Consider the following 54,124-nt stretch of genomic DNA (forward strand, 5'->3'; position numbering starts at 1 on the left):
CCCGCAGCCTTGCGGGCAGGCCGGCGTCCGCCGCGATCAGCGCCGCGTCGAGCAGCACCAGGTCGACGGCGCCGGCGGCCAGGGCGGCGGCGGCTTCGTCGCCCGAGCTCGCCGCGGCTGCGCTGCAGCCGATCTCGGCCGCCCGGGCGGCCAGGATCGTGCGTGCGCGCGCACTGGCGTGGGCCGCCAGCAGGCGCAGGCCTTCACGCGGCGCCCGCCGGGCCGCGGCGGCGGGCCGGTCGCTGCGGCCGAAAACCGCGTCGAAGGCGAACTCGCTGCCGCGTCCCGGGCTGCTGCGCACCGCGATGTCCCCGCCCATCGCCTGCACCAGCTGGCGGCTGATCGCCAGGCCCAGGCCGGTGCCGCCGTAGCGCCGCGTCGTCGAGGCGTCGACCTGGCTGAACGGCCGGAACAGGCGCTCCAGATCCTGCGGCGACAGGCCGATGCCTTCGTCGTGCACGACGAAACGCAGGCGCTGCAGGTGCGGGTCGGCGGCGTCCAGCGCCTCGACGCGCACGAGCACCTCGCCGCGTTCGCTGAACTTGACCGCGTTGCCGCACAGGTTGACCAGCACCTGCGACAGCCGCAGCGCGTCGCCGACCAGCCGCCGCGGCACCTGCTCGGACACGTCGAGCAGGAAGCCCAGGCCGCGGTCGTGCGCCTGCAGCGCGACGATGGCCGCGACGCCGTCGAGCACCGCGTCGAGCTCGAACTCGTCGTGCTCGAGCTCCAGCCGGCCGGCCTCGATCTTCGAGAAGTCGAGGATGACGTTGACGATGCCCAGCAGCGACTGCGCCGCGGCGCGGGTCTTCTCGAGGTAGTCGCGCTGGCGCGGGTCGAGTTCGGTGCGCAGCGCCAGCGCCGTCATGCCGAGGATCGCGTTCATCGGCGTGCGGATCTCGTGGCTCATGTTGGCCAGGAAGTCGCTCTTGGCGCGCGTCGCCGCCTCGGCGGCCTCGCGTGCGGCGACCAGCGTGCGTTCGGTCTCGCGCCGGGCGCTGACGTCGCGCAGCACCAGCTGCACGCGCGCCGGCGCGCCGGCGTCGGCGCGTGCGAAGACCGCGAAGCTGGCCTCGGTGGCCAGCGTGCCGCCGTCGGCGCGGCGCAGCGACAGGTCTTCGGCGGGCAGCGTGCCCGCCTGCGCCAGCCGCGCAGCGAGCGTGTCCCACGACGGTTCGGCGAGCCAGGCCGTGGCCGGCAGCCCGAGCGCCTGCGCTGGCCCTGCGGCGCCGAGCATCGCCGCCCAGGCCGGGTTGCAGACGACGATGCGGCCATCGGCGTCGACGACGCCGGCGCCGTCGGCCATGCGGCGCAGCACTTCGTCGAACTGCCGCGTCTGCAGCGCCAGCTGGTGCTGCAGGGCGCGCTGCAGGCCGGTGATGCCGTCGGCGAGTGCGTGCAGCTCGTTGGCCGGGCCCGGCGGCCGGGGCGCCGGTTCGCCCAGCCGGCTGAGGTCCAGCGCGCGCACGTGGGCGTGCAGCCGCTCCAGCGGCCGCGAGACGCTGCGCGCGACCAGCGCGTACACCAGCGCCGCGAGCAGCAGCATCTCGACCAGCGCCGCGGCCGCGAACTGGCGCGAGGCCTGCCAGACCTGGCCGTTCAGCCAGTCTTCGTCCAGGCGCAGCTCGAGCACCGCGACCGTGCCCTGGCCGTCCGGGGCCGGCAGCGGGTGGCGCAGCGTCTCGCCGGCGTGCACCGGGTTCGCGCCGGGCTTGGCGTAGCGTTCGTCGATGCCGCGCCCGCGCACCTCGGCCGACAGCAGCGCCGGAAAGCTGCGCAGCCCCTGCAGCTGCACCTGGACCGAGGCGTCGTCGAGTTCCCAGACCGCCTTGGCGAGCGCCGGCCCGTAGGCGCCGAGCACTGCCTGCACCTGCTCGCGCTGGCGGCCGCGTTCGTCGCGATGGCTGATCCAGGCGTTGGCCAGCGTCGCCAGCAGCACCAGCACGACGCTGGCCGCTGCTACGCGCAGCAGCAGTTCACGCGACAGGCGGCGCATCGCCGGCGGCATCGCGGCGGGCCGGCTCACAGCGCGTGGCGCACCACCGCGCCGATCCGGATCGACGGCTCCACCGGGTGGCCGGTGGCCAGCCGCTTCATCGCCCGGTAGGCGTAGCGGCCCATCTGCTCGTAGTCGACCGACACGTAGCCCTGCACCAGCCCGTCGGCCAGCAGGGCCTTCTGCCCGGCCGTGAGCGCGCCGGTGGCCGCGACGACGACACGCTGCCGGTCCTGCGCGGCCAGCGGCTGCACGGCGGCGCGGTAGGCGCCCGGGTCGGCGAAGGGCCAGGCGCCGAGCGCCACGACGGCGTCGGCGTCCTCGTCGCGGAACGCGGTGGCGAGCTGGCGCAGCGCACGCCGCGCGTCGTCGCCGTTGAACCACGGGCAGCGCGCGACCTCGCGCCAGCCGCGTTCGCCTGACAGGCGGGCGCCTTCGGCGAGTTTCGGGTCCTGCGCCAGCGTGCGCCGCAGCGCCGTCACGCGGGCGGCCGTGGCGGCGTCGTGCGAGTCGCCGGCGAGCAGGCAGAGCTGGCCGCCTGCCGGGCGGCGCGCGGCGACCAGGGCCGCGAGCTGGCGGCCGATGTCGGTGTTGTCGGCGCCGATGTGCACGCGGCGCAGCGCGCGCTGCGCCGGGTCGACGTCGGTCTCGAAGGTGACGACCGGCACGCCGCGTTCGGCCGCCAGCGCGAGGGCCGACTCGCCGAGATAACGCGAGTTGGTCACCGCGACGGCCAGGCCCGAGAGCCCGCGCTGCAGGCCGGCAACGATGGCCGCGTCCTGGGCGCGTGCGCGGGCCGGGCCGCGCACGCCGAGCGCGATGCAGCGGTCGCCCCAGGTCTGGGCCTCGGCGGCACAGCCGCGCCAGGCGGCGACGTAGTTGGGGTCGTCGGTGCTCTTGCCGGCCAGCCCGTAAACCTGCCCCTGGGCCTGGGCGCCCGCGGCCCACAGCAGCCCGATCAGGAACCGCCATGGCAAACGCATGCCTTGTCTTCGCCTTCCAGGCGGGGGCCGTCGGCTGCACCCGGGCGGGTGCACCGGACCGACAGGCGTCCCGTTCGGGACGATGATGCGCGGCTCGCGGCCGGCGTCAAGCGCCGTTACCGCGTCAGGACTTTGTCACGCGTCGGCCAGCGCCTCGGTGGCGACGAGCTGTTCGCGCAGCGCGTGGCGTGCGCGCCAGCCGGCGCCTTGCCACAGCGCCAGCGTGTCGTCCTCGAACGCCAGGATCGCGCTCGTGTCGTCGGGCCAGATCACGGCCGGCGAGCCGCCGGCGTCCAGCGTCGCGGCGCAGGCCTCCAGCGTGTCGACCGCCGCGGCGGTCATCACGCCGCGGCCGAGCAGCGCGTCGGCACGGTGCAGCGGCGTGTCCCAGCCGTGTTCGGCGCCGAGCGCGCACAGCGCCGGCAGGCGTTGGGCGACGCCGGGGGCCTCGGGTTGCTCGCCGCACATCGCGAGCAGTTCGCGCGGGCTGCGTCGGTCCCAGACCTCCCAGGCGGCCAGACCGCGGCGGTCTGCGACGCGCTCGACCAGGTCCTCGGCGTCGTAGGCGAACCAGGCGCGTGCCGTGCCGGCGGGCGGGCACTCGAGCACGTAGATCATTCGTCGACGCCCTGGCCGACGATGCTGCGCTGCCAGACGGCCTGGCGCAGGCGCTCGCGCACCGCGGCCTCGCTGCCGTCGAAGCCGTCCCGGGCGCGGCGCAGCGCGGCCTGCGCGACCGAGGCCTCGGCCAGCGTCAGCGCCAGCCGGCCGGCCATGTGGCTGGCGTCGGGGCACAGCGCGAGCACCGCGCTGCGGTTGGGGTGTTCTGAGAGGGGCACGAGCTCGTGCGCCTCGGGGCGGCCGTCCAGGCAGACGGCGCCGGCGATGACCTCGACGCGGCGGCCGTCGCGCGTGAGGCGCACGAGCACGGGGCTGTCGCGGTCGGGGTCGGTCATCGCGGGGTCTCCTCGTGAGGGCGGCGGGCCGGGGCGAACCGGCCCGCCGTGGCCGTCAGCGGATGATGTCGAACGAGATGTCGGTCTTGCCGGCGATGTTGGTGTTGGCGTCCAGCTTCTCGAAGTACTCGTCGAGCAGCATCGTCAGCAGCCGCATGCCGCCCTCGTAGCCCCAGGTGGGGTAACGGTGGTAGTGGTGGCGGTCGAAGATCGGGAACACCAGGCGCACCAGCGGTGTGCCGGCATCGCGCTCGAGGTACTTGCCGTAGGTGTTGCCGATCAGGAAGTCCACCGGCTCGGTGAACAGCAGGCTGCGCAGGTGCCAGAGGTCGCGCTTCGGGTAGACCTTGCAGTCCTGGCCGTAGGGCGAGGCGGCGAGCACCGCACGCACCTTCTCGGCCCAGTCCTCGTTGCCGTTGGTCGACAGCACGTGGGTCGGCTCGGCGCCCAGCTCGAGCAGGAACTTCGTGTAGCCGATGAGCTGGTCGGGATCACCGTAGAGCGCGTACTTCTTGCCGTGCAGATGGGCCTGGCTGTCGGCGATGGCGTCGACGAGCTGGCCGCGTTCGAGTTCCAGCTCGGCCGGCACCGGCTTGCCGGTCAGGCGGCTGATGGCCATCAGCAGCTCGTCGGTGCCGCCCACGCCCACCGGCGCGTTCAGCACGACGACCTCGTGGCCCTTCTCGCGCAGGTACTTGGCGGTCTTCTCGCAGCTGTATTCCTGGAAGACGATGGTCGCCTTGGCGTGCAGCGCACGCTCGACCTCGGCCTTGGTCGTGCCGCCGGAGAACATGCGGAACTCGCCGTCGGTCGGGGTGTTCCAGACTTCGGACGGGTCGCAGAGGATCGTCGCCTCGACGCCGAACAGCGCGAAGATGCGCTTGATCTCCTTCAGGTTGCCGACGACGAAACCGTCGAAGCCGCCGATGAAGTTGATGCTCTCGTCGGGCACGCGCTCCAGCGGCGCCGTGACGCCGGCCTTGCCTTCCCAGAAGTGCTGCAGCACGCCCAGCAGCGCGTTGTCGTAGCCGGTGACGTGGCTGCCGACGAAGGCCGGGGTGTGCGCGAACGGCACGTCGAAGTCGGCCGGGATGCTGCCCTTCTCCTTGGCCGTCTTGATGAACGCGTTCAGGTCGTCGCCGATGACTTCCGCCATGCAGGTCGTCGACACCGCGATCATGTCGGGCTTGTAGAGGTTGAAGCTGTTGGCCAGGCCGTCGACCATGTTGGTCAGGCCGCCGAAGACCGCGGCGTCCTCGGTCATCGACGAGCTGACGCAGGACGTCGGCTCCTTGAAGTGGCGGCTGAAGTGGCTGCGGTAGTAGGCGACGCAGCCCTGCGAGCCGTGCACGAACGGCAGCGTCCTGGCGAAGCCGTTGGCGACGAAGACGGCGCCCAGCGGCTGGCAGGCCTTGGCCGGGTTGACGGTCAGCGCTTCGCGGGCGAAGTTCTTCTCGCGGTATTCCGGCGTCTTGGTCCAGTTGCGGATCTCGTCGATCTTGACGTCGGCGTGCTTGTATTCGAAGTTCGCCTTCTTGTCGGCGAAGAGCTTCTGGTACTCCGGCTCGCGGAACAGCAGCTCGTGGTCGATGATCTTGTCGGCGTTTTGCGGCATGGTGTGCTCCTTGATGCGGTGGCGGGCTCAGGCCGCTTTCTTCCAGGGCGCGCCCTTGGCGAGACCCCAGACCGGCGAGCTGATCGCGATGTCCATGTCACGGGCGAAGATGGCGAAGCCGTCGTAGCCGTGGTAGGGGCCGGAGTAGTCCCAGCTGTGCATCTGCCGGAACGGCAGGCCCATCTTCTGGAAGACGTACTTCTCCTTGATGCCCGAGCCGATCAGGTCCGGCTGCACGCGCTCGACGAACTTCTCGAACTCGTAGCCCGTCACGTCGTCGTAGATCAGCGTGCCGTCCTTGATGTAGTGGGTGGTGCGCTGGTAGTCGTCGTTGTGGGCGAACTCGTAGCCGGTGCCGCAGATCTCCATGCCCAGGTCCTCGTAGGCCCCGATGACGTGGCGCGGACGCAGGCCGCCGACGTAGAGCATCACCTTCTTGCCGTCCAGGCGCGGCTTGTACTTGGCGATGACGGCGTCGACCATCGGCCGGTACTTGGCGATCACGCGCTCGGCGTTGGCCTTGATCGTGTCGTCGAAGTGGCTGGCGATCTCGCGCAGGCTCTTCTCGATCTGCGTCGGGCCGAAGAAGTTGTATTCGACCCAGGGCACGCCGTACTTCTCCTCCATGTGCCGGCTGATGTAGTTCATCGACCGGTAGCAGTGCAGGACGTTGAGCTTGGCCTTGGGCGTGTTCTCCAGCTCGGCGATCGTGCCGTCGCCGGACCACTGGGCGATGACGCGCAGGCCGATCTCCTCCAGCAGGATGCGGCTGGACCAGGCGTCGCCGCCGATGTTGTAGTCGCCGATGATCGCGACGTCGTAGGGCGTGGAGACGAACTCGGCGTACTTGCCCGGGTCGGTCTTGTCGAAGACCCAGTCGCGGATCGCGTCGTTGGCGATGTGGTGGCCCAGCGACTGGCTGACGCCGCGGAAGCCTTCGCAGCGCACCGGGATGATGGTCTTGCCGTCCATCTCCTTGCTCTTCTTCTTGCTGACGGCCTCGATGTCGTCGCCGATCAGGCCGATCGGGCACTCGCTCTGGATCGAGATGCCCTTGTTCAGCGGGAACAGCTCCTCGATCTCGTCGATGATCTTCTCGAGCTTCTTGTCGCCGCCGAAGACGATGTCCTTCTCCTGGAAGTCGGACGTGAACTGCATCGTGCCGAAGCTGTCGACCCCGGTGATGCCGACGTAGTAGTTGCGGCGCGAGGCCCAGGAGTACTGGCCGCAGCCCACCGGGCCGTGGCTGATGTGCACCATGTCCTTGATCGGGCCCCACACCACGCCCTTGGAGCCGGCGTAGGCGCAGCCGCGGATCGTCATCACGCCGGGCAGCGACTTGATGTTGGACTTCACCCCGCAGTCGGGACGGCCCTCTTCGTAGGCGTTCAGGTGCTTGGCGCGCTTCTTGGCCATCTTGTCCGGATAGGCCTTCAGCACTTCGTCGATCAAGGCCTTGTTGGCGGCCTTGCGCTCTTCAGCGGTCATGGTCATGGGTCGTTCTCCGTGGGCAGGGTGGGCGGCCCGGCACCGGGGCGTGCCCGGTGCCGCAGGGCCTGTATCAGGCCGCTGCTTGGGCCGCGGTCTTGCCGACGATGGACTCGTCTTCCTTGCTCATGATCCCGAACTCCATCAGCAGGTCTTCGAGCTCGTCCATCGTGATCGGGGTCGGGATGACGCCGTTGCCGGCGTTGGCGTGCACCTTGTTGGCCAGGGTGCGGTACTCCTGGGCCTGGGCGCAGTTCGGGTCGTACTCGACGACCGTCATGCGGCGCAGCTCGGCGTGCTGCACGACGTTGTTGCGCGGCACGAAGTGGATGAGCTTGGTGCCCAGGCGCTTGGCCAGCGCTTCGGCGAGCTCGTATTCCTTGTCGGTCTTGCGCTCGTTGCAGATCAGGCCGCCCAGGCGCACGCCGCCCGAGTTGGCGTACTTCAGGATGCCCTTGGAGATGTTGTTGGCCGCGTACATGGCCATCATCTCGCCGGACATGACGATGTAGATCTCCTGCGCCTTGTTCTCGCGGATCGGCATCGCGAAGCCGCCGCAGACCACGTCGCCCAGCACGTCGTAGCTGACGTAGTCGACGTCGTCATAGGCGCCGTTCTCCTCGAGGAAGTTGATCGAGGTGATGACGCCGCGGCCGGCGCAGCCGACGCCCGGTTCCGGGCCGCCGGACTCCACGCACTTGATGCCGCGGAAACCGATCTTGAGGACGTCCTCGAGTTCGAGGTCCTCCACCGAGCCGGCCTCGGCGGCCAGCGACAGCACCGTGTCCTGCGCCTTGGCGTGCAGGATCAGGCGGGTCGAGTCGGCCTTGGGGTCGCAGCCGACGATGAGGATCTTCTGGCCCATCTCGGCCAGCGCCGCGAGGGTGTTCTGCGAGGTGGTGGACTTGCCGATGCCACCCTTGCCGTAGAAGGCGATCTGCCGAAGCTTGCTCATGGGTTGAACTCCGTTAGGTAGTGAGCTTTGGGGTCGAGACGAATCAACGAGTGGCTGCGAAAGCCTGTTCGCGAATTCCTTGCCGCCTTCGACTGCTGGGTTTTCTTCTAGGAGGTGCCTTCGGGCCGGCGGGCATTGAAGCGCAGCCAGCGCATCGCAACCGCCGTGCCAACCTCGTGCAAATCGCCTAAGTGCTTGTCGTGAAAGGAAAAACATCTCGGTGGGCGGCTCTTCGTGGCTCCGGTGTCGAATGTCCGAAACACGACAAAGCCGGGACGCGCGTGGCATTCGTCGGGGGCGAAATGGCGCCCGCCGCGTGAGGTTCACGACGAAACCGGGCCTGCAATGGCGTGGTACGGGTGTTGCTGTCTTGTGGTCGATGTCCAGGCCGCCGTAGGCGGTGCCCACCGGTTCCCGTTCGACCTTTCCAATTGCGGAGATCCCGATGACCCTCTCGATCCAAGACACCGCTTTCGCCCGCCTCGAAGCCGAAGGCCGCCTCTTCAACAGCGTGCTGAAGGCGCCGACGCACAAGGCCGGCCGTTTCGGCTTTCGCGGTGACCTGGCGCTGAAGTTCCAGGCCAAGCTGGCCGACGAGGCGCGCCCGCCCGAGATCGCCTGCGAGCAGGTCATCGCCGCGGCCAACGCCGGCGAGACGCAGATCGGTTTCCTCTGCGGCTTCCTGCTGTCCTTCGAATACCTGAAGCTGCTGGCCGAGGTGCTGGGCGAGACGCTGTCGCCCCAGGGCAAGTACTTCCTGTTCTGCGACAACATTGACCTGTCCAAGCGCTACCAGGTCGAGTACGGCGGCGCCACCTTCTACGTGCTGCCGATCGACGAGGCCACGGTCTACAACGAGATGCTCGAGCTGCTGTACCTCGAGAAGACCGAGCTCAAGCGCCTGGACACCGCCGGCAAGACCGACGCCGTCACCGAACGTGCGCTGGCCTTCAAGGACAGCTTCCCGAAGATCAGCTACGAGGAAGGCCTGGCGCTGATGGGCCCGGTGCGCAACCCGTACGAGAACCGCCCGGTCTGAGCCTGCGTTCGGTGGCCGCCGCCGACGCCCACGACCCGCACCCCGAGCGCTGGTACACGACCAACCTGGTCGGCATCCCGGCGCCGGTGCTGGCCAGTCTCGCCTTCAACGCGCACCCGCAGCCGTTGCGCATCGCGGGTGCGCGCGAGACGCAGCCGGGGCTGTTCGCGCTGCTCGGCCGCTGCCCCGACGCCGAGCAGGCGCGCGAGGTCTTCCAGCACTACATGAGCCTGGGCTTCGGCCTCGGCACGCCGGCGGCCGACGCCGGCGAGGCCGAGCGCCGCCGCTGGCGCACCAGCTACCTGAAGCTGATGCAGGGCTGGGTGCTGGACAGCAACAGTCCGGCCGGCGCGGTGCTGAAGGGCTGGGTCGAGAGCCGCTTCGGGCTGGCGCCCACCTACCACCGCGAGGCGCTGGCGCGCTACCCGTCGCCGGCCTGGATGCGCTACCTCGAGGAGAAGGCCGGCAGCCGCTTCCACAACAACTGCATCTGGCAGCAACTGGACCTGGTGTTCGAGTACTGCCAGTGGATGCTGGCGCGCTTCGAGCTGATGGGCGCCGGCCCCCACGTCACGCTGTGGCGCGGCAGTTCCAACGTCGAGGAGCAGATCGTCGCCGGCTCGCTGCGCGAGCGCCGCTGCACCGTGCGGCTGAACAACATCGTCTCGTTCACACGTTCGCGCGAGCAGGCCGGCTGCTTCGGCGACTGGGTGTTCGAGGCGCGGGTGCCCTTGTGCAAGCTGCTGCTGGCACCCGGCGTGCTGAGCACACGCTCGCTGCAGGCCGAAGGCGAGGTGCTGGCCATCGGCGGCCTCTACGAGCTGAAGGTGAGTTATGAGTGAGGACCTGGCCGGGCGCATCGCCGCGGCCGGCGGCCTTGCCGCGGTGGCCGACCGTGCGCTCGGCGCCTACCTCGGGCTGGCGCTGGGCGACGCGCTGGGCGCGACGGTCGAGTTCATGACGCCGCGCGAGATCGTGCACCGCTGGGGCGTGCACCGGCGCATCGTCGGCGGCGGTTGGCTCAAGCTGAAACCCGGCGAAGTCACCGACGACACGACGATGAGCCTGGCGCTGGGCGCGGCGCTGCTGCGCGGGGCCGCCGAAGGCCGGCCCTGGGACACGCGGCTGGTCGCCGAGGCCTTCGTCGGCTGGCTGCGCTCCAGGCCGGTGGACTGCGGCAACACCTGCCGCCGCGGCATCCAGCGTTATCTGGCCGACGGTTCGCTCGAAGGCCCGTACAACGAAGGCGACGGCGGCAACGGCGCGGCGATGCGCAACCTTCCGGTGGCGCTGGCGACGCTGGGCGACGACGCCTTGTTCGAGCGTGTCTCGCTGGCCCAGGCGCGGGTCACCCACCACCACGCGCTGTCCGACGCCGCGACGCTGGCACTCGGCCGGCTGCTGCAGGGCCTGCTGCTCGGCGACCGCCCGGCGCAGAGCGCCGAACGCATCGCCGCGATCGTCGATGCGCACCCCAAGTTCCGCTTCACGCCCTACCGCGGCCGCGCCAGCGCCTACGTCGTCGACACGATGCAGACCGTGCTGCACTACTTCAGCACGCGTGAAGGCTTCGAGGACGCGCTGGTCGACTGCGTCAACCAGGGCGAGGACGCCGACACCAACGGCGCGCTGGTCGGCATGCTGGCCGGCGCACGCTGCGGCGCCAGCCGCTTGCCGCGCGAGTGGCTGACACGTCTGAAACCCGACATCCGCCACGCGGTCGTCGAACAGGCCAGCGCGCTCACGGCGCTGGCGCTGGACCCGCCGCGCTGACACGAGGACCGAACGATGGCCCACATCACCTTCTACGAGAAACCCGGCTGCGGCGGCAACGCCCGCCAGCGCGCCGCGCTGGAAGCCGCCGGCCACACGCTGGAGCGGCGCAACCTGCTGGCCGAGCCCTGGACACGCGAGACGCTGCTCGCCTTCCTGGCGCCGCTGCCGCCGGCGGCGTGGTTCAACCGCTCGGCGCCGCGCATCAAGAGCGGCGAACTCGACCCCGACGCGGTGAACGCCGAGGCCGCGCTGGCGCTGCTGCTGGCCGAGCCGCTGCTGATCCGCCGCCCGCTGCTGCGCCGCGAAGACGGCGCGACGCTGGTCGGCTTCGACACCGCCGAGGTGCACGCCTTCGTCGGCCTGCACGACGCACCGCCCGGCCGGCTGGACGTCTGTGTCTCGCCCAGTGGCCACTGCGCCAGCCCCGAATCCTGATCCTGGAGACCGCGATGCCGATCTACGAATACCGCTGCCCCGCCTGCAGCCACGAGTTTGAACTGCTGGTGCGCAGCAGCACCGTGCCGTCGTGCCCGCAATGCGGCGCCGGCGAACCCGAACGCCTGGTGTCGCGCATCGCGCCGCACGGCCAGACCGCCGGCAAGCTGGCGCTGGCGCGCCGGGCGGCGGCGAAGGAAGGGCACTTCAGCCACTACAGCGCGGGGGAGAGGGCGAAGGTGTTGAAGTGAAGAGGCGGTGGACGCGGGACCGCTGTGCTCGCGGACGGTGAGAAGACAGGCGGGAGGGCTGTCTCCCGATGGGAACGTGCTTCGGAATAACAGAAACATGTCACCTGGTGCGCCATCCGGACCAACGGTTTCTGATTTGCCGAAACTGTGGTGGATGAGCGGCCGCAGGATCGCTAAGATTTCGGAGTAGCAGAAATTCCGTCACGGAGGCCCGCTCGCCGGGCCTCCCAACTGGAACTCCGAAATGACCGACACCTCCAGCCGCAGCCCGACCCTGCTGAACTCGGCTCCCGAGCTGGGCCCGGTCGTGCGCGAGCGCCGCAAGTCGCAGTCGCTGCGCATCGACGATGCCGCCGGTCTGTTGGGCGTCTCGGTGGACCTGATGTCCCGGCTCGAGAACGGCCAAGGCTCGGTGCGCCTGGACAAGGCGCTGGCCGTGCTCGACGGTCTGGGCATGGCGCTGATGGTGCTGCCCAAGGAGCACCCCTGGGCCCGGGAGGCGGCCAGCCACAGCCCGTCCGCGCCCGCCCGCGACAGCAAACCGTGAGGCCGTCAGCATGACCCACGCACTGCACGTCTGGGCGGACGAGACCCGGGTGGCCACTGTCGAACACGAGGGACGCGACGACCGCTGGCGCCTGAGTTATGCCGAGCCTTGGGTCGCCGACGCCCGGTCCTACCCGCTGTCTCCGGCACTGCCGTTGACGCGTCCACCGGCCGACTACCCGTCGGCGTCCATCAAACGTTTCATCGAGCACCTGTTGCCCGAAGGCCGGGCGCTGGACGTGGCGGTCGCCTACAACGGCCTGGCCAGGACCAACGTCTTCGGTCTCATCTGGGCCCTGGGCGCCGAGACGGCGGGCGCGCTGCGCTTCACGGGCGACGCCGCGGCGGCGCAGGCGGGTGAAGCCGTGCTGCGAGAGGTCTCCCGGCCGGAACTCGACCGGCGCATCGCCGAGCGCGAGCACGTGCCGCTGACGGTGTGGGACGGCAAGGTCCGCATGTCGGTGGCCGGCCTGCAGGACAAGCTGCTGGTCTATCTCGACCGGCCGCTCGACGACGGCGGACGGCTCTTCCTGGTGGATGGGCAGCGCCTGGCCTCGACGCACATCCTCAAGCCCGACACCGGCAACCCGAAGACGCCGCACCTGGCGGTCAATGAACACTTCTGCATGTCGCTGGCCCGACGCATGGGCCTGCCGGCGGCCGAGGTCGGGCTGCTGCGCACGCCCCGGCCGGTGCTGGTGGTGCGGCGCTTCGACCGCGAGCTCGACAACGCCGGCGGCCAGCCCCGGGTCCGGCGCCGGCACATCATCGACGCCTGCCAGGCCTGCGACCTGCCGGTCGCCTACAAGTACGAGCGCAACCTGGGCAGTGCCGAGGCGGTGCGCCACATCCGCGACGGCGTCAGCTTCGAGCGCCTGTTCGGCTGCGCCGAGCTCACGGCCAACAAGGCGGCCGCCCGGCTGGCGATGCTGCGTTGGGCGCTGTTCCAGTTCCTGATCGGCAACAGCGACGCCCACGGCAAGAACTTCTCGTTCTTCGTGCGCCCGGGCGGCCTGCTGGAACCGACGCCCTGGTACGACCTGGTGAGCGTGCTGCAGTACGACGGGCTCGACACCGAGCTGGCCATGGCCTACGGCGATGTCTTCAGTCACGCCGAGCTGTCGCCCTTCGCGTTGGCGGACTTCGCCACACGCTGCGGCATCGACCGCAAGCTGATGCGCCGGGAAGGCCAGCGGCTGGCCAGGCTGGCCGAAGCCGCGGCGGCCGCCCAGGCTGAAGACGCCGCCTACGAAGGCGAGGCCGAGCGTGCCTTCGTCCAGCGCATCGCCGGCTTCGTGGTGGAACAGGCCCGGCGGCTCACGCAGCTGGTGGCGGACGCCGCGGTCTTGAAGGACGAGTACCTCTGAGCGCCGCAAGGAGGCGCCTCGCAGCTGACGAAAAGCTCCGCCTCAATACCCGGCCTCGAACCACACCGGCTCGCGCCGCCGCAGCTCCGCCAGCAGCCCCATCGTCTGCGGCACCAGCGCGCTGACGGCGTACCAGACGGCTTCGCGGCGCGGCTCGCGGCCTTCGCGCAGCGCTGCGTGCAGCGCCTGCCAGCCGGCCCAGTCGGCCAGCGCCAGCTTGTCGCGCAGCACCGGCGTCAGGTTGCCCAGCGTGTGCGCCATCGTCAGCAGTTGCGCCTCGACGGCGGCCAGCGTGCGCGGGCTGGCGAAGAGCTCGTCTTCGCCCTGCATCGCCCGCGTCAGGTCGCCGACCGCGGCGCCGGCGTCCATCACGATGGCGTACAGCGCCTGGTGGTACACGGCTCAGGCCGGCTGCGGCAGGCCGGTCAGCGCCTCGGCCACCTCGGCCAGCGGCAGCGCGATGCGCACGATGCCCTGCTCGTCCAGGAAACGCTGCTCCATGCGCGTCGGCGTCTCGGGCAGCACGGCGTAGTGCGGCCCGGCGCTGCGCTTCATCACCTGGCGCGCGAAGGCGCGCGGCAGCTGGTCGTCGAAGCGGCAGCCGAGGAAGACGAAACCCAGCGCCGCGCGGCGCTGCTGCACGACGGCCGGGATCGGCGTCTGGATGTCGATCTCGGTCAGCACCTCGACGAAGTCGGAGTCCGAGATCAGGTAGTTCGACGCCGGCGAGCGTCCGCCCCAGGGTTTGTAGAACACGGTGCGCGCTTCCTGCGGCGCGTCGGTGGCGTGGCCGTCGGCGCCGTACCAGCCGGTCCAGGTGCCGAAGTGTTCGCTCTGCGACAGGCCCTGCACCTCGGCCCAGTCGTCGCGGGCGGAGAGCGCGCGGCGCAGCGTGTCGTCGTACCAGCAGTCGACGATCAGCGGCGCCGGCAGCGCCGCCAGCCAGCGGTGCAGCGCCGACGGCGCGGCCGGCGCGGCGAAGGCCTGGTCCATCGTGTTGACCAGCGTCTTGCGGTGCTTGAAGTTCTCGATGAACTGCGCCGCGGCGGTGAGCCGGTTGCGGATCTTGGCCGGCACCGAGACGCGCGCGGTGAGCAGCGCCGCCAGCGCCAGCGCGTCGGCCGGCGGCCGCGGGCCGTCGCACAGCGCCAGCAGCCCGGGGCCGAGATAGGGGCACAGCGTGCCGGCGGCCAGGCCGGCGGCGACGGCCTCGGGCAGCGTGTCGATCGTCGTGTGACTCATCGCGGTTCTCCGGTTCAGCGCCGTGCGGCGACGAAGACGGCGGCGGCCTGCGCCGGGTCGGCGGTGACCTGCCAGCAGTGGCCGTCGGAAGCGCCGAGAAACAGCGCGCAGCGTTCGCCGGCGGCGGCCGGCGTCTCGTCGCGCAGGTCGACGGCGTCGACGACGACGACACGCAGCGGCGCCAGGCGCTCGCGCAGCCGCGTGGCGGCGGCCCGCAGGTCGGGCGCCGCCTCGGCCAGCGCCAGCGCGTCGGCGAGCGTGGCGGCGTCCATCAGTCCTCCGCCAGCTTCTTGGCTTCGACGGTGATCGGCAGCGTCGTCGTCTCGGCCATCTCGGGCAGCGACAGCACCCAGCCGTTGGCCAGCGTCACGGTGCCGCCCCACAGGCCCGGCTTCTCCTGCGCGACCACGGGCTCCTCCAGGTCCTTCTTCGGCACGTAGGCCGAGAGCACCCCGGCGGAATTGCGGCGCATCATCACTTTCATCGTCGGCTCCAGTCGTGGAATCGTGGATTCAGGGGCAGGCCGCCACGGCGGCGTCCTGCAGCAAGGGGGCGATGGCGGCGTGCACGGCGTCCAGTGCCTGCTGCACGTCGGCTTCGGTGCTGTCGCGGCCGAGCGAAAAACGCAGCGCGGCGCGCGCATGCAGTGCCGGTTCACCCATCGCCAGCAGCACGTGCGAAGGCTGCGTGCCGCCGGCGGCGCAGGCCGCGCCCGACGAGGCGACGACGCCGGCGCGCTCCAGCCGGCCGAGCACGATTTCGGCGTCCAGCGTGCCGAAACGCAGGCAGCAGGTGTTGACCACGCGCACGGCGCGGCGGCCGTAGACCTGCACGCCGGGCAGGGTGGCGCAGCCGGCTTCCAGCCGGTCGCGCAGCTCGGCGATGCGCGGCAGGTCGTCGGCCAGCGTTGCCGCGGCGCGGTCGCAGGCGGCGGCGAAGCCGGCGATGCCGGGCAGGTTCTCGGTGCCGCCGCGGCGGTGGCGCTCCTGGCGCCCGGGCAGCAGCGGCGCCAGCGCGAAGCCTTTGCGCACGACGAGTGCGCCGACGCCCTTGGGCCCGTGCAGCTTGTGCGCCGAGACGCTCAGCAGGTCGGCGCCCAGCGCGGCGAAGTCCAGCGCCGCCTTGCCGGCGAGCTGCGTCGCGTCGACGTGCAGCCGGGAGCCGGCGGCGTGCGCCAGCTCGGCGAGTTCGGCCACCGGCATGCGCACGCCGGTCTCGTTGTTGGCGCCCATCACGCTGACCAGCGCGGCGTCGGCGGCGATCGCCTCGCGCGCCGCGTCCAGGTCGACGCGGCCGTCGGCGTCGACCGGCAGGCGCGTCACCGGCACGCCTTCGGCCTCCAGCCGCGCGGCCAGCGCCATCAGGCCCGGGTGTTCGACGCTGCTCAGCACGAGGCGCTGGCGCCCGGTGCCGCGGGTCGCCGCCAGCGCGGCGTGCACGGCGCTGTGGTTGGCTTCGGTGGCGCCGCTGGTGAAGACCAGCTCCGCCGGCTGGCAGCCCAGGAACGCGGCGACGCGGGCGCGGGCGTCGGCCAGCAGCCGCCGCGCCTGCTGGCCGGGCTCGTGCGTCGACGAGGGGTTGGCCCAGGCGACTTCGAGCGCGTGCAGCATCGCCGCCACCGCTTCGGGCGCCGGCGCGGTGGTCGCGTTGTGGTCGAGGTAGACGCTCACGGCCAGAAGATCCGCGTCTCGTCGTGGCAGACCTGGGCCAGCGCGGCGTCCAGCGTCAGGCCCTCGCCGACCAGCGTCCAGCGGCTCTCGACGTGGTCGCGCGCGTGCAGCCGCCAGCGGCCGCTGGCGTCGGGCTCGAACCAGGCGATGGCGATCTCGCCGCCGTCGGGGTCGACATTGCGCGAGCAGTTGGCGCTGAGGATCTTCCAGCCCGCGCCTTCGGCCGCCAGGCGCGGGCGCACGTAGCGGTAGCGGCTGCGTGCGGCCAGCGCACGCTCGATGCGCGCCGCGTCCAGCGCGACGACGGCGGCCCGCGGGCCACGGTCGACGGGCGGGCGGCGCACGGCGGCGTTCATCCGCCGGCCCCGGCTTCTGTGGCCGGCACGATCTCCTCCTCGAGGCAGCCGAGCACGCACAGGCCGAAGTCGACCATGTACAGCGGCACGTTGGCCTCGGCGTGGTGGCCGACCTGGACGATCTCGCCCGGGCCGCCACGCACGATCAGCAACTGGTCTTCTTCGGCGTCGGGCACCGAGCCGTCGTTGTAGAGGTCGACGGCGGCCCGGACTTCCAGGCCCCAGGGGTAGCGCGGCAGGCGGGGGTCGAGCATCGTGGGTCCTCAGCGCAGGTCGTCGAGTTGGCCGGCGCGCTCGCCCAGCCGGGCCAGCACCTCGGGCGGCAGATGGTCGAGCGTGCACAGCTCCTTGGCGCGCATGCCGACCTGGCGGCCGCTGGCGACGAACTCGACGGTGTAGATGTAGTACTGCTGCAGGAAGCTGCCGATCGAGCGCACGTAGCCGACGTCGCCGCGTTCGACCAGCACGTCGCCGATGTCGCGGCCGCCGAAAGTGCCGTCGTTGCGCACCTTGATGCGGGCGGCGACGCGTTCGCCGATCTCGAAACGCGGCGGGCCCGCGAGTTCGACCTCGTCGTCGTCGCGCACGATGTCAGCCATGGCGGGGTCTCGGCGGCACGGTCTCGAGGGGTTCGGCCGTCATCGCCCGTCTCCCTAGACGCGGCTGATGCGGCGCAGCGAGTCCAGCGACACGCTGGCCTGCGCCGGCGGCGCCGCACCGGCGCTGGAGCAGCCGCAGGCGGCCTGCCTCGGGTCGTGGAAACGCAGGCCGCTGGAGGTCGGCGTGTCGGCGAAGTCGACCGTCACGCCGTCCAGCAGCGCGGCGCTGGCCGCGGGCAGGAAGACACGCAGGCCGTTGACGTCGAGCACGGCGTCGCCATCCTGCGGCGCGGCGTCGAGGCTGAAACTGCTCGACAGCCCCGAGCAGCCGCCCGGCGTCACCGTCAGCCGGAACCCGCCGGCCGGGTGCTCCGACAAGCGCAGCAATCGCCGCATGAACTTCTCGGCGGCGGGGGTGACGACGACGTTCGCCGCGCCCATCGTCAGACCTTCTTGATGCAGTTGTCGACGGGGCAGACGGCGATGCACTGCGGGGCGTCGAAGTGGCCTTCGCACTCGGTGCACTTGGCCGGATCGATGATGAAGCTGCCGCCCTTTTCGCGGATGGCGTTGTTCGGGCATTCGGCTTCGCAGGCCGAGCAGCCGGAGCACATGGAGGCGATGATCTTCAGGGCCATGGGGTTCTCCTCGTGGGGCAGGGAAGGGGACGGGATCAGGCCGCCGCGGTGCCGGTGAAGGCCCCCAGGCGCAGGCGCGCATCGCCGCGCGGCTGGTGGACGACGGCGCCGCTGGCGATGCGTTCGCGGTAGTCGGCGAACCAGGCCAGCGCGGCCTTCTCGATGAACTCGTGGGCGTAGCGGTCCACCGGCTCGATGCCGGCGCGTTGCAGCTCGTCGCGCGGGCAGGCGCCGATCTTGGCGACCAGCACCGCGTGGCAGTCGGCCAGCGCCTGGACTATGGACGGCAGCTGCTCGTCCTCGCCGTAGCCGCCCTGGCAGTACAGGTCGACGCGGCGGTGGCCGACGAAGCTCGCGGCGCCGGCGCCGACCTCGTAGATCTGGAACTCGGTGGCGTGGCCGAAGTGCTGGTTGACCCGGCCCTGGCTCTCGCTGGCCACGGCGACCAGCACCTTCAGCCCGTCGTCGGCGAGGCGCGTGTCGAAAGCCGCGGCCAGCGCGTCGACCTTGGCCTGGTGCTGGGCCTGGCGCTGCAGCTCGACCTGCTGCTGGTAGGCGCGGCGCTTGTCCAGGTCGTAGACGACGGCCAGGTCCTCGATCTTCTCGAGCGTGAACTCGTCGCTGCGGTCTTCGCCGAGCATGCCGACGGCGTCGGCGCGGCACTGGCGGCAGTGGCGCATCAGGTTGGCGCCGCCGGCGCAGGCGTCCTGCACGGCCTTCAGCTCCTGCGCCGTCGGGCCGCGCTGGCCGTTGAGGCCGTAGAAGGTGCCGTGCTCGGCCTCCGAGATCAGCGGCATGATGTTGTGCAGGAAGGCGCCGCGTGCCTTGACGGCCTTGTTCACCTCGATCAGGTGCTCGTCGTTGACGCCCGGGATCAGCACCGAGTTCACCTTCACCAGCACGCCGCGTGCGGTGAGCATCTCCAGGCCCAGCATCTGCCGCTCGTGCAGGATGCGCGCCGCTTCCAGGCCGGTGACGCGGCGGTGGTCATGGAAGATCCAGGGATAGATCTTCTCGCCCACGGCCGGGTCGACCATGTTGATCGTGATCGTGACGTGGTCGACGTTGTACTGGACGATCTCGTCGACCCAGTCGGGCAGCGCCAGGCCGTTGGTCGACAGGCAGAGCTTGATGTCCGGCGCGTGCTGCTGCAGCAGGCGCATGGTCTCGAAGGTCTTCTGCGGATTGGCCAGCGAGTCGCCGGGGCCGGCGATGCCCAGCACCGTCATCTGCGGGATCGCGCTGGCCACCGCCAGCACCTTCTTCACCGCCTGCTCGGGCGTCAGCTTCTGGCTGACGACGCCGGGGCGGCTCTCGTTGCTGCAGTCGTACTTGCGGTTGCAGTAGTGGCACTGGATGTTGCAGGCCGGGGCGACCGCGACGTGCATGCGCGCGAAGTGGTGGTGCGCTTCCTCGGAGTAGCAGGGATGGTTCTTGACCTTCTCCCAGATCTCCGCCGGCATGTCCTCGGGGCCGGCCGAGGAGCCGCAGCCGGACTTGCCGGCACCGCCGCTGCTGCTGCAGCCGCCAGCACTGGCGGGCGCGGCGTCGCCGAGGGCGGGCCGGCTGCGGCGCAGGTCACCGATCGAGATGAAGGCAGTGTGGCTCATGGCGGGCCCGTCGGTTGAGGACGAGCGCGCACTGCGAGAGCCGTGCCATGCCTCGATCCCTTATGGATCAAGGACTTGCGGAAGGTGTCGGGCGTCGGCCGGCTGTGCTCTTCGCGACAAAGCCGACAGCGGCCGGGGCGTTATTGGCGTGTTGGCGGGCTCGGCGTGTCTTCGCCGGCGTCGGGCGGCGCCTCGGCGGCGACGCGGTAGCTCTCGCTGGCCCAGGCCCCCAGGTCCAGGCTGCGGCAGCGTTCGCTGCAGAACGGGCGCCAGCGGTTCTGCGGCGAATACGGCGTCGGCGTCTTGCAGGCCGGGCAGGGGACGAGGCGGGCAGCGGTCACGGGGAAACGAAGGGGAGACAGGTCAGGCGCAGAGCGTCAGCTCGAAGTCGCGGTCTTCGGCGGCCAGGCGCAGCCGGCCGTCGGCGTCGGGGCGCATCAGGCGCACGCCGACCATCAGCCGGTGGCCGGTCATCTCGGGCACCAGGCCGTCGGCGGCGTCCAGGCGCACGCGCATCAGCTGGTAGGTGCGCCCGGCCGGCAGGCTCTGCTGGTACTGGCCGCCGGCGGCGACGACCCGCTGGGCCACGCCGCTGTCGCGCAGCAGCCCCAGCAGCACCTGCAGCGCCTCGGCCAGCGGCGACAGGGTCGCGATCCAGCCCATCAGGTCGGCGCGGCGCCTGGCCGGGTCGAGCTGCTGCCAGGCGTAGTACGAGGGCAGGTCGAACTCGCAGGTGCCGCCGGGGATGCCGATGCGGCTGCGGATGCCCATCAGCCAGTCGTTGCCCTGCAGCGCCTGGCCGGCCTTGCCCTGGAGCTGGTTGAGGCCGCTGAAGGCGGTGTCGATGCGGCCGACGATCTGGTCGAGCGCGGCCTCGGAGATGTGCGGGTTGCCGCGGTAGGACTGCAGCTGGGCGCGGTGGCGCTCCAGCTCCTTCAGCAGGTCGCTCTTCAGATCGGCGCGCGAGGCGACGTCCATGATCTCGAAGATCGTCGCCAGCGCGAAGTGGTGGTCCACCGGCGCGTCGCGCGCGACGAGCTGCCCGAGCCGGTCGAACAGGTGCTCGAGCCGCAGCATCGTGCGGATGCCCTCGTTGAACGGGTACTCGTACAGGACCAAAGTCGGCGCTCTTCGGGGGAATGCTCAGTGAGGACCATTGTTCCACAGCGCCCACAGCGCCCGGACCTCGGCGGCCAGTTCCCCGGGGGTGATCCCGTCATTGAAGATCACCGCGTCGGCGATGCGCCGGCGCGTGGCGCGGCTCGCCTGCTGGGCGATGACGCGGCGCACGGCGTCCTCGCTCCAGCCCGAGCGCCGTGTCACGCGCTCGACCTGGGTGGCTTCGCGGCAGTCGACGACGAGGATGCGCTGGCAGCGTGCGCGCCAGTGCGCCGACTCGGCGAGCAGCGGCACGTCGAACACCACCGGCGCGTCGCCGGCCGCGGCGGCGCGCGCCAGCGCCTCGGCGCCGATCATCGGGTGCAGCACGGCTTCGAGCCGGCGTTTCGCGCCGGGGTCGGCGAAGGCCAGCGCGCGCATGCGCTCGCGGTCCATCGCGCCGTCGGCGCCGACGATCTCCGGCCCGAAGGCCGCGGCCAGCGCCGGCAGCGCGGCGCCGCCGGGCGCGGTGAGTTCACGCGCGATCGCGTCGGTGTCGACGACGACGGCGCCGAGTTCGGCCAGCAGCGCGGCGACGGTGCTCTTGCCGCTGCCGATGCCGCCGGTCAGGCCAAAGCGGCGCGGCCGGGGCGTCAGGCCCAGCCGATCCACGAGAGCACGGTCTCGCGGCCGGCCAGCAGCACGACGAGGCCGCCGCCGGCCAGGAAGGGCCCGAAGGGCACGAAGCGGCCTTCGCGCAGCGAACCGGTGGCCTTCATGCCGAGGCCGACGACGGCGCCGATGACCGAGGCCATCAGCACGATCGGCACGATGGCCTGCCAGCCCAGCCAGGCGCCGAGCGCAGCGAGCAGCTTGAAGTCGCCGTAGCCCATGCCTTCCTTGCCGGTGGCGAGCTTGAACAGCCAGTAGACCGACCACAGCGACAGGTAGCCGACCGCCGCGCCGGCGATCGCGTCGGCCAGCGTCTGCCCCGGCAGCCAGCCCAGCGCGGCGGCGACGAGGCCGGCCCACAGCAGCGGCAGCGTCATCCCGTCGGGCAGCACCGTCGTGTCCCAGTCGATCAGCGCCAGCGCCAGCAGCACGGCGACGGCGCCGCACCACAGCAGCACCGCCGGCTGCGCGCCCAGGCGCCAGGCGACGAGGCCGAACAGCGCCGCGGTCGCCAGCTCGACCAGCGGGTAACGCACCGGGATGCGCGTCTTGCAGGCCGAGCAGCGGCCGCGCAAGGCCAGCCAGCTCACCAGCGGCACGTTCTCGTACCAGCGGATCGCATGGCCGCAGGACGGGCAGCGCGAGCGGGGCCGGACGATGCCCAGCGGCGCCAGTGCCTCCAGTTTCTTGTCCAGCCCCAGCCCGGCCTGCGCCAGCCCGGCCGGCGCGTCGGCGCCGAAGACGCGGCGGAACGAGTCGCGGTCGGTCAGCTGGCCGGCGACGTCGGCCCACCACTGGCGCTCCAGCATCAGCGGCACGCGGTGGATGACGACGTTGAGGAAGCTGCCGACGGCCAGCCCGAACAGGGCCAGCAGCCAGGGGCTCAACAGCAGGTCCAGCGGCAGCGCCGCGCTCCAGTCGGCGGGGATCAAACGACGGCGCCCAGCTTGAAGATCGGCAGGTACATCGAGACCACGATGCCGCCGATCAGCACGCCCAGGATGACGATGATGAAGGGCTCCATCAGGCTGGACAGGCCCTTGACCATGTCGTCGACCTCTTCCTCGTAGAACTCGGCGGCCTTGCCCAGCATGTGGTCGAGCGAGCCGGACTCCTCGCCGATGGCCGACATCTGCAGCACCATCGTCGGGAAGACCGAGGTCGCGGTCATCGAGGTCGTCAGCGCCGAGCCGGTGGAGACGTCCTTCTGGATCTGCTCGGTGGCCTGGGCGTAGACGGCGTTGCCGGAGGCGCCGCCGACGGAGTCGAGGGCCTCGACCAGCGGCACGCCGGCGGCGAACATCGTCGACAGCGTGCGTGTCCAGCGCGCGATGACCGACTTCTCGATCAGCGAGCCGAACACCGGAATGCGCAGCAGCAGCCGGTCCATGACCATCTGCATCTTCTCGGAGCGCTTCCAGGACTGGAAGAAGAAGTAGGCGCCGCCGAACAGGGTGCCGAAGATCACGTACCACCAGTTCACGAAGAACTCGGACAGCGCGATGACGAACAGCGTCGGCGCCGGCAGGTCGGCGCCGAAGGAGCGGAAGACCTCCTTGAACGCCGGGATCACCCAGATCATGATGACCGTCAGCACGACGAAGGCGACGACCATCACGGCGATCGGGTACATCAGCGCCGACTTGATCTTCTGCTTCAGCGCCATCGTCTTCTCCTGGTAGATGGCCAGGCGTTCGAGCAGGGCCTCCAGGATGCCGCCGGCCTCGCCGGCTTCGATCAGGTTGCAGTACAGCGAGTCGAAGTGCTGCGGGTGCTTGCGGAACGCGGCCGACAGGCTGGTGCCGGTCTCGACGTCGGAGCGGATGTCGTTGAGCAGCTTGGTCATGCGCGGGTTGGACGCCCCGCGCGCGACGATGTCGAAGGCCTGCAAGAGCGGCACGCCGGCCTTCATCATCGTCGCCAGCTGGCGCGTGAAGATCGCGATGTCCTTCTGCTTGATCGAGCGGCCGCCGCTGGTGCGGCGCTTCTTGACCTTGGTGACCAGGATGCCCTGACGGCGCAGGCTGGCGTTGACGACGGCCTCGCCGCCGGCGCGGATCTCGCCGCGCACCAGCTTGCCGTTCTTGTCCTTGCCCTCCCACTCGAAGATCTGTTCCTTGGCGGCGCTCTTGGCGCGCGCTGCGGATGCTGCTGTGGCCATGGGTGTCGGGAGGGAGTTATTCGTTGGTGACGGTGATGACTTCTTCGAGCGAGGTGACGCCCAGGCGCACCTTCACGAGACCGGACTGTCGCAGGTCGCGCACGCCCTCGCGCTGCGCCTGCTCGGCGATGTCCAGCGCCGTGCCCTCGGACAGGATGACACGCTGGATGGCCTCGGTGATCGGCATCACCTGATAGATGCCGACGCGGCCCTTGTAGCCGTTGTTGCAGGCGGAGCAGCCGACCGCACGATACGGCTTCCAGCTTCCGTCCAGATCGGCGTCGGTATACCCCGCCTTGAGCAGCGCCTCGCGCGGATAGTCCGCCGGTTTCTTGCAGACTTCACACAAACGCCGAGCCAGGCGTTGCGCGGTGATCAGCAGCACGCTGGCGGCGATGTTGAACGGCGCCACGCCCATGTTCAGCAGCCGCGTCAGCGTCGTCGGCGCGTCGTTGGTGTGCAGCGTGCTCATCACCAGGTGGCCGGTCTGCGCCGCCTTGATCGCGATGTCGGCGGTTTCCAGGTCGCGGATTTCGCCGACCATGATGATGTCCGGGTCCTGGCGCAGGAAGGCCTTCAGCGCCGCGGAGAAGGTCAGGCCCGCCTTGTCGTTGACGTTGACCTGGTTGATGCCCGGCAGGTTGATCTCGGCCGGGTCCTCGACGGTGGCGATGTTCACGCCCGGCTGGTTGAGGATGTTCAGGCAGGTGTAGAGCGACACCGTCTTGCCGCTGCCGGTCGGCCCGGTGACCAGGATCATCCCGTAGGGCCGCTGGATCGCGGCGAGCAGGCGGTCCTTCTCGACCTTCTCGTAGCCCAGGGCCTCGATGCCCAGGCGCGCCGACGACGGGTCGAGGATCCGGATCACGACCTTCTCGCCGAACAGCGTGGGCAGCGTGCTGACGCGGAAGTCGATCGCCTTGCTGCCGAACTTCAGCTTCATCCGGCCGTCCTGCGGGACCCGCTTCTCGGCGATGTCCATGCGCGAGATGACCTTGATGCGCGAGGCGAGCTTGTCCTTGATGGCGATCGGCGGCTGGGTGATCTCGCGCAGCTCGCCGTCGATGCGGAAACGCACCCGGTAGTTGTACTCGTAGGGCTCGAAGTGCAGGTCGGAGGCGCGCGCGTTGATCGCGTCGATCAGCATCTTCTGCAGGAAGCGCACGACCGGCGCGTCCTCGACCTCGGTGGAGATCTCGGCCTCGGGGCTGGCCGTCGTGTCGTCGCTGACGTCGAAGTCGAAGTCCTCGCCGGCCAGCGACTCGAGCACCTCGGTGGCGCTCTGGCCCTGGGCTTCGAGCTGGCGCATCAGCTTGTCGTACTCGACGATGACCCACTCCGGGGTCAGCTGGGTCGCGAACTTGATGCGCTCGACCGCTTCCTGGTCGGTGGGGTCGGCGGCGCCGATGAACAGCCGGTTGCCGCGTTTGCCGAGCACGATGACCTGGTACTGCGCGGTGGTCTTGGCGTCGAGCAGGTTGCGCGGCAGCTTCTGCGTGTCGACGGCGTTCAGGTCCAGCAGCGGCAGAGCCAGCGCGCCCGACAGCGCATGCGCCAGCTCGTCGGGCTTGAGCGCGCCCGCGGCGACGACCGCCGAGACGAAGCCGGTCTTGCGCTCGCGCGCGCTGCGCGCCAGGTCTTCCGCGGTGCGCGCGTTGAGCTTGCCGGCATGCACCAGCACCCGGGCGACACCGGACAAGGCGGTCTGCTGGGGCTCGACGGTGGTGTCTGGCGGCATGTGCAGTCAGTGCGTGCGGGGCATAACCGGACGATCATCGCCGATACCGCCCCCCCGTGTAAACGCCGAAGGACGGCCGCGCGCGACCGTCCGTGACCGCTTCCGCTCAGCCCATGAACAACGCGGCCAGCAGCACCCCGACCGGTATCGAAACGTAAGGCGGCTGGCGCCAGCGCAGCACCAGCAGCGCCGCGGCCAGCGTCAGTGCCGCGCAGCCCAGCGGCTGGGCGGCCAGCGGCAGCTTCCACCACAGCGTCGCGGCGGCGCCGGCGATCAGCCCGACGACGGCGCAGCGCACGCCGATCATCGTGTGCTGGAAGCCGCGCAGGCCGCGCAGCCGGTCGGCCGCGCCGTCGACGCCGACGGCGATGATGGCCGTCGGCGTGTAGACGCCGATCGTCGCCGCCAGCGCGCCGGCCAGGCCGGCGATCTCCATGCCGGTGAAGGTCGCGATGCCGACGATGGGCCCCGGCGTCAGCTGGCTGGCGGCCAGCCCGGCGGTGAAGCCGGCGTGGTCCAGCCAGCCCAGGCGATCGACGATCAGGCCTTCGAGCAGCGGCACCATCACCAGCGCGCCGCCGAACAGCGTCGTCGCGATGCCGCCGAAGGCCAGCGCCAGCCGTGCCACCGTGTCCTGCGGCAGCAGCGCCGGCATCAGCTGGAACAGCGCCAGCGCCGCCGGCGCCAGGCACAGCAGGATGCGCGACGGCGCCATCGGCGGGCTGCTGGGTGCGGGTGCGGCCTTGGGGGCCGGCCAGAACAGGCGGCTGATCAGCCCGCCGGCGGCCAGCACCAGGATCGACGCCGACCAGAACGGCAGCGCCAGCAGCGCCACCGCGGCGGCCACCGCCAGCGCCTTGTCGCGTGGCGCCGGCGTCGCCTTCTTCGACTGGTTCCAGGCGGTCTGCGCGAGGATCATCGCCAGCGGCGGCAGCACGCCGACGATCACCGCCTGCAGCAGCGCCGGATGCCCGGCCAGCGCCGCGTAGCCGGCCCACAGCGCGACCAGGATCACGAAGCTCGGCAGCACGATGCCGGCCAGCGCCGCGGCGAAGCCCGTCCAGCCGCCGAGCCGGTGGCCCATCACCGCCAGCGCGTTGACGGCCTGCGGCCCGGGCAGCATCGCGACCAGCGCGATCAGGTCGAGGAAGTCCTTCTCTGCGATCCAGCCGCGGCGGTTCACGAAACGCTGCTGCGCCTGGGCGAGCAGCGCCATGAAGCCGCCCCAGGCGGTGAGGCCGAGCACGGCGCAGTCGGCGAACAGGCGCAGCGCGCTGTATCCCGGCGGCGCGGCCGGGACGGAGGCTGGGCGGGTGGCGGGCATCAGGCGGTCACGGCGCGGCTGCGGATCTCGGCCAGCAGGTCCTCCTGCGGCTTGCGTGCCGCGGCGTCGGCCGGCGGCAGCGTCTCGCGGGCCTGCGCCTTGCGCCGGCGGTTCTCGGCGTCCAGCGCGGCCAGCGCCGCTTCATCGTAGCGCCGGGCCTCGCGGTCCTGGCCGACGAAGTGCAGCTCGTAGCCGAGCTCGGCGAGCGAGGCGCCGGCCACCGACTCGAAGTCGACGATGTCGTCGGTGCTCATCTCGGCCAGCCATTTGCGGCTGTTGCCGGCCATCACCGGCTTGCGCACGTTCTCCCACATCCGGCCCGACGAGGCCGTGCGGTCGGCCTCCTCGGAGCCGTGGTAGTCGAGCATCGAGGCGTGGAACTCGATGCCCAGCCAGGCGCACAGGCGGCGCAGCGACGGCTCCGGCGCGGTGGTCAGCGACTCGTAGGACAGCGCCAGGAAGCGGTCGGCCGGCACGCGCCGGCCGCAGGCCAGCGCCAGCTGCTGTTCGGCATGCCACTGGCGCGCGACGTGGAAGGCGGTCTTCTCGCCGACGACGGCCTTCATGAACGACAGGCAGACGTCGCGCCCGTCGCGGTACAGGTAGAGGTAGCGCGCGTCGTCGCCGAAGTAGCGTTCGATCTCGGGCAGGAAGTGCACGTTGGCCAGCGACTTGCACACCCAGTCGGGCTTGCCGGCGGCCTCGGCCATGCGGTCCATCACGGCGCCGAAGACGGCGACCAGGCTGCGTTCGCGGCAGCGGCGATGCAGGTCGGCACGCTCCAGCGTCACCGGCCAGGGCACCGGATTGGCTTCGACGAGACGGGCGACGTCGTCGACCAGGGTCGCGAACGCGGCGTCGCCCTGGAGGTTGCCGTACAGCGACAGCAGCGGCGCGAAACGTTCGAGCACGTGCGGCGGATGCGGTGCCGCGAGGCTGGGCGCCTGGTTGAGCATCAGGCGCAGCAGGTTGGATCCGGAACGCTGGGTTCCGACCATGAAGATCTTCACGAGGGGGCTCTCCGATGACGGCGCAAAGTCGGGCGGGCGCGGCCCGCGCCGCGGCCGCGCCCGACGGAAAGACCGCCCCCTGGTGTCAGGCAGTCGTGGCGACGCGGAAGACGCGCACCGCGTCGACCAGCGTCTGGGCCTGTTGTTTCAGGCTCTCGGTGGCCGCGGTCGTCTGCTCGACCAGTGCGGCGTTCTGTTGCGTGACCTGGTCGAGCTGCGTCACCGCGTCGTTGACCTGGCCGATGCCGCCCGTCTGCTCGACGGTGGCCTGGCTGATCTCCTGGATCAGTTGCGACACGCGCTGCACCTGGGTGACGATGTCGGTCATCGTCGTGCCGGCCTCGCCGACGAGGCGGGCGCCGACCTCGACGCGCTCGACGCTGGCGCCGATCAGGCCCTTGATCTCGCGTGCCGCCTCGGCGCTGCGCTGGGCCAGCGAGCGCACCTCGCCGGCGACGACCGCGAAGCCGCGGCCCTGCTCGCCGGCGCGGGCGGCCTCGACCGCGGCATTGAGCGCCAGGATGTTGGTCTGGAACGCGATGCCGTCGATGACGCCGATGATGTCGGCGATCTTGCGCGAGCTCGCGGTGATCTCCTGCATCGTGCTGACGACCTCGGTCACGACCTCGCCGCCGCGCGTGGCCGCGGCGCTGGCCGAACCGGCCATCTGGGCCGCGGCGCGCGCGGTGTCGGTGTTGTTGCGCACCGTCGAGTTCAGCTGCTCCATCGACGCCGCCGTCTGCTGCAGGCTGGAGGCCTGCTGCTCGGTGCGGCTGCTGAGGTCGGCCGTGCCGGTGGCGATCTCGGCGGACGCGGTCTGCAGCGTCTCGGCGGCCTCGCGCACCTGGTTCATCGTCCGGCTGAGATTGGCGTTGACCGTCTCCAGCGCATGCAGCACGCGGCCGACCTCGTCGTTCGCGTCGACCTCGACGCGGCGCGTCAGGTCGCCGGCGGCCACGGCCTGGGCCACCTCGACGGCACGCTCGAGCGGGCGGGTGATGCTGCGCTGGATGCGCCAGGCGACCACGGCGCCGAACACCAGCGCCGTCGCCGCAAGGCCGACGATCAGCGCCACGGCGCGCTGGTAGGCCTCGTCGGCGGCCAGATTGCGCTGGCGCGAGGATTCCTTGATCGCCTCGACCACCTCGCCGAGCGCGCCGATGTGGGCGAGCTGGGCCGGGCGGAGTTCGGCGCGCACGACTTCGGCGGCGCCGGCGAGATCGTCGGACATCGAGCGCTCGACCGCCTTCTCGGCCGGGGCGCGTGTCGCGGCCATGGCCCGCTGGGCCTTGTCGAACGCGGCCTTGATCTGGGGCTCGTCGGCGAGCAGCTCGTCCAGCGCCTTGGCGGTGCGGTCGTAGTCCTCGCGCGCCTTGCGCATCAGGTCGATCTCCTTCTTCTTGAAGGCCATGTCGTCCTGCAGCACGACGTCGCGGATCGCCATGCCCTGGAAACGCGCCAGGTCGCGGAGGTTGCCGGCCAGGCGTTCGGGCGCCTCGCCGGTGACGGCGGCCAGGTCGGCCTTGATCGCCGACAGCCGGGTCAGCGAGATCGTGCTGATCAGCGCCATCAGCGCCAGCACGGTGGCGAATCCGAGCGCGAGCCGGACACCGACCTTCATGTTCTTGAACATCGAAACGACTCCCTGGGGTGAAGTGCGGTGCCGAGGCGGGCCGGCCTGGGCGGCCGGCCCTGCCTTCACTTGGCCGTCAGGCCGGCGTGGATGACGCCGATCGGCTTGCCGCCGTCGAGCACCGGGGCGGAGACGTGCACGCTGGGGATCTGCGTCGTCGTGTCCGGCTTGATCTCGTCGGCCGCCCAGGGCTGGCCCTTCAGCGCGTTGGCGAACACCGGGCGGGTCGCGTTGTTGTAGATCAGCGGCTTGGTGCTGCCGGCGACGATGTTGCCCTTCTGGTCGCGCAGCAGGATCTTGTTGATCGTCGGGTCGGCCTGTTCCCACTTGACGATCAGCTGGCTGGCCTTGCCGCCCAGCATCGCCTTGACGAGCGGGTCGCTGTCGGGCAGGTCGACCCACTTGCCGTTGTTCATGCCCGAGGCGTCGCGGGTGTTGGCCTCGCGCACGGTGGCGATCACCACCGGGTCCGCCGCCATCTCCACGAGGCGCTTCTTGGCGCGCTCGACCTTGGCCTGCACGTCGGCGGGCAGTTCGGCGGCGGCGACGAAGCCGGTGCCGCAGGCCAGCAGGGCGGCGGTGATCACGAGACGGCGTGCGGGACGAAAACGATGCATGGCAGAGCTCCTGTGGACGGCGGGCCCGGTTCGGGCAGGCATTGAGTTCACGTCATCGGCAGACGTCCGCGCGAATTAAGTAGTTTCCGCATGTCGATATGCCGGTTCATTAGGTTCTTGTTTCAGATCATCTGGTGTGATGGGCGGACGCCCTACGGCGATGTCATCGGAGCTCTGTTGGGAACGTCGTTGAACGTTGAATGTCAGGGGCGTGTCGAGGGCGAGCGGCCTTCTTCAAGGTGAGAACAGGTTCACGCCGGAGATGGCAGAGGCCATGGAGGTCGCCGTCGGTGCAGCAAGACGGCGTGACAAATTGCCGTCCATTCGCTGTCTTGTTCCCTATGGAGGCGTTCAACTCGCGAGTCGTGAATTCGTGATGAATTCGATGGTTGTTCGCCATGGAGTTCGGTCATCATCGCATCATCAATTCAGATGATGAGCGAATGCCTTCGGCATGGGTCGATGCGGCGCTTACGGCGGCCGGGGCCGTGCCGGCGTGCTGCCTGGCGCAGCGGCGGTCGGGCGGCGCGAAAGAGGGGGCAATTGCGCTGGCGCGTGGGCGACGAGCCGGGTGCCGCGACGCTGTGATCCGTGCGGTCCGTGGTCGCGGACGCCGGAAAGAACAATGCCCCAGCCGCCGTGAGGCGCTGGGGCATCGATGATGGGGTTCTTCGTGTCAGCGCGTCTGCTGCGCTTTGGGCGACCGTGTCGCCCGGAGACGAAGAAGAAAGAAGTCTGGTCGGGGTGAGAGGATTCGAACCTCCGGCCTCTACGTCCCGAACGTAGCGCTCTACCAGGCTAAGCTACACCCCGATTCGGCACCGGCTGCAAGAGCTTGTCTTGCGTTGGGCCTCTCGTCTCGGCTGCTCAAGTCACGAAGACCGGTGAACAGCGCGAAAACAGAATTCTAGCAGAGCTTCGCGGGCTTTGGAAACAGGCAGCAGCTCGAGCGTTGCGCGGGCGATGTCGGCCTGGGCCTGGGCGGCCTCTCGCGTGGCCTCCAGCGCACCCGTGCGACGCACGATGTCGATGATCTGCTGCAGGCGTTCGAGCTCGCCGTGCTCGATCGCGTGGCGGATCAGCTCGCGCTCCTCGGCCGTGCCGCGTTCCATCGCGATCAGCAGCGGCAACGTCGGCTTGCCTTCGCGAAGGTCGTCGCCGACGTTCTTGCCGAGCTCGCTGGCGTTGCCTTCGTAGTCCAGCAGGTCGTCGACCAGCTGGAACGCGGTGCCCAGCGAGCGGCCGTAGTCGGCGCAGGCTTCCTCGACTTCCGCCGAGGCGCCGGCCAGCACCGCGCCCAGGCGGGCGCTGGCCTCGAACAGCTTGGCGGTCTTGAAGCGGATGACACGCAGATACTCGTCGACCGCGAGGTCGGCGTCGTGCATGTTCATCAGCTGCAGGACCTCGCCCTCGGCGATGACGTTGGTCGCCTCGGCCAGCACCTCGAGCACGCGCATGCTCTTGACCGAGACCATCATCTGGAACGAGCGCGAGTACAGGAAGTCGCCGACCAGCACCGCCGCAGCGTTGCCGAACATCGAGTTCGCGGTTGCGCGGCCGCGGCGCAGCGAGGACTCGTCGACGACGTCGTCGTGCAGCAGCGTCGAGGTGTGGATCAGCTCGACGACGGCAGCCAGCTCGTAGCGCTCCGGCCCGCGAAAGCCCAGGGCCTCCGAGAACAGCAGCAGCAGGCGGGGACGCATGCGCTTGCCGCCGGCGCTGATGATGTAGCTGGCGATCTGGTCGATCAGCGCCACCTTCGACGACAGCCGGGCGCGCAGGACGGCGTCGACCTGGCGCATGGCGGCGTCCATCGGGTCGTCGACGTGAGAGAGGGAATCGGTGGTCTGGAGCACGGAACGCGCCGGTTGATTCGGCCGGATTATAGGAAGGCGCCCTGTTCGCTGTCCGTCGGAGGGCGGACACCGTCGGGGCGGCGGGCGCCGTGTCGTCCTGCACGGGCGGGTGCCGATCGACGGGGCCGGCCATGCTATACTGAAAGGCTTCGTGCTGTTTGTGGTCTGTCACAGGGCGTCAAGCACACGAAGGTTCAACAGAAGGAAGGCACACATGTACGCGGTCATAAAAACCGGTGGCAAGCAATACAAGGTTGCTGCTGGCGAAAAGATCAAGGTAGAACAGATTGCTGCGGACGTGGGCCAGGAAATCGTGATCGAGCAGGTGCTGGCCGTCGGCAACGGCGCTGACCTGCAGATCGGGGCTCCCTGGGTCGCGGGTGCAAGCGTGAAGGCCACGGTCGTGGCGCACGGCCGGCACGACAAGGTGCGCATCTTCAAGATGCGTCGCCGCAAGCACTACCAGAAGCACGGCGGCCACCGCCAGAACTACACCGAGCTGGAAATCGGCTCCGTGAACGTCTGAAGGAGCAGTAAACCATGGCACAGAAAAAGGGCGGCGGCTCAACCCGCAACGGTCGCGACTCCAAGCCGAAGATGCTCGGCGTGAAGGTGTTCGGCGGCCAGGTCATCTCGGCCGGCTCGATCATCGTTCGCCAGCGCGGCACGCGCTTCCACGCCGGCGTCAACGTCGGCATGGGCCGCGACCACACGCTGTTCGCGCTCGTCGATGGCAACGTCTCGTTTGCCGTCAAGGGCGAGAAGAACCGTCACACGGTCAACGTCACGCCGGTCTGAGGCCGACGTCACCGTGAACCCGAAGCCCCGGCCCGCCGGGGCTTTGTCTTTTTAGAATCGCGCACCATGAAGTTCGTAGACGAAGCCACCATCGACATCGCCGCGGGCAACGGCGGCGCCGGCTGCGTCAGCTTCCGGCGCGAGAAGTTCATCCCGTTCGGCGGCCCCAACGGCGGCGACGGCGGGCGCGGCGGCAGCGTCTGGGCGCACGCCGACCGCAACATCAACACGCTGATCGACTACCGCTACGCGCGCCGCCACGAGGCGCGCAACGGCGAGTCCGGCCGCGGCGCGGACCAGTTCGGTGCCGCCGGCGAGGACATCGTGCTGCGCATGCCGGTCGGCACCATCGTCACCGACCTGGACAGCGGCGAGGTGCTGTGCGAGCTGCTCGAGCACGACCAGCGCGTGCTGCTCGCCAAGGGCGGTGACGGCGGCTTCGGCAACCTGCACTTCAAGACCAGCACCAACCGCGCCCCCCGGCAGAAGACGCCCGGCTGGCCCGGCGAGGCGCGCAAGGTCAAGCTCGAGCTGCGCGTGCTGGCCGACGTCGGCCTGCTGGGCATGCCCAACGCCGGCAAGAGCACGCTGATCTCGGCGATCTCCAACGCCCGGCCGAAGATCGCCGACTACCCGTTCACGACGCTGCACCCGAACCTGGGTGTCGTGCGTGTCGGCCCGGAGCGCAGCTTCGTCGTCGCCGACATCCCCGGTCTGATCGAAGGCGCCAGCGAAGGCGCGGGCCTCGGCCACCGCTTCCTGCGCCACCTGCAGCGCACGCGGCTCTTGCTGCACATCGTCGACATCGCGCCGTTCGACGAAGGCGTCGACCCGGTGCAGCAGGCCAAGGCCATCGTCGCCGAGCTGAAGAAGTACGACCCCGAGCTGCACGCCAAGCCGCGCTGGCTGGTGCTGAACAAGGTCGACATGCTGCCGGCCGAGGAACGCGAGGCGCGCGTCAAGGACTTCGTCAAGCGGCTGCGCTACAAGGGGCCGGTCTACGTGATCTCGGCGCTGGCGCGCGAGGGGCTGGAGCCGCTGGTCGAGGGCATCTGGAAACACGTCGCCAGCTACCAGCAGGAAGCCCCGCTGCCCGACCCGCGCTTCGACAACCCGCCTGCCGAATGAGCACCGTTCTCGCGACCGCCCGCCGCATCGTCGTCAAGGTCGGCTCCAGCCTCGTCACCAACGAGGGTCGGGGCGTCGACGCCGAGGCGATCGGCAACTGGTCGCGGCAGCTCGCCGCCCTGGCGCGCGACGGCCGCGAGGTCGTGATGGTGTCCAGCGGCGCGATCGCCGAGGGCATGAAGCGCCTGGGCTGGACGACGCGTCCCAAGGAGCTCAACGAGCTTCAGGCCGCCGCCGCCGTCGGCCAGATGGGCCTGGCTCAGATGTACGAGACGCGGCTGTCCGAGCAGGGCCTGCGCAGCGCCCAGGTGCTGCTGACGCATGCCGACCTGGCCGACCGCGAGCGCTACCTCAACGCACGTTCGACGCTGCTGACGCTGCTCGCGCTGGGCGTCGTGCCGGTGATCAACGAGAACGACACGGTCGTCACCGACGAGATCAAGTTCGGCGACAACGACACGCTGGGTGCGCTGGTCGCCAACCTGATCGAAGCCGACGCGCTGGTCATCCTGACCGACCAGCGCGGCCTGTACTCGGCCGACCCGCGCAAGGACCCCGAGGCGCGTTTCATCGACGTCGCCACTGCCGGCGACCCGGCGCTGGAGCAGATGGCCGGCGGCGCCGGTTCGAGCATCGGCCGCGGCGGCATGATCACCAAGGTGCTGGCAGCCAAACGCGCTGCCGGCAGTGGCGCCTCCACCGTCATCGCCTGGGGCCGCGAGCCCGAGGTGCTGCTGCGCCTGGCGCGCGGCGAGGCGATCGGCAGCGCGCTGGTCGCCGGCACGCCGAAGTTCGCGGCGCGCAAGCAGTGGATGATCGACCACCTGCAGCTGCGCGGTGCGGTCGTCGTCGACGCCGGCGCGGCGCTGAAGCTGCGCGAGGACGGCAAGAGCCTGCTGCCGATCGGCGTCGTCGAGGTCCAGGGCGAGTTCGCGCGTGGCGACGTCATCGCGGTGCTGGCGCCGGCCGGCGAGGTGATCGCGCGCGGTCTGGCCAACTACTCGTCAGCCGAGGCGCGGCTCATCGCGCGCCATGCGTCGTCGCAGATCGAGTCTCTGCTGGGCTACGCCAACGAGCCCGAGATGATCCACCGGACCAACCTGGTCCTGGTCTGATCGTTCAGCGCGGGGCGGCCGGCTCCGGCGCCGCGCGCGGCGCCTCGTCGTCGCGGTGCGTGCGCAGCCCGGCGCGCAGGTAGCGGTTGTGCGTGTTCTGGCGCGGCAGGTAGCGCGCGAGCTCGGTCAACGCCATCTCGTAGACGCCGCGCTTGAACTCGATGACGACGTCCAGCGGCACCCAGTAGTCGTTCCAGCGCCAGGCGTCGAACTCCGGATGGTCGGTGGCGCGCAGGTTCATGTCGCTGTCGCGCCCGACCAGGCGCAGCAGGAACCAGATCTGCTTCTGGCCGCGGTAGTGGCCGCGCGCGTCGCGGCGGATGTAGTGCTCGGGCACCTCGTAGCGCAGCCAGTCGCGCGTGCGACCCATGATCTGCACGTGCTCGGGCTTGAGGCCCACCTCTTCATGCAACTCACGGAACATCGCCTGCTCGGGCGACTCCCCGTGCTTGATGCCGCCCTGCGGAAACTGCCAGGAGTGGGTGCGCAAGCGCTTGCCCCAGAAAACCTGGTTTTTCGCATTCAGCAGCACGATGCCGACGTTGGGCCGGAAGCCCTCCCGGTCGAGCATAATCGGACCCCGAATCTGTGACTCAGATCATTATTGCACCGGGCAGGTGCGGCACAAAGGCTCTCGGTTTCCCGCACGCGGGCGGCAGCCGAACCGCACGGTCCGGGCCGCGCCCATGAAAGCCTCCCAGACCTTCATCTCCACCCTCAAGGAAGCTCCCGCCGACGCGGAAATCGTCAGCCACAAGCTGATGATGCGCGCGGGCATGATCAAGCGCCTCGGCGCCGGCATCTACAACTACATGCCGATGGGCTTGCGGGTCATCCGCAAGGTCGAGGCCATCATCCGCGAGGAGATGAACCGCGCCGGCGCCGTCGAGCTGCTGATGCCGGTGGTGCAGCCGGCCGAGCTCTGGATGGAGACCGGCCGCTTCCAGGCCTACGGCCCCGAGCTGCTGCGCGTGAAGGACCGCCACGACCGCGACTTCGTCATCCAGCCGACGAGCGAAGAGGTCATCACCGACATCGCGCGCCAGGAGCTGCGCAGCTACAAGCAGCTGCCACGCACCTTCTATCACGTGCAGACCAAGTTCCGCGACGAGCGCCGTCCGCGCTTCGGCGTCATGCGCGGCCGCGAGTTCACGATGAAGGACGCCTACTCCTTCGACCGCGACAAGGCTTCGGCGCTGAAGAGCTACGACACGATGTACCGCGCCTACTGCGCGATCTTCGACCGCTTCGGCCTGACCTACCGCGCGGTGGCGGCCGACACCGGCGCGATCGGCGGCGACGCCTCGCACGAGTTCCAGGTCATCGCCGACACCGGCGAGGACGCGATCGTCTACTGCCCGACCAGCGACTACGCCGCCAACATCGAGCTCGCCGAGGCGGTTTCGCTGATCGCCGAACGCGCGGCGCCGACGCAAACGATGGCCAAGACGCCGACACCGGGCAAGAGCACCTGCGAGGACGTCGCGGCGCTGTTCGGCATTGCGCTGCAGAACACCGTCAAGTCGCTGGTGCTGGCCACCGACGAGAAGGACGAGGCCGGCGACATCGTCAAGACGACGGTCTGGCTGCTGCTCGTCCGTGGCGACCACGCGCTCAACGAGATCAAGGCCGGCAAGCTGCCGGGCCTGAAGGCCGGCTTCCGCTTTGCCACCGTCGCCGAGATCGAGGACCACTTCGGCTGCAAGCCGGGTTACCTCGGCCCGATCGGGCTGAAGAAGCCGGTCAAGGTGGTTGCCGACCGAACCGTCGCGAACATGAGCGACTTCGTCTGCGGCGCCAACGAGCCCGACTTCCACATCGCTGGCGTCAACTGGGGCCGCGACCTGCCCGAGCCGGACCTCGTCGCCGACATCCGCAACGTCGTGGCCGGCGATCCGTCGCCGGACGGCCAGGGTGTGCTCGCGATCCAGCGCGGCATCGAGGTCGGCCACGTCTTCTACCTCGGCACGAAGAAGTACAGCGAGCCGATGGGCGCGACCTATCTCGACGAGAACGGCAAGCCGCAGCCCTTCGAGATGGGCTGCTACGGCATCGGCGTGACGCGCATCCTGGGCGCGGCGATCGAGCAGAACCACGACGAGCGCGGGATCATCTGGCCGGACGCGATCGCGCCGTTCACGGTGGCCGTCTGCCCGATCGGCTACGACCGCAGTGCCGACGTGAAGGCCGCTGCCGACCAGCTGCACGACGAGCTCGCGGCGCTGGGCATCGACGTCGTGCTCGACGACCGTGGCGAGCGCCCCGGCGCGATGTTCGCCGACTGGGAGCTGATCGGCGTGCCGCACCGCGTCGTCGTCTCCGACCGCGGCCTGAAGGCCGGCACGGTCGAGGTCCAGGGCCGGCGCGAGACGGCGGCCCACACGGTGCCGCTGGCCGAGGCCGTCGCCTTCGTGAAGGGCCGCCTGAAGGCATGATCGGCCGCCGCGCGCTGCTGGCCCTGCCGCTGGCGGCGGCCTGCGGCGCGGCGCGGGCCGGCGCGCAGGTCGAGGAGCCGCTGGCCGACTCGGTGCGCAGCGCGCTGGCCGCGGCCGTGGCCGACGGTGCCCCGCCCAAGCCGAGTTTCGCCCGCGTCGAGGACCGACTCGCCTACCTGCGCTGGCTGAGCGCGGCGAGCGAGAAGTTGAAGCGCCGCAAGAGCGAGAACCGCACGCGTGTCGAGTTCCTCGAGACCGTCTGGTACGAGAGCCGGCGCGCCGGGCTGGAGACCTCGCTGGTGCTCGGCCTGGTCCAGGTCGAGAGCGGCTTCCGCAAGTACGCGATCAGCCGCGCCGGCGCACGCGGCTACATGCAGGTGATGCCGTTCTGGGCGCGCCTGATCGGCGACGGCGACGCCAGCCGGCTGTTCCACATGCAGACCAACCTGCGTTTCGGTTGCGTCATCCTGCGCCACTACCTCGACGTCGAGCGTGGCGACCTGTTCATGGCGCTGGGCCGCTACAACGGCAGCCGTGGCCGGGCCGAGTACCCGAACATGGTGTTCGGCGCGCGCCGCGCCTGGGACATCAAGGCCTGATCTACAGGCCGCGCCACTCGCGCGGTGTCGCGCCGTCGAGCTGCAGCAGCGAGAGCACGCGCTCGACGCCGTCGTCGACGATCTCGGCCACCGTCTGTGGCCGGTGGTAGAAGGCCGGCAGCGGCGGGAAGACGATCGCGCCCATCTCGGTGGCGGCCGTCATGTTGCGCAGGTGCGCCAGGTTCAGCGGCGTCTCGCGCACCATCAGCACGAGGCGCCGGCGCTCCTTCAGCGCGACGTCGGCGGCACGTGTCAGCAGGTTGTCGGCCAGGCCGTGGGCGACCGCGGCCAGCGTCTTCATCGAGCACGGCGCGACGACCATCGCCGAGGTGCCGAAGCTGCCGCTGGCGACACAGGCGCCGACGTCGCCGGGCGCGTACGAGTGGTCGGCCAGCGCCTCGAGGTCGCCGCGCGACAGGCCCAGCTCGTGGTGGGCGTTGAGCACGCCGGCCGGCGTCGCCACCAGGTGGGTCTCGACGCCCAGCGCCCGCGCGCGCTCCAGCAGCCGCACGCCGTAGACGGCGCCGCTGGCGCCGGTGATGCCGACGACGAGCCGCTGGTGCGGCATCAGGCCTTGGCCAGCAGCTGCTGCAGCTCGCCCGACTGGTACATCTCCATCATGATGTCCGAGCCGCCGACGAACTCGCCGTCGACGTAGAGCTGCGGGATCGTCGGCCACTGGGCATAGTCCTTGATGCCCTGGCGCACTTCCTCGTCCTCGAGGACGTTGAAGGTCTTGAACTCTTCCACGCCGCAGGCCTTCAGCACCTGCACCGCGCGGCCCGAGAAGCCGCACATCGGGAACTGGGCCGTGCCCTTCATGAAGAGCATCACGCGGTTGCCCTTGACCAGTTCGTCGATGCGTTGTTGAACGTCGCTCATGGCTGTCTGCCGCCGTCTGTCTTGGAAAGGCGGCAAGGATAAGCGATCACGGCGCCGGCCTCGGGCCGGCCCCGCGAAGCCCGCACGCGACTCAGAACGAGTAGCGCAGCCCCAGCTGGAGCACCGGCGCGAGCTGCATCTCGCGCAGCGCGCCGTCCAGCGCCTGCTCGCCGAGCAGCACACGCCCGGGGCGCAGGCTGCCGGGCCGGTCGGCGACAAGCCCGATGTCGGCACTGAAGGCCCAGGCGCCGTCGCGCGGGCCGGCGCTGTAGCCGAGCCCGAGGTAGGGCATCGTCTCGGTATCGTCGGCCAGCCCCGGCGGCGGAGCCGCCAACCCGAGCCGAGGCGTCGACGGCGGCCCGAGCGGCAGCCCGCGGCCGCTGAAGGCCACGCCGCCCGTGGCGCGCAGCCCGCCGGTCCAGGACCGGATGCGCAGGCCGGGCGTGTCGAAGTAGTAGTCGCCGAGCAGCGAGCCCGCCTCGCGCATGCCTCCGGCGAGCGTCACCGGGGCCAGCGTCGTCGCGCCGAGTTGCGCACGGGCCTGCCAGCGGGGCCACACCTGGTCGCTGTCGGGTGGGTTCAGGCCGTCGGCGGCCACGGCGAAACCGGCGAGGGCAAAGCCCGCGACCGTCACGGGAGCGGATCGCATGCGCATGGCAGGACTCCTCGTGCAGAAGACTTCATCATGCTCCGATGCGCCCGCCGCAGCAGGAATCCACGCGACGAATCGTGACATGCGCGCCGTGTGCCGCGCGCGGTGCGGCGTTTCAGCGACGTCCGCCGGTGCAGCGCGGCTGGCCGCCGAGGTCGCGGCGTGTCGACACCTGGGTGAAACCCGCTCCGGCGAGCAGCGCCTGCACCGCGTCGGCCTGGTCGTAACCGTGTTCCAGCAGCAGCCAGCCGCCGGGCTCCAGATGCGCCTGCGCAGCGCTGACGATCGCGCGCAGCGCGTCCAGCCCGTCGCCCTCCGGCGTCAGCGCGCCACGCGGCTCGTGCTGAAGCGCCGTCAGGTGCGGGTCGGCGCCGGCGATGTAGGGCGGGTTGGACAGCACGAGGTCGAAGCGCCGGCCGGCCAGCGGCGACCACCATTCGCCATGCACGAACTCGATTTCCAGACCGAGGCGGCCGGCGTTGTCGGCGGCGACGGCCAGCGCCTCGGCGCTGCGGTCGGTGGCGGTCAGGCTGGCCTGCGGACGCGCGTTTTTCACCGCCAGCGCGATCGCGCCGCTGCCGGTGCCCAGGTCGGCCACGCGTGCCGGCGCGCCGGGCGGCAGCAGCTCCAGCGCCCAGTCGACCAGCACCTCGGTGTCCGGCCGCGGCACCAGCACGTCGGGCGTGACGCGCAAGGTCAGGCCGTGGAACTCGCGTTCGCCGACGAGATAGGCGAACGGCACGCCGGCGGCACGTCGGGCGAGGTCCGCGGTGAAGGCGGTTGCCGTCGCTGCGCTCAGCAGGTCTTCGTCGTGGGCCAGCAGCCAGGCGCGCGAGCGCCCGAGGCGGTGCGCCAGCAGCAGCTGGGTGTCCAGCCGGTCGACGCCGAGTTCACGTCCGGCGGCCAGCGCGTCGGCGATGCGCATCAGCGCTCCCCGGTCTCGAGCTGCGCGAGCTGCTCGGCCGCGCGGGCGGCCTTCAGTGCCGCGACGACGTCGTCGAGCTCGCCGTCCATGATCTGGCCGAGCTTGTACAGCGTCAGGTTGATGCGGTGGTCGGTCAGCCGCCCTTGCGGGAAGTTGTAGGTGCGGATGCGGTCGCTGCGGTCGCCGCTGCCGACCAGGCTCTTGCGCGTCGCGGCTTCCTTGGCGGCGCGTTCGGCGCGGTCCTTCTCGCGCAGGCGCGCGGCCAGCACCGCCATCGCCTTGGCCTTGTTGCGGTGCTGCGAGCGGTCGTCCTGGCACTCGGCGACGATGCCGGTGGGCAGGTGGGTGATGCGGATCGCGCTGTCGGTCTTGTTGACGTGCTGGCCGCCGGCGCCGCTGGCGCGGAAGGTGTCGATGCGCAGCTCGGCCGGGTTCAGCTGAACCTCCTCGGCCTCGTCGGGCTCGGGCATCACGGCCACCGTGCAGGCGCTGGTGTGGATGCGGCCCTGGGCCTCGGTGGCCGGCACACGCTGCACGCGGTGGCCGCCGGACTCGAAACGCAGGGTGCCGAAGACGTCGGTGCCGTCGACTTTCAGCACCAGCTCCTTGTAGCCGCCGAGCTCGGATTCGCTGGCGCTCATCACCTCGACACGCCAGCCCTGGCGCTCGAAATAACGCAGGTACATGCGCGCCAGGTCGCCGGCGAACAGCGCCGACTCGTCGCCGCCGGTGCCGGCGCGGATCTCGACGAAGGCGTTGCGTGCGTCGTCCGGGTCGCGCGGGATCAGCGCCAGCTGCAGCTCGTGCTCCAGGCGCGCGAGGTCGGCTTCGGCGTCGACGACTTCCTGCTCGGCCATCGCCGCCATCTCGGCGTCGCTTTCGGCGACGAGCATCTCGCGCGCCGCAGCCAGATCCTGTTCGCGCTGCAGGTAGCGCCGCCAGCGGCCGACGACGTCGGCGACCTCGGACTGCTCGCGCGACAGCGTGCGCAGCCGCTTGACGTCGGCGGCGACCTGCGGGTCGGCCAGCAGGGCGTCGAGTTCGGCGAGACGCATCCCCAGGCGCTCGAACCGTTGCCGAAGCGAATCGTTCATCGTCGTTCCAACGTGAAAACGCCCGGGCCCGCGGACAGCGGGCCCGGGCGACGGGGAGGGGGCTCTAGCGCTCGGCGCTGGTGGCGCGCGAACTCTGGCGCAGGAACAGGCGCGAGACGGTCTCGGCGAGATGCTCACGCTCGCTGCCGTCGGCGGCGTGCAACTCGGCCAGCGTGCCGTGCAGCATCTTGTGCGTCAGGCCGCGCGACAGCGCTTCGAGCACGCTGTCGATCGGCTCGCCGCGCGCCAGCAGGCGGCGCGCACGCTGCATCTCGATGGCGGTCCAGTCCTCGGCCTGGCGGTTCAGGGCCTGGATCAGCGGCACCGCGGCGCGCTGGTCCAGCCAGTGCGCGAAGCTCTGCACGCCGGCGTCGATGATGGCCTCGGCCTGCTGGACGGCGGCCTGGCGCTTCTCGCCTGCGGACTGGACGACGGCCGACAGGTCGTCGACCGTGTACATGTAGACATCGCGCAGCTTGGCGACCTCGGGCTCGATGTCGCGCGGCACGGCCAGGTCGACCATGAACATCGGGCGATGGCGGCGCTGCTTCAGCGCGCTCTCGACCGCGCCCAGGCCGATGATCGGCAGCGAACTGGCGGTGCAGGAGATGACGGCGTCGAACTCGTGCAGGCGCTGCGGCAGGTCGGCCAGGCGCAGCGCCTGGGCGCCGAAGCGGCTGGCCAGATGCTCGCCGCGTTCCAGCGTGCGGTTGGCGATCGCCATGCTGCGCGGCGTGCGCGCCGAGAAATGCGTGGCCACCAGCTCGATCATCTCGCCGGCGCCGACGAACAGCACATGGATGTCGGCCAGGTCCTCGAAGATCTGCGAGGCCAGGCGCACGGCTGCGGCGGCCATGCTGATCGAGTGCGAGCCGATCTCGGTGGCGGTGCGCACTTCCTTGGCGACCGAGAACGAGCGCTGGAACAGCTGGTGCAGCGTCGTGCCCAGCGTGCCGGCTTCGTCGGCCTGGCGCACGGCCTGCTTCATCTGGCCGAGGATCTGGGGCTCGCCCAGCACCATCGAGTCCAGGCCGGAGGCGACGCGGAAGGCGTGGCGCGCGGCGTCACGGTTCTCGCGCACGTAGGTGTGCGACTGCAGGTGGCCGCCGCTGACGCCGCCTTGTTCGGCCAGCCAGTCCATCGTCGGCCGCACCAGCTCGTGCACGGTCTTCGGATCGGCTGCGACGTACAGCTCGGTGCGGTTGCACGTCGACACCAGCGCGGCTTCGGGCGTCGCGATGTGCAGGCGTTCACGCAGAGCACGCAACGCCGACGGCATCTGTTCCGGCGCGAATGCGAGCCGCCCGCGAAGATCCAGCGGGGCGGAGTGGTGATTGAGGCCGAGGGTGAAGACGCTCACGGAGCAGGATTGTAGGAGGCGGCCGACAGGAAGCGAGGGGTCAGGCTTGAGCAGGGTCAAAGCGAGCGTCCGGGGCAGAATCGAGTCCGATGGGACCCCTGGACGCTTTCTGGCACGTGCTCAACTTCGTTCTGCCGGCGCTGGCCGTCGCCTCGTTGGCGGCCGGCGCGGCAAAACTGCTCTGGCGTCGCGAACTGAACACAGTGTCCTGGGCCCGGCTGGCGCGCGACGCCTCGCTCGCCAACCTCGCCGTGCTCTTGGCCGGCCTGCTGCTCACGCGGCACGACGGGCGCATGCTGACCTACGGCGCGATGGTGCTGGCCTGCGCCGCCACGCTGTGGTGGCGCGGTTTCGGCCCGGGGCGCCGCTGAGCCGCATCGCGCTCAGTCCGCCAGCACCGGCGTGCCGCGCAGCGAGTGCGGCAGCGCCTCGGTGATCGTCACGTCCAGCATCTGGCCGATCAGCCGCGACGGGGTCGGGCCGCCGTCGAAGTTGACGATGCGGTTGCACTCGGTGCGGCCCATCAGCTCCTGCGGGTTCTTCTTCGACGGGCCTTCGACGAGGATGGTCTGGCGCGTGCCGACACGCGAGGCGCTGATGCGGCGCACGTTGGCCTCGATCGCCGCCTGCAGCGTCTGCAGCCGCGCGAGCTTGAGTTCCTGCGGCGTGTCGTCGTCCAGCGCCGCGGCCGGCGTGCCCGGGCGCTGGCTGTAGACGAAGCTGAAGCTGGCGTCGTAGCCGACGTCGTCGATCAGCTTCATCGTCTTCGCGAAGTCGTCCTCGGTCTCGCCGGGGAAGCCGACGATGAAGTCCGACGACAGGCTGATGCCGGGGCGCTGCTCGCGCAGCTTGCGGATCGTGCTCTTGTATTCGAGCGCGGTGTAGCCGCGTTTCATCGCCGAGAGGATGCGGTCGCTGCCGTGCTGCACCGGCAGGTGCAGGTGCGAGACCAGCTTCGGGATGCGGCCGTAGGCCTCGATCAGGCGCTGCGTGAACTCGTTCGGGTGGCTGGTCGTGAAGCGGATGCGCTCGATGCCCGGCACCTCGGCCACGTACTCCAGCAGCAGCGCCAGGTCGGCGATCTCGCCGGACTCTCCCATCGCGCCGCGGTAGGCGTTGACGTTCTGGCCCAGCAGCGTCACTTCCTTGACGCCGCGGTCGGCGAGGTCGGCGACTTCGGTCAGCACGTCCTCGAACGGCCGGCTCACTTCCTCGCCGCGCGTGTAGGGCACGACGCAGTAGGTGCAGTACTTGGAGCAGCCTTCCATGATCGAGACGAAGGCGCTGGCACCTTCGATGCGCGGCGGCGGCAGGTGGTCGAACTTCTCGATCTCCGGGAAGCTGATGTCGACCTGCGGCCGGCGCTCGTTGCTGCGCGCGGCGATCATCTGCGGCAGCCGGTGCAGCGTCTGCGGGCCGAAGACCATGTCGACGTAGGGCGCGCGCTCGATGATCGCCGCGCCTTCCTGGCTGGCGACGCAGCCGCCGACGCCGATCAGCACGCCTTTCTTCTTCAGGTGCTTGACGCGGCCGAGGTCGCTGAAGACCTTCTCCTGCGCCTTCTCGCGCACCGAGCAGGTGTTGAACAGCACGAGGTCGGCCTGCTCGGGGTCGTCGGTGGGCTCGTAGCCGCCGGCGGCGTTGAGCACGTCGGCCATCTTGGCCGAGTCGTACTCGTTCATCTGGCAGCCGAAGGTGCGGATGTAGACCTTTTTCATGTCACTGGGTCCAGGTCTGGGACTGGGGCTCGAAGCGCCACTTGGCGGCTTCCTCGGCGGTCTTCGGCCAGCGCTTGGCGCGTTCGCTGGCGTTGAGGATCCAGACGTCGAGCAACTGGCCGCGCAGCTCCCGCGTGTAGTTCACGACGAGCTTCTGGCCGGTGAGGCTGGCCGACAGCACGATCAGGTTGTTCTCGCCGCGGATGCGCGCGCCCGGCGCGAGCAGCGCTGGCTGCCCGTTGAGCAGCACCGCGGGGGCCTGGGTGACCACGAGCTCGCCGCGCAGCGAGTTCGGTGCCAGCTTGCGCTGCACGACGATCTGCGCGCTGGCGGGCAGGGAGACGGCAGCGACCAGCGTTGCCAGCGTGACACAGCGGAGCATGGTGTGGATCCAGTGGCCGTGAAACGTAAAACGGCCCGAGGCGGTGAACCTCGGGCCGGTATCTGGTGGCGCTTCAGGGACTTGAACCCCGGACCTGCGGATTATGATTCCGTCGCTCTAACCAACTGAGCTAAAGCGCCTGAGCCCAGCAGTATAACAAGGCTCTCGCCAACTCGTCACCTCCGATGTTCAGCTTTTTCAAGAAGAAGGTCACACCGGCCCCGGCCGCCCCCGTCGAGCCGACGCCCGCCGAGGCCTCGGAGCAGGCTCCGGCGCTGTCGGATGACGAGCTCGAGCGTGCGGCGCTGGCGGCGGCGCCGGAGCCCGAGGCCGTGCCCGGACCGGCGCCCGTCGAGGTCGCTCCGGTGGCCGAGGTGCCGGCCGTGGCCGAGCCGCGCTCGCGCTGGCTCGACCGGCTGAAGCTCGGCTTGCGCAAGACCGGCAGCAGCATCACGCAGGTCTTCACCGGCACGAAGATCGACGATGCGCTGTACGAGGACCTGGAGTCGGCGCTGCTGGTGGCCGATGCCGGTGTCGGCGCGACGCAGTACCTGCTGCAGGACCTGAAGCGCCGTGTGAAGGAGGCCAAGGCCACCGAGCCGGCGGTCGTCAAGGCGCTGCTCGCCGACGCCGTGGCCGAGCTGCTGGCGCCGCTGCAGAAGCCGCTGGTCATCGGCCAGCAGACGCCGACCGTCGTGATGGTGGCCGGCGTCAACGGTGCCGGCAAGACGACGACGATCGGCAAGCTGACGCGCCATCTGGCCGAGTCCGACCGCCGTGTGCTGTTGGCTGCGGCCGACACCTTCCGCGCCGCGGCGCGCGAGCAGCTCGCCGTCTGGGCCGACCGCAACCGCGTCGAGATCGTCAGCCAGCAGGGCGGCGACCCGGCCGCGGTGAGCTTCGACGCCGTCACCGCCGGCCGCGCGCGCGGCTGCGACGTCGTCATCGCCGACACCGCCGGGCGCCTGCCGACGCAGCTGCACCTGATGGACGAGCTGAAGAAGATCAAGCGCACGATCGGCAAGGCGCAGGAGGGTGCGCCGCACGAGGTGCTGCTGGTCATCGACGGCAACACCGGCCAGAACGCGCTGGCCCAGGTGAAGGCCTTCGACGCCGCGCTGGGCCTCACCGGCTTGATCGTCACCAAGCTCGACGGCACCGCCAAGGGCGGCGTGCTGGCCGCGATCGCCCGCTGGTGCGCCGAGCAGGGCCGCGTCGTGCCGGTCTACTTCATCGGCGTCGGCGAGCGGCTGGAAGACCTGCAGACCTTCGACGCGCGGGAATTCGCGAACGCGCTGCTGGGGTGAGCCCGGACGTGAACGGTCCGGTGGACCGTTCGCGCCTGGCGAAGAGCCGAAAGAACGGGGTCAGAAAGAACGGGGTCAGGTCTTGAGAGACCTGACCCCGTGCTGTTCGCGGCTGTTCGTGACCCCGTCTGTTCGGTGGTGCGCAGCGCTGGCCGTGTGAAAGCGCGCCGGCTCAGCCGCCCATCCCCGGCGGCAGCATGCCCTTCATGCCGCCCATGCGCTTCATCATCTTCATCAGGCCGCCGCCCTTCATCTTCTTCATCACGCCCTGCATCTGCTCGAACTGGTTGAGCAGGCGGTTGACTTCCTGGACGTGAACGCCGGCGCCGGCGGCGATGCGGCGTTTGCGGCTGGCCTTGATCAGCTCGGGCTTGCGCCGCTCCAGCGCCGTCATCGAGTTGATGATGCCTTCCATGCGGCGGACGTCGCGCTCCGCCTTGTCCATGTCGGCGCCCTTGGCCTTGGCGGTGATCTGGGTGGGCAGCTTGTCCATCAGCCCGGCCAGGCCGCCCATCTTCTTCATCTGGCTGATCTGCGAGAGGAAGTCGTTGAGGTCGAAGCCGCCGGACTTGACCTTGTCGGCGAGCTTCTGCGCTTCCTTCAGGTCGACGCCCTTCTGCACCTCCTCGACCAGGGCGACGATGTCGCCCATGCCGAGCACGCGCCCGGCGTGGCGTTCGGCGTCGAAGACCTCCAGCCCGTCGATCTTCTCGGACACGCCGGCGAACTTGATCGGTGCGCCGGCGACCTGGCGCACCGACAGCGCCGCGCCGCCGCGCGAGTCGCCGTCGAGCTTGGTCAGCACGATGCCCGACAGCGGCAGCGCCTCCTTGAAGGCCTTGGCGGTGTTGATCGCGTCCTGGCCCTGCATCGCGTCGACGACGAACAGCGTCTCGACCGGCTTCAGCGTGGCGTGCAACTCGCGGATCTCGGCCATCAGCGCCTCGTCGATCGCCAGCCGGCCGGCGGTGTCGACGAGCAGCACGTCGAAATAGTGGCGCTTGGCGTGGTCCAGCGCGGCCAGCGCGATGTCGCGCGGCTTGTCGCTCGGCGCGCTCGGGAACCACTCGGCGCCGGCCTGCTTGGTGACCGTCTTCAGCTGGTCGATGGCGGCCGGGCGGTAGACGTCGGCGGAGACCGTCAGCACCTTCTTCTTGCGCCGCTCGATCAGGTGCTTGGCCAGCTTGGCGGTGGTCGTCGTCTTGCCGGCGCCTTGCAGGCCGGCCATCAGGATGACCGCCGGCGGCTGGACCGCGAGGTTCAGGTCGGCGACACCGTCGCCCATCGTCGCGGCGAGTTCCTTGTGGACGATGCCGACCAGGGCCTGGCCCGGGTTCAGCGAGCCGGCGACCTCCTGGCCGAGCGCCTTGTCCTTGACGCGGGCGATGAAGTCGCGCACCACCGGCAGCGCGACGTCGGCCTCGAGCAGGGCCATGCGCACTTCGCGCAGCATGTCCTGCACGTTGCCTTCGGTGATGCGGGCCTGGCCGCGCATCGTCTTGACCAGCCTCGAAAGCCGGTCTGATAGGTTCGAGGCCATCGCCGCTTCAGGCCGGGAACGGCCTGCAAAAAGTACACTGTCAGCATGATTCTATCGAGTGCCTCTCCCGTGGTGAGCGGTGGCCTGCCGCTGTTCGTCGCGCTGCTGGCGATCGCCGGCTACGTTGTCGCCGCGCTGCCCCTGGCCAAGTCGGGCCGCATCTGGATCGCCGCGCTGCACGTCGGCTGGATCGCCCACCTCGCGGCGCTGGTGCTCGACATCGGCGGCATCGGCCAGGAGGTGCCCGGTGCACGGGTCGGTTTCGGCCCGGTGCTGTCGCTGACGGTCTGGCTGGTGATGGCGGTGCACACGGTGGAGAACCGCTTCATGCCGCTGCCGGCGGTGCGTCGCTGGCTGGCGGTCTGCGGTGCGGTCGTCGTCGTGCTGGCGGCGCTGTTCCCGGGCGAGCCGCACCAGTACCACTCGCCGCTGGCGCCGCTGCACTTCGCGCTCGGTGTCGGCTCGTACAGCCTGTTCGGCGCCGCGGTCGTGCACGCGATGATGCTCGACGCCAGCGAGCGCCGGCTGCGCGAGCACTCCGGCATCCACCAGGCGCGCACCGGCATGCCGCTGCTGCTGCTCGAGCGCCTGACCTTCCGCTTCGTCGAGGCCGGCTTCTCGGTGCTGACGGCGACGATCGCGCTGGGCGCGCTGACCTCGGTTGGCTGGCGCTGGGACCACAAGGTGGTGTTCTCGCTGCTCGGCTGGGCGGTGTTCGCGGCGCTGCTCGTCGGCCGCCACCGCCAGGGCTGGCGCGGCCGCCAGGCCACGCGCTGGGTCTATGTCGGCGCGGTGCTGCTGCTGCTGGCGTATGCCGGCTCGCGCTTCGTCTTCGAGGTGCTGCTGGGGCGGCCGCCGGCGTGAAGTACCTGCTCGTCATCGCCGTCGTCGGCTTCGTGCTCTGGCTGATGTTCGGCCGCGGTCGTGGCCGCGAGGCTGCGGCGCCGGCCCGGCGCGCCCGCGGCGCCGCGGCGCCGGCGCAGCCGCAGGAGATGGTCGAATGCGCCCGCTGTGGCGTGCACCTGCCGGCCGACGAGGCGCTCGCCGACGTCGCCGGCCGCCGCTACTGCAGCGAGGCGCACCGCCTCGCCGGGCCGCGCTAGGCCGCGGATGGACGCGCCGGCGCAGGACCGTCGGCAGGGCGATCGGCGCCAGGGCGACCGGCGGGCGACGCCGCCGCATGCGGAGTCCTCGTGGTTCGGCCACGAGTCCAGCTTCGACCCGAACTGGGCCGCCAGCGGCAACCAGGAGATCGACCAGCGCCTGCGCTCGCTGTGGTCGCAGCGTGTCATCGGCGCCGAGGACAGCGCGCTGGCGCGCATCCACCGCACCTATGCCGCGGTGCGCGCGGCCTTCGGCATCGCGCTGGTGGCGGTGCAGGGCGCCGGCAACCTGCTCGGCGCGCGCCTGTCGCTGCCGCTGACGCTGATCTGCATCGCCTACGCGGTGCAGGCGATCGCGCTGTGGCTGCTGCCGCGTTTCCAGCCGCTGACCACGCCGGTGGCCTCGCCGATGCTGCGCCGGCGGCAGTGGCTGGCCACCGTCGGGGTCGACCTCGTCACCTTCGGGGCGCTGCACCTGGGTGGCAGCGGCGGCCCGGTCAACTACTCGGCACTGCTGGTGCTGCCGGTGCTGATGGCCGGTGTCGTCGGGCCGCGCCTGGTGGCGCTGGGCACCGCCGCCGGCGTCGCGCTGCTGCTGCTGGCCGGCGTCTCGCGCGGCGGCTGGGACGACCTCGAACTCGCCGGCTCGCTGCTGCAGTCCGGCCTGGCCGGCTTGGGCCTGTTCGTCATCGCGCTGCTGTCGGGCGAGCTGTCGGCGCGCCTGGCGCGCGAGGAGCAGGCCGCTCGCGGCAGCCTCGAGCTGGCGCGCCAGCAGGCCCAGCTCAACCGGCTGGTGATCGAGGAGATGGTCGACGGCGTGCTGGTCGTCGACGGGCGGCTGCGCGTGCGCGCCGCCAACCCGGCGGCGCGTGCGCTGCTGGTCGACGCCGGGCTGAGCCCGCCGGCGCCGTTCGGCCTGGAGACGCGGGCGAGCTGGGCGCCGCTCGCGCGCTCGGTGTCCCAGGCGCTGGCCGAGCGCCAGTGGCCCGAGGCCGGACGCGAGGTCACGCTGGCCTTCGACGGCGGTGTGCCGCGCACGCTGCGCCTGCGCGTGCGTTTCGTGCGCGGGCGCTCGCCGGCCGAGGGCGGGCCCGGCGAGCCGCTGTGCGTGCTGCTGCTGGAGGACGTGCGCATCGCCCAGGCCCGGCTGCAGCAGGAGAAGCTGGCGGCGATGGGTCGCGTGTCGGCCGGCATCGCGCACGAGATCCGCAACCCGCTGGCCGCGATCTCCCAGGCCAACGCCCTGCTGCTGGAAGACGAGCTCGCGCCCGCGCAGCGGCGCCTGGCGCGCATCGTCGCGGACAACGTCGACCGGCTCAAGCGCATCGTCGACGACGTCATGGAGCTGGCGCCGGGCGGCCCGCAGGCCGTGCCGGTGCCGCTGGACGCCACCGCCGAGGTCGGCTGTGCCGCCGCCGACTGGGCCGCGACGGCCTCGCTGCCGCTCGGCCATGCCAGCCGGCTGCGTGTCGAGCTGCCGGAGGCGCCGCTGGGTGTCGGCTTCGATCCCGAGCACCTGCGCCGGGTGCTCGTCAACCTGCTCGACAACGCCCGCCGCCACGCCAGCGAGGCCCCGGCGGCGATCCGGCTGCAGCTCTTCGCGCTGTCCGAGACCCAGGCCCAGCTGGTCGTCGCCAGCGACGGGCCGGCGATCGCGCCGGAGGTCGAGCCTTACATCTTCGAGCCGTTCTTCTCGACGCGCAGCCGTGGCGCCGGCCTCGGCCTGTATATTTGCCGCGAGCTCTGCGAGCGCTACGGCGCGAGCATCGGCTACCGCCGGCGCGAGGCCGACGTCGGTGCCCGCAACGAGTTCGTCGTCACGATGAAACGCTGCCCGCTGCCGGCAGCCGACTCCCCGCTGCAACTGACCCCGTGAGCGCCGCCACGCCGCCCCGATTGCTCGTCGTCGACGATGAGCCCGACCTGCGCACGCTCTACGAGCTGACGCTGCTGCGCGAGGGTTACGACGTCGAGAGCGCCGAGACCGTCGCGGAAGCCTGGGCCGCGCTGCAGTCGCGCCGCTTCCAGCTGCTGATCACCGACATGCGTCTGCCCGACGGCACCGGGCTGGACCTGCTGCGCCGGCTGGAGGATGCCGGGCGCGGCGAGAAGGGCATCGTCATCACCGCCTACGGCTCGGCCGAGAACGCCGTCGAGGCGCTGAAGGCCGGCGCCTACGACTACCTCACCAAGCCGGTCGACCTGCGTCAGTTCCGCGCCGTCGTCGCGTCGGCGCTGGGGCGCACGCCGGCGACCGACGGCGCGCGTGCGGCGCGACCGGCCGACGCGCGCCACACGCTGCCGCCGCGCCGCGCGCTGGAGCGCATGGCCGGCGAGTCGGCCGCGCTGCAGCAGGTGCGCAGCCTGGTCGGCAAGGTCGCCCGCAGCATGGCGCCGGTGCTGGTGCACGGCGAGTCGGGCACCGGCAAGGAACTGGTCGCGCGCGCGATCCACGAGCTGTCGCCGCGCCACGCGATGCCCTTCGTCGCGGTGAACTGCGGCGCGATCCCGGAGTCGCTGCTCGAAGCCGAGTTCTTCGGCTACCGCCGAGGCGCCTTCACCGGCGCCGTCGAGGACCGCGAAGGCTTCTTCCAGGCCGCGCAGGGCGGCACGCTGTTCCTCGACGAGATCGGCGACCTGCCGCTGGCGATGCAGAGCAAGCTGCTGCGCGCGGTGCAGGAGCGTGCGGTGCGGCCGCTGGGTGCGGTCGCCGAGCAGTCGGTCAACGTGCGCATCGTCAGCGCCACCCACAAGGACCTTTCGGCCGAGGTGCATGCCGGGCGTTTCCGCCAGGACCTGTTCTACCGCCTGAACGTCATCGAGATCGTCGTGCCGCCGCTGCGCGAGCGGCTCGAGGACCTGCCGGCGATCGCCGCCGCGGTGCTCGAGCGCATCGCCGGCGACGCCGGGGTGTCGCCGCCGCCGGTGCTGTCGGCCCAGGCGCTGGCGCACCTCTCGCGCTACGCCTTCCCCGGCAACGTGCGCGAGCTGGAGAACCTGCTGCACCGTGCCGTCACGCTGGCCGGCGGCAGCGTCGTCGAGTGCCGCGACCTCGGGTTGCCGGAAGCCGTGTTCGCCGACTCCGGGCACCAGGAACTGGAGCCGCCGGCGCCAGCGCCGCTGCGGCCGGCGCCGGCCGAGGTGCCGCTGCCCGACGACCTCGCGGCCTACCTCGACCAGGTCGAGCGCGAGATCCTCGAGCGTGCGCTCGAGCGCCACCGCTACAACCGCACCGCCGCCGGCGCCAGCCTCGGGCTGTCGCTGCGCCAGATGCGCTACCGCATGGCGCGGCTGGGCATCGGCAGCGGCGACGACTGAGTGGCGGGCTCGCCGCGTCACTGGCGCGACGGCTGGTACGCCGGCGCGCGGGTCGTCCCGTCGCCCAACTTCGGCCCGCGGCCACCGGGCACGGCGGTCTCGCTGGTGGTGCTGCACTCGATCAGCCTGCCGCCGGGCGAGTACGGCGGTGACGCCATCGAACGCCTGTTCACGAACACGCTGGACTGCGACGCCCACCCGTACTACGACCGGCTGCGCGGGCTGCAGGTGTCGGCGCACTTCGTCATCCGCCGCGGCGGCGGGTTGCTGCAGTTCGTGTCCTGCGACGATCGCGCCTGGCATGCCGGGCGTTCGGTGTGGCGCGGGCGCGAGAACTGCAACGACTGGTCGATCGGCATCGAGCTCGAAGGGCTGGAAGGCCAACCTTTCGAGACCGCGCAGTACGCCCGCCTGGCGCGGCTGCTGCCGGCGCTGGCGCGCGCCTATCCGCTGGCCGAGCTGACCGGCCACGAGCATGTCGCGCCGGGGCGCAAGCACGACCCTGGCGCAGGCTTCGACTGGCCGCGTCTGGCGCGGCTGCTGGCCGTGCGCGCACCCGCGCTGCGCGTGGCGCCGGCCGTCGGCTGAGCCGCCTCTCTCGGCTTCGCCCGCCAGTCTCTCGAAGGTGCGCCCGTGGTGCTCCACGAGGGTGCCTCGCGGCCCGCTCCTGGTGCGGGATTCCACGCATGCGGACGCTATTCCTAGTGCATTGCAGGCTTTGGTGGCGCTAGATATAGTGTCTGCTCGCGTCGTGCTCCGGCGCCGTCGGCCGCTTCCCCGGGGGCTGCGGCGTGCGGCCCGTGCCGCGGTCCTCCCCGGCCGCGCCGCGCCGAAAGCGCGCCCAGCCTTCCGCCCACCACACCGACAGGGGAACCCCATGCAAGCAGTCCAGTCGTCCGCGACCGAGGCCGTCGTGCCCGCTCGAAGCGCCGCCGCCATCCCGGCCGCCGCGTCCGTCAGCGGCTACCAGATCATCCGCCGCAACGGCTCGGTCGTCGCCTTCGAGCCCAACAAGATCGCCGTCGCGCTGATGAAGGCCTTCCTGGCCGTGCACGGCGCGCAGGGTGCGGCCTCGGCCAGCGTGCGCGAGACGGTGGACCAGCTGACCGAAGGTGTCGTGCGGGCGCTGGTGCGTTCGCGCCCGGGCGGCGGCACCTTCCACATCGAGGACGTGCAGGACCACGTGGAACTCGGCCTGATGCGCGGCGGCCACCACGAGGTCGCGCGCGCCTACGTGCTCTACCGCGAGCGCCGTGCGCAGGAGCGGTCGCGCCAGGCCGCGGCGCCCCAGCCGGCGGCGCCCGAGCTGCACGTCGTGGACGGCGGCCAGCGCCTGCCGCTGGATCTGGACGCGCTGCGTTCGCTGGTCGAGCAGGCCTGCGCCGGTCTGGGCGAGGACGTGCGTGCCGAGCCCATCCTCGCCGAGACGCGCCGCAACCTCTACGACGGCGTGCCGCTGGACGAGGTCTACAAGGCGGCGATCCTCGCCTCGCGCACGCTGATCGAGAAGGACCCGGCCTACACGCGCGCCACCGCGCGCCTGCTGCTGCACACGATCCGCCGCGAGATCCTCGGCGCCGACGTGCGCCCCGAGGCGATGGCCGCGCGTTACGCCGAGTACTTCCCCGCGTACGTGCGCCAGGGCGTGCAGGCCGAACTGCTCGACGAGGAGCTGCAGCGCTTCGACCTCGCCCGCCTGGGCGCGGCGCTGAAGCCCGAGCGCGACCTGCAGTTCGACTACCTCGGCCTGCAGACGCTGTACGACCGCTACTTCCTGCACGTCGACGGCCGGCGCATCGAGCTGCCGCAGGCCTTCTTCATGCGTGTCGCGATGGGCCTGGCGCTCAACGAGATCGACCGCGAGGCGCGTGCGATCGAGTTCTACGACGTGCTCTCCAGCTTCGACTTCATGTCCTCGACGCCGACGCTGTTCAACAGCGGCACGCGGCGTTCGCAACTGTCGTCTTGCTACCTGACGACGGTGTCCGACGACCTCGAAGGCATCTACGAGGCGCTGAAGGAGAACGCGCTGCTGTCCAAGTTCGCCGGCGGCCTGGGCAACGACTGGACCCCGGTGCGTGCGCTGGGCAGCCACATCAAGGGCACCAACGGCAAGAGCCAGGGTGTCGTGCCCTTC

Annotated in this window: 60 protein-coding genes and 2 tRNA genes (1 of these 62 cut by a window edge); 21 read left to right on the forward strand and 41 right to left on the reverse strand. The window is 70.8% G+C overall.

Annotated features, from left to right (window positions below):
• From RBXJA2T_RS11275 to nifH, 7 genes are all read right to left on the reverse strand, one after another.
• On the reverse strand, nt 1-2,026 hold a 2,026-nt coding region (locus RBXJA2T_RS11275), incomplete at its 3' end, for a hybrid sensor histidine kinase/response regulator (protein WP_138938851.1).
• Nucleotides 2,023-2,979, reverse strand: a complete 957-nt coding sequence (locus RBXJA2T_RS11280; RefSeq protein ID WP_009857501.1) for a substrate-binding domain-containing protein — start codon at nt 2,977-2,979, stop codon at nt 2,023-2,025. The genes RBXJA2T_RS11275 and RBXJA2T_RS11280, both read right to left, overlap by 4 nt.
• Before the next feature lie 135 nt (nt 2,980-3,114).
• A complete protein-coding gene (locus tag RBXJA2T_RS11285) occupies nt 3,115-3,597 on the reverse strand; it encodes a hypothetical protein (protein ID WP_009857502.1) in 483 nt (160 codons plus the stop codon).
• On the reverse strand, nt 3,594-3,935 hold the full coding sequence (locus RBXJA2T_RS11290; protein ID WP_009857503.1) for a hypothetical protein: 342 nt from the start codon (nt 3,933-3,935) through the stop codon (nt 3,594-3,596). The genes RBXJA2T_RS11285 and RBXJA2T_RS11290 overlap by 4 nt, the downstream gene beginning before the upstream one ends.
• A gap of 55 nt (nt 3,936-3,990) precedes the next feature.
• Complete coding sequence (nifK, locus tag RBXJA2T_RS11295) at nt 3,991-5,550, reverse strand: nitrogenase molybdenum-iron protein subunit beta (RefSeq protein WP_009857504.1); 1,560 nt, start codon at nt 5,548-5,550, stop codon at nt 3,991-3,993.
• A gap of 27 nt (nt 5,551-5,577) precedes the next feature.
• Nucleotides 5,578-7,044, reverse strand: coding sequence for a nitrogenase molybdenum-iron protein alpha chain (gene nifD, locus RBXJA2T_RS11300; protein ID WP_009857505.1), 1,467 nt, complete (start codon nt 7,042-7,044; stop codon nt 5,578-5,580).
• 67 nt (nt 7,045-7,111) lie between these two features.
• On the reverse strand, nt 7,112-7,993 hold the full coding sequence (gene nifH / locus RBXJA2T_RS11305) for a nitrogenase iron protein (RefSeq protein ID WP_009857506.1): 882 nt from the start codon (nt 7,991-7,993) through the stop codon (nt 7,112-7,114).
• Between the two features lie 445 nt (nt 7,994-8,438).
• On the opposite strand from nifH, the gene RBXJA2T_RS11310 reads away from it, so the two are divergent.
• From RBXJA2T_RS11310 to RBXJA2T_RS11340, 7 genes are all read left to right on the forward strand, one after another.
• Nucleotides 8,439-9,032 carry a hypothetical protein gene (locus RBXJA2T_RS11310; RefSeq protein WP_009857507.1) on the forward strand — a complete coding sequence of 198 codons (594 nt, stop codon included), beginning with the start codon at nt 8,439-8,441 and terminating at the stop codon, nt 9,030-9,032.
• Nucleotides 9,033-9,043: 11 nt separating this feature from the next.
• Nucleotides 9,044-9,874 (forward strand): NAD(+)--dinitrogen-reductase ADP-D-ribosyltransferase, encoded by an 831-nt coding sequence (locus RBXJA2T_RS11315; RefSeq protein ID WP_009857508.1) that lies wholly within the window; start codon nt 9,044-9,046, stop codon nt 9,872-9,874.
• Nucleotides 9,867-10,805: an ADP-ribosyl-[dinitrogen reductase] hydrolase gene (gene draG / locus RBXJA2T_RS11320; protein ID WP_009857509.1), complete on the forward strand. Its 939-nt coding sequence runs from the start codon at nt 9,867-9,869 to the stop codon at nt 10,803-10,805. The genes RBXJA2T_RS11315 and draG overlap by 8 nt, the downstream gene beginning before the upstream one ends.
• 15 nt (nt 10,806-10,820) lie before the next feature.
• On the forward strand, nt 10,821-11,243 hold the full coding sequence (locus tag RBXJA2T_RS11325; protein ID WP_009857510.1) for an ArsC/Spx/MgsR family protein: 423 nt from the start codon (nt 10,821-10,823) through the stop codon (nt 11,241-11,243).
• A 14-nt stretch (nt 11,244-11,257) separates the two neighbouring features.
• The gene (locus tag RBXJA2T_RS11330) at nt 11,258-11,494 is read left to right on the forward strand and encodes an FmdB family zinc ribbon protein (protein WP_009857511.1); all 237 of its coding nucleotides are present in this window, start codon (nt 11,258-11,260) and stop codon (nt 11,492-11,494) included.
• A gap of 244 nt (nt 11,495-11,738) precedes the next feature.
• The gene (locus RBXJA2T_RS11335) at nt 11,739-12,041 is read left to right on the forward strand and encodes a helix-turn-helix domain-containing protein (RefSeq protein ID WP_009857512.1); all 303 of its coding nucleotides are present in this window, start codon (nt 11,739-11,741) and stop codon (nt 12,039-12,041) included.
• Between the two features lie 10 nt (nt 12,042-12,051).
• Nucleotides 12,052-13,407, forward strand: coding sequence for a HipA domain-containing protein (locus tag RBXJA2T_RS11340; RefSeq protein ID WP_009857513.1), 1,356 nt, complete (start codon nt 12,052-12,054; stop codon nt 13,405-13,407).
• A 42-nt stretch (nt 13,408-13,449) separates the two neighbouring features.
• Here the strand turns inward: RBXJA2T_RS11340 and RBXJA2T_RS11345 are convergent, their stop codons facing one another.
• From RBXJA2T_RS11345 to RBXJA2T_RS11455, 23 genes are all read right to left on the reverse strand, one after another.
• Nucleotides 13,450-13,806, reverse strand: a complete 357-nt coding sequence (locus RBXJA2T_RS11345) for a hypothetical protein (RefSeq protein ID WP_009857514.1) — start codon at nt 13,804-13,806, stop codon at nt 13,450-13,452.
• Nucleotides 13,807-13,809: 3 nt separating this feature from the next.
• On the reverse strand, nt 13,810-14,649 hold the full coding sequence (locus RBXJA2T_RS11350) for an SIR2 family protein (protein WP_009857515.1): 840 nt from the start codon (nt 14,647-14,649) through the stop codon (nt 13,810-13,812).
• 14 nt (nt 14,650-14,663) lie between these two features.
• On the reverse strand, nt 14,664-14,921 hold the full coding sequence (locus tag RBXJA2T_RS11355) for a hypothetical protein (protein ID WP_009857516.1): 258 nt from the start codon (nt 14,919-14,921) through the stop codon (nt 14,664-14,666).
• A complete protein-coding gene (gene nifT, locus RBXJA2T_RS11360; RefSeq protein WP_029718542.1) occupies nt 14,921-15,133 on the reverse strand; it encodes a putative nitrogen fixation protein NifT in 213 nt (70 codons plus the stop codon). The genes RBXJA2T_RS11355 and nifT overlap by 1 nt, the downstream gene beginning before the upstream one ends.
• A 28-nt stretch (nt 15,134-15,161) precedes the next feature.
• A complete protein-coding gene (locus RBXJA2T_RS11365) occupies nt 15,162-16,319 on the reverse strand; it encodes a cysteine desulfurase family protein (protein ID WP_009857518.1) in 1,158 nt (385 codons plus the stop codon).
• On the reverse strand, nt 16,316-16,675 hold the full coding sequence (locus RBXJA2T_RS11370) for a DUF3024 domain-containing protein (protein ID WP_009857519.1): 360 nt from the start codon (nt 16,673-16,675) through the stop codon (nt 16,316-16,318). Before RBXJA2T_RS11370 ends, RBXJA2T_RS11365 begins: the two co-directional genes overlap by 4 nt.
• Entirely contained in the window at nt 16,672-16,929 is a 258-nt protein-coding gene (locus RBXJA2T_RS11375; protein WP_009857520.1) for a nitrogen fixation protein NifZ, read from the reverse strand. Before RBXJA2T_RS11375 ends, RBXJA2T_RS11370 begins: the two co-directional genes overlap by 4 nt.
• 9 nt (nt 16,930-16,938) lie before the next feature.
• Entirely contained in the window at nt 16,939-17,274 is a 336-nt protein-coding gene (locus tag RBXJA2T_RS11380) for a nitrogen fixation protein NifZ (protein WP_009857521.1), read from the reverse strand.
• Nucleotides 17,275-17,328: 54 nt separating this feature from the next.
• On the reverse strand, nt 17,329-17,715 hold the full coding sequence (locus RBXJA2T_RS11385; RefSeq protein ID WP_009857522.1) for a HesB/IscA family protein: 387 nt from the start codon (nt 17,713-17,715) through the stop codon (nt 17,329-17,331).
• A 2-nt stretch (nt 17,716-17,717) separates the two neighbouring features.
• The gene (locus RBXJA2T_RS11390) at nt 17,718-17,912 is read right to left on the reverse strand and encodes a 4Fe-4S binding protein (protein WP_009857523.1); all 195 of its coding nucleotides are present in this window, start codon (nt 17,910-17,912) and stop codon (nt 17,718-17,720) included.
• A 35-nt stretch (nt 17,913-17,947) separates the two neighbouring features.
• Nucleotides 17,948-19,522: a nitrogenase cofactor biosynthesis protein NifB gene (gene nifB / locus RBXJA2T_RS11395; protein WP_009857524.1), complete on the reverse strand. Its 1,575-nt coding sequence runs from the start codon at nt 19,520-19,522 to the stop codon at nt 17,948-17,950.
• Nucleotides 19,523-19,662: 140 nt separating this feature from the next.
• Nucleotides 19,663-19,863: a DNA gyrase inhibitor YacG gene (locus RBXJA2T_RS11400; RefSeq protein WP_009857525.1), complete on the reverse strand. Its 201-nt coding sequence runs from the start codon at nt 19,861-19,863 to the stop codon at nt 19,663-19,665.
• A 22-nt stretch (nt 19,864-19,885) separates the two neighbouring features.
• Nucleotides 19,886-20,641, reverse strand: coding sequence for a cell division protein ZapD (zapD, locus tag RBXJA2T_RS11405; protein ID WP_009857526.1), 756 nt, complete (start codon nt 20,639-20,641; stop codon nt 19,886-19,888).
• Between the two features lie 24 nt (nt 20,642-20,665).
• Nucleotides 20,666-21,292 (reverse strand): dephospho-CoA kinase, encoded by a 627-nt coding sequence (gene coaE, locus RBXJA2T_RS11410; protein ID WP_009857527.1) that lies wholly within the window; start codon nt 21,290-21,292, stop codon nt 20,666-20,668.
• Nucleotides 21,274-22,224 (reverse strand): prepilin peptidase, encoded by a 951-nt coding sequence (locus tag RBXJA2T_RS11415; protein WP_009857528.1) that lies wholly within the window; start codon nt 22,222-22,224, stop codon nt 21,274-21,276. The genes coaE and RBXJA2T_RS11415 overlap by 19 nt, the downstream gene beginning before the upstream one ends.
• The gene (locus tag RBXJA2T_RS11420; protein WP_009857529.1) at nt 22,221-23,453 is read right to left on the reverse strand and encodes a type II secretion system F family protein; all 1,233 of its coding nucleotides are present in this window, start codon (nt 23,451-23,453) and stop codon (nt 22,221-22,223) included. The genes RBXJA2T_RS11415 and RBXJA2T_RS11420 overlap by 4 nt, the downstream gene beginning before the upstream one ends.
• 16 nt (nt 23,454-23,469) lie before the next feature.
• Entirely contained in the window at nt 23,470-25,191 is a 1,722-nt protein-coding gene (pilB, locus tag RBXJA2T_RS11425) for a type IV-A pilus assembly ATPase PilB (RefSeq protein ID WP_009857530.1), read from the reverse strand.
• Between the two features lie 106 nt (nt 25,192-25,297).
• Nucleotides 25,298-26,515: a chromate efflux transporter gene (gene chrA / locus RBXJA2T_RS11430; protein ID WP_009857531.1), complete on the reverse strand. Its 1,218-nt coding sequence runs from the start codon at nt 26,513-26,515 to the stop codon at nt 25,298-25,300.
• Nucleotides 26,515-27,525, reverse strand: coding sequence for a sulfotransferase family protein (locus RBXJA2T_RS11435; protein WP_009857532.1), 1,011 nt, complete (start codon nt 27,523-27,525; stop codon nt 26,515-26,517). The genes chrA and RBXJA2T_RS11435 overlap by 1 nt, the downstream gene beginning before the upstream one ends.
• A gap of 85 nt (nt 27,526-27,610) precedes the next feature.
• Nucleotides 27,611-29,158, reverse strand: coding sequence for a methyl-accepting chemotaxis protein (locus RBXJA2T_RS20945; protein WP_009857533.1), 1,548 nt, complete (start codon nt 29,156-29,158; stop codon nt 27,611-27,613).
• Between the two features lie 65 nt (nt 29,159-29,223).
• On the reverse strand, nt 29,224-29,775 hold the full coding sequence (locus RBXJA2T_RS11445; RefSeq protein ID WP_009857534.1) for a hypothetical protein: 552 nt from the start codon (nt 29,773-29,775) through the stop codon (nt 29,224-29,226).
• A gap of 736 nt (nt 29,776-30,511) precedes the next feature.
• Nucleotides 30,512-30,588: transfer RNA gene (locus tag RBXJA2T_RS11450), tRNA-Pro, on the reverse strand.
• Between the two features lie 59 nt (nt 30,589-30,647).
• Nucleotides 30,648-31,589, reverse strand: a complete 942-nt coding sequence (locus RBXJA2T_RS11455) for a polyprenyl synthetase family protein (protein ID WP_009857535.1) — start codon at nt 31,587-31,589, stop codon at nt 30,648-30,650.
• A gap of 256 nt (nt 31,590-31,845) precedes the next feature.
• Between RBXJA2T_RS11455 and rplU the strand changes: the two genes are divergently transcribed.
• The 4 genes from rplU (at nt 31,846) to proB (ending at nt 34,672) form a co-directional block, all read left to right on the forward strand.
• Nucleotides 31,846-32,157, forward strand: coding sequence for a 50S ribosomal protein L21 (gene rplU / locus RBXJA2T_RS11460; protein WP_009857536.1), 312 nt, complete (start codon nt 31,846-31,848; stop codon nt 32,155-32,157).
• Between the two features lie 14 nt (nt 32,158-32,171).
• Nucleotides 32,172-32,429 carry a 50S ribosomal protein L27 gene (rpmA, locus tag RBXJA2T_RS11465; protein WP_009857537.1) on the forward strand — a complete coding sequence of 86 codons (258 nt, stop codon included), beginning with the start codon at nt 32,172-32,174 and terminating at the stop codon, nt 32,427-32,429.
• Nucleotides 32,430-32,495: 66 nt separating this feature from the next.
• Complete coding sequence (gene cgtA, locus RBXJA2T_RS11470; RefSeq protein WP_009857538.1) at nt 32,496-33,557, forward strand: Obg family GTPase CgtA; 1,062 nt, start codon at nt 32,496-32,498, stop codon at nt 33,555-33,557.
• Complete coding sequence (proB, locus tag RBXJA2T_RS11475; RefSeq protein WP_009857539.1) at nt 33,554-34,672, forward strand: glutamate 5-kinase; 1,119 nt, start codon at nt 33,554-33,556, stop codon at nt 34,670-34,672. Before cgtA ends, proB begins: the two co-directional genes overlap by 4 nt.
• 4 nt (nt 34,673-34,676) lie before the next feature.
• Here proB and RBXJA2T_RS11480 read toward each other — a convergent pair whose 3' ends face one another.
• Nucleotides 34,677-35,243, reverse strand: a complete 567-nt coding sequence (locus RBXJA2T_RS11480) for an RNA pyrophosphohydrolase (RefSeq protein ID WP_009857540.1) — start codon at nt 35,241-35,243, stop codon at nt 34,677-34,679.
• A gap of 115 nt (nt 35,244-35,358) precedes the next feature.
• Between RBXJA2T_RS11480 and RBXJA2T_RS11485 the strand changes: the two genes are divergently transcribed.
• Nucleotides 35,359-37,107 carry a proline--tRNA ligase gene (locus tag RBXJA2T_RS11485; protein WP_009857541.1) on the forward strand — a complete coding sequence of 583 codons (1,749 nt, stop codon included), beginning with the start codon at nt 35,359-35,361 and terminating at the stop codon, nt 37,105-37,107.
• Nucleotides 37,104-37,706, forward strand: coding sequence for a lytic transglycosylase domain-containing protein (locus RBXJA2T_RS11490; protein ID WP_009857542.1), 603 nt, complete (start codon nt 37,104-37,106; stop codon nt 37,704-37,706). The genes RBXJA2T_RS11485 and RBXJA2T_RS11490 overlap by 4 nt, the downstream gene beginning before the upstream one ends.
• A 1-nt stretch (nt 37,707) precedes the next feature.
• Here the strand turns inward: RBXJA2T_RS11490 and RBXJA2T_RS11495 are convergent, their stop codons facing one another.
• From RBXJA2T_RS11495 to hemA, 6 genes are all read right to left on the reverse strand, one after another.
• The gene (locus tag RBXJA2T_RS11495; protein ID WP_009857543.1) at nt 37,708-38,274 is read right to left on the reverse strand and encodes a UbiX family flavin prenyltransferase; all 567 of its coding nucleotides are present in this window, start codon (nt 38,272-38,274) and stop codon (nt 37,708-37,710) included.
• Nucleotides 38,274-38,588: a Grx4 family monothiol glutaredoxin gene (gene grxD / locus RBXJA2T_RS11500; RefSeq protein WP_009857544.1), complete on the reverse strand. Its 315-nt coding sequence runs from the start codon at nt 38,586-38,588 to the stop codon at nt 38,274-38,276. The genes RBXJA2T_RS11495 and grxD overlap by 1 nt, the downstream gene beginning before the upstream one ends.
• Before the next feature lie 91 nt (nt 38,589-38,679).
• On the reverse strand, nt 38,680-39,237 hold the full coding sequence (locus RBXJA2T_RS11505) for a hypothetical protein (protein WP_230269363.1): 558 nt from the start codon (nt 39,235-39,237) through the stop codon (nt 38,680-38,682).
• A gap of 118 nt (nt 39,238-39,355) precedes the next feature.
• Complete coding sequence (prmC, locus tag RBXJA2T_RS11510) at nt 39,356-40,165, reverse strand: peptide chain release factor N(5)-glutamine methyltransferase (protein WP_009857546.1); 810 nt, start codon at nt 40,163-40,165, stop codon at nt 39,356-39,358.
• Nucleotides 40,165-41,259, reverse strand: coding sequence for a peptide chain release factor 1 (prfA, locus tag RBXJA2T_RS11515; RefSeq protein ID WP_029718540.1), 1,095 nt, complete (start codon nt 41,257-41,259; stop codon nt 40,165-40,167). Before prfA ends, prmC begins: the two co-directional genes overlap by 1 nt.
• A gap of 64 nt (nt 41,260-41,323) precedes the next feature.
• Nucleotides 41,324-42,619, reverse strand: coding sequence for a glutamyl-tRNA reductase (gene hemA, locus RBXJA2T_RS11520; RefSeq protein ID WP_029718539.1), 1,296 nt, complete (start codon nt 42,617-42,619; stop codon nt 41,324-41,326).
• A gap of 89 nt (nt 42,620-42,708) precedes the next feature.
• Between hemA and RBXJA2T_RS11525 the strand changes: the two genes are divergently transcribed.
• The gene (locus RBXJA2T_RS11525) at nt 42,709-42,990 is read left to right on the forward strand and encodes a hypothetical protein (protein WP_009857549.1); all 282 of its coding nucleotides are present in this window, start codon (nt 42,709-42,711) and stop codon (nt 42,988-42,990) included.
• A gap of 12 nt (nt 42,991-43,002) precedes the next feature.
• On the opposite strand, the gene miaB is transcribed toward RBXJA2T_RS11525, so the two are convergent.
• From miaB to RBXJA2T_RS11540, 3 genes are all read right to left on the reverse strand, one after another.
• Nucleotides 43,003-44,337: a tRNA (N6-isopentenyl adenosine(37)-C2)-methylthiotransferase MiaB gene (gene miaB / locus RBXJA2T_RS11530; protein ID WP_009857550.1), complete on the reverse strand. Its 1,335-nt coding sequence runs from the start codon at nt 44,335-44,337 to the stop codon at nt 43,003-43,005.
• A 1-nt stretch (nt 44,338) separates the two neighbouring features.
• Nucleotides 44,339-44,719, reverse strand: a complete 381-nt coding sequence (locus tag RBXJA2T_RS11535) for a hypothetical protein (RefSeq protein ID WP_009857551.1) — start codon at nt 44,717-44,719, stop codon at nt 44,339-44,341.
• Nucleotides 44,720-44,782: 63 nt separating this feature from the next.
• Nucleotides 44,783-44,859 (reverse strand) — tRNA-Met (locus RBXJA2T_RS11540).
• Nucleotides 44,860-44,904: 45 nt separating this feature from the next.
• Between RBXJA2T_RS11540 and ftsY the strand changes: the two genes are divergently transcribed.
• On the forward strand, nt 44,905-46,026 hold the full coding sequence (gene ftsY / locus RBXJA2T_RS11545) for a signal recognition particle-docking protein FtsY (protein ID WP_009857552.1): 1,122 nt from the start codon (nt 44,905-44,907) through the stop codon (nt 46,024-46,026).
• Nucleotides 46,027-46,198: 172 nt separating this feature from the next.
• Here the strand turns inward: ftsY and ffh are convergent, their stop codons facing one another.
• Nucleotides 46,199-47,566: a signal recognition particle protein gene (gene ffh / locus RBXJA2T_RS11550; protein WP_029718538.1), complete on the reverse strand. Its 1,368-nt coding sequence runs from the start codon at nt 47,564-47,566 to the stop codon at nt 46,199-46,201.
• A gap of 45 nt (nt 47,567-47,611) precedes the next feature.
• On the opposite strand from ffh, the gene RBXJA2T_RS11555 reads away from it, so the two are divergent.
• The 6 genes from RBXJA2T_RS11555 to RBXJA2T_RS11580 form a co-directional block, all read left to right on the forward strand.
• A complete protein-coding gene (locus RBXJA2T_RS11555) occupies nt 47,612-48,430 on the forward strand; it encodes a cytochrome C assembly family protein (RefSeq protein ID WP_029718537.1) in 819 nt (272 codons plus the stop codon).
• Nucleotides 48,427-48,669, forward strand: a complete 243-nt coding sequence (locus RBXJA2T_RS11560; protein ID WP_009857555.1) for a PP0621 family protein — start codon at nt 48,427-48,429, stop codon at nt 48,667-48,669. The genes RBXJA2T_RS11555 and RBXJA2T_RS11560 overlap by 4 nt, the downstream gene beginning before the upstream one ends.
• A 7-nt stretch (nt 48,670-48,676) precedes the next feature.
• Nucleotides 48,677-50,545, forward strand: coding sequence for a sensor histidine kinase (locus RBXJA2T_RS11565; protein ID WP_009857556.1), 1,869 nt, complete (start codon nt 48,677-48,679; stop codon nt 50,543-50,545).
• Nucleotides 50,542-51,987 carry a sigma-54-dependent transcriptional regulator gene (locus RBXJA2T_RS11570; RefSeq protein WP_029718536.1) on the forward strand — a complete coding sequence of 482 codons (1,446 nt, stop codon included), beginning with the start codon at nt 50,542-50,544 and terminating at the stop codon, nt 51,985-51,987. The genes RBXJA2T_RS11565 and RBXJA2T_RS11570 overlap by 4 nt, the downstream gene beginning before the upstream one ends.
• Nucleotides 51,988-52,575 (forward strand): 1,6-anhydro-N-acetylmuramyl-L-alanine amidase AmpD, encoded by a 588-nt coding sequence (gene ampD, locus RBXJA2T_RS11575; protein WP_009857558.1) that lies wholly within the window; start codon nt 51,988-51,990, stop codon nt 52,573-52,575.
• 289 nt (nt 52,576-52,864) lie between these two features.
• Nucleotides 52,865-54,124: the 5' end (the start) of a ribonucleoside-diphosphate reductase subunit alpha gene (locus RBXJA2T_RS11580; protein ID WP_009857559.1), read on the forward strand. 1,593 nt of this gene lie beyond the right edge of the window; 1,260 of the gene's 2,853 nt are visible here — the first part of the coding sequence; the start codon lies at nt 52,865-52,867; its stop codon lies off the right edge, out of view.

It is taken from the genome of Rubrivivax benzoatilyticus JA2 = ATCC BAA-35, assembly GCF_000190375.1.
Taxonomy (GTDB): domain Bacteria; phylum Pseudomonadota; class Gammaproteobacteria; order Burkholderiales; family Burkholderiaceae_C; genus Rubrivivax; species Rubrivivax benzoatilyticus.

Coding starts and splice junctions, on each gene's coding strand:
- RBXJA2T_RS11525 (WP_009857549.1), top strand. CDS start 42,709: ATGGGACCCCTGGACGCTTTCTGGCACGTGCTCAACTTCGTTCTGCCG.
- RBXJA2T_RS11555 (WP_029718537.1), top strand. CDS start 47,612: ATGATTCTATCGAGTGCCTCTCCCGTGGTGAGCGGTGGCCTGCCGCTG.
- RBXJA2T_RS11420 (WP_009857529.1), bottom strand. CDS start 23,453: ATGGCCACAGCAGCATCCGCAGCGCGCGCCAAGAGCGCCGCCAAGGAA.
- RBXJA2T_RS11445 (WP_009857534.1), bottom strand. CDS start 29,775: ATGCATCGTTTTCGTCCCGCACGCCGTCTCGTGATCACCGCCGCCCTG.
- nifD (WP_009857505.1), bottom strand. CDS start 7,044: ATGACCATGACCGCTGAAGAGCGCAAGGCCGCCAACAAGGCCTTGATC.
- RBXJA2T_RS11485 (WP_009857541.1), top strand. CDS start 35,359: ATGAAAGCCTCCCAGACCTTCATCTCCACCCTCAAGGAAGCTCCCGCC.
- ffh (WP_029718538.1), bottom strand. CDS start 47,566: ATGGCCTCGAACCTATCAGACCGGCTTTCGAGGCTGGTCAAGACGATG.
- RBXJA2T_RS11355 (WP_009857516.1), bottom strand. CDS start 14,921: ATGGACGCCGCCACGCTCGCCGACGCGCTGGCGCTGGCCGAGGCGGCG.
- chrA (WP_009857531.1), bottom strand. CDS start 26,515: ATGCCCGCCACCCGCCCAGCCTCCGTCCCGGCCGCGCCGCCGGGATAC.
- RBXJA2T_RS11505 (WP_230269363.1), bottom strand. CDS start 39,237: ATGCGATCCGCTCCCGTGACGGTCGCGGGCTTTGCCCTCGCCGGTTTC.
- draG (WP_009857509.1), top strand. CDS start 9,867: ATGAGTGAGGACCTGGCCGGGCGCATCGCCGCGGCCGGCGGCCTTGCC.
- RBXJA2T_RS11490 (WP_009857542.1), top strand. CDS start 37,104: ATGATCGGCCGCCGCGCGCTGCTGGCCCTGCCGCTGGCGGCGGCCTGC.
- pilB (WP_009857530.1), bottom strand. CDS start 25,191: ATGCCGCCAGACACCACCGTCGAGCCCCAGCAGACCGCCTTGTCCGGT.
- ftsY (WP_009857552.1), top strand. CDS start 44,905: ATGTTCAGCTTTTTCAAGAAGAAGGTCACACCGGCCCCGGCCGCCCCC.
- RBXJA2T_RS11325 (WP_009857510.1), top strand. CDS start 10,821: ATGGCCCACATCACCTTCTACGAGAAACCCGGCTGCGGCGGCAACGCC.
- RBXJA2T_RS11480 (WP_009857540.1), bottom strand. CDS start 35,243: ATGCTCGACCGGGAGGGCTTCCGGCCCAACGTCGGCATCGTGCTGCTG.
- RBXJA2T_RS11375 (WP_009857520.1), bottom strand. CDS start 16,929: ATGCTCGACCCCCGCCTGCCGCGCTACCCCTGGGGCCTGGAAGTCCGG.
- nifK (WP_009857504.1), bottom strand. CDS start 5,550: ATGCCGCAAAACGCCGACAAGATCATCGACCACGAGCTGCTGTTCCGC.
- RBXJA2T_RS20945 (WP_009857533.1), bottom strand. CDS start 29,158: ATGTTCAAGAACATGAAGGTCGGTGTCCGGCTCGCGCTCGGATTCGCC.
- RBXJA2T_RS11280 (WP_009857501.1), bottom strand. CDS start 2,979: ATGCGTTTGCCATGGCGGTTCCTGATCGGGCTGCTGTGGGCCGCGGGC.
- grxD (WP_009857544.1), bottom strand. CDS start 38,588: ATGAGCGACGTTCAACAACGCATCGACGAACTGGTCAAGGGCAACCGC.
- RBXJA2T_RS11340 (WP_009857513.1), top strand. CDS start 12,052: ATGACCCACGCACTGCACGTCTGGGCGGACGAGACCCGGGTGGCCACT.
- RBXJA2T_RS11310 (WP_009857507.1), top strand. CDS start 8,439: ATGACCCTCTCGATCCAAGACACCGCTTTCGCCCGCCTCGAAGCCGAA.
- prmC (WP_009857546.1), bottom strand. CDS start 40,165: ATGCGCATCGCCGACGCGCTGGCCGCCGGACGTGAACTCGGCGTCGAC.
- prfA (WP_029718540.1), bottom strand. CDS start 41,259: ATGAACGATTCGCTTCGGCAACGGTTCGAGCGCCTGGGGATGCGTCTC.
- nifT (WP_029718542.1), bottom strand. CDS start 15,133: ATGAAAGTGATGATGCGCCGCAATTCCGCCGGGGTGCTCTCGGCCTAC.
- RBXJA2T_RS11335 (WP_009857512.1), top strand. CDS start 11,739: ATGACCGACACCTCCAGCCGCAGCCCGACCCTGCTGAACTCGGCTCCC.
- RBXJA2T_RS11535 (WP_009857551.1), bottom strand. CDS start 44,719: ATGCTCCGCTGTGTCACGCTGGCAACGCTGGTCGCTGCCGTCTCCCTG.
- RBXJA2T_RS11380 (WP_009857521.1), bottom strand. CDS start 17,274: ATGGCTGACATCGTGCGCGACGACGACGAGGTCGAACTCGCGGGCCCG.
- rplU (WP_009857536.1), top strand. CDS start 31,846: ATGTACGCGGTCATAAAAACCGGTGGCAAGCAATACAAGGTTGCTGCT.
- RBXJA2T_RS11350 (WP_009857515.1), bottom strand. CDS start 14,649: ATGAGTCACACGACGATCGACACGCTGCCCGAGGCCGTCGCCGCCGGC.
- RBXJA2T_RS11285 (WP_009857502.1), bottom strand. CDS start 3,597: ATGATCTACGTGCTCGAGTGCCCGCCCGCCGGCACGGCACGCGCCTGG.
- nifH (WP_009857506.1), bottom strand. CDS start 7,993: ATGAGCAAGCTTCGGCAGATCGCCTTCTACGGCAAGGGTGGCATCGGC.
- RBXJA2T_RS11455 (WP_009857535.1), bottom strand. CDS start 31,589: ATGGACGCCGCCATGCGCCAGGTCGACGCCGTCCTGCGCGCCCGGCTG.
- RBXJA2T_RS11390 (WP_009857523.1), bottom strand. CDS start 17,912: ATGGCCCTGAAGATCATCGCCTCCATGTGCTCCGGCTGCTCGGCCTGC.
- miaB (WP_009857550.1), bottom strand. CDS start 44,337: ATGAAAAAGGTCTACATCCGCACCTTCGGCTGCCAGATGAACGAGTAC.
- nifB (WP_009857524.1), bottom strand. CDS start 19,522: ATGAGCCACACTGCCTTCATCTCGATCGGTGACCTGCGCCGCAGCCGG.
- rpmA (WP_009857537.1), top strand. CDS start 32,172: ATGGCACAGAAAAAGGGCGGCGGCTCAACCCGCAACGGTCGCGACTCC.
- RBXJA2T_RS11370 (WP_009857519.1), bottom strand. CDS start 16,675: ATGAACGCCGCCGTGCGCCGCCCGCCCGTCGACCGTGGCCCGCGGGCC.
- RBXJA2T_RS11290 (WP_009857503.1), bottom strand. CDS start 3,935: ATGACCGACCCCGACCGCGACAGCCCCGTGCTCGTGCGCCTCACGCGC.
- proB (WP_009857539.1), top strand. CDS start 33,554: ATGAGCACCGTTCTCGCGACCGCCCGCCGCATCGTCGTCAAGGTCGGC.
- RBXJA2T_RS11385 (WP_009857522.1), bottom strand. CDS start 17,715: ATGGGCGCGGCGAACGTCGTCGTCACCCCCGCCGCCGAGAAGTTCATG.
- cgtA (WP_009857538.1), top strand. CDS start 32,496: ATGAAGTTCGTAGACGAAGCCACCATCGACATCGCCGCGGGCAACGGC.
- RBXJA2T_RS11495 (WP_009857543.1), bottom strand. CDS start 38,274: ATGCCGCACCAGCGGCTCGTCGTCGGCATCACCGGCGCCAGCGGCGCC.
- RBXJA2T_RS11330 (WP_009857511.1), top strand. CDS start 11,258: ATGCCGATCTACGAATACCGCTGCCCCGCCTGCAGCCACGAGTTTGAA.
- RBXJA2T_RS11565 (WP_009857556.1), top strand. CDS start 48,677: ATGGACGCGCCGGCGCAGGACCGTCGGCAGGGCGATCGGCGCCAGGGC.